Raw genomic sequence first — 57671 nt, 5'->3', positions numbered from 1 at the left:
GTGTGCATATTGTTTGAGAAAAGCCGGCAAAGAAATTGATGCTGTTTATCCGGTGTATGACTGGAAAACAAACAAACTGCTCGGTTATTATTGCAAAGAACATTTTTTAAAAGTGAAAATCCGGAATTTGATCGAAGAAACCGTTGAAAAACAGGCAAATCCGGTAGAAGCTTAAAATACCTGCGATACAGTTGCCAGTTGAATAGAAGGTTGAATGCATAAAAAGAGCGGGCAAAATGGATGCCGGCTCTTTTTATGTAAGCGCATCCAAAATGAATATCTTTTCAAAATGTACTGCCAAATCCGGCGGGCTGTGCTATAATAATGATGACAATTGGAGAAAAAGAAAGAGAGTGCGAACAACGGCAAAAAACCGGTTCAGCGTGCGGGCTGAACCGGTTTGGGTGAAATCATTCCTCTTAATCTTCACCGTTGTTTTTCGCTCTTGCGTTACCGCCTTTTTCTCCGATTTCCTGATAGAATTCTTTGTCATGGCTGTCAGCAGTGGCTTCTCCGCCTTTTTTGCCAATTTCCTGATAGAATTCTTTATCATGATTTTCCGCTGTAGATTCTCCGCCTTTTTTGCCGATTTCCTGATAGAATTCTTTGTCGTGGCTGTCAGCAGTAGCTTCCCCGCCCTTTTTGCCGATATCTTGATAGAATTCCTTGCCATGTTTTTCGGCAGTGGTTTCTCCGCCTTTTTTGCCGATTTCCTGATAGAATTCTTTATCGTGGCTGTCAGCAGTAGCTTCTCCGCCTTTGCGACCTGCTTCTTCTACTGTCATTTTTTTATCTTTGTCTGCCATTCAAAATCTCTCCTTTGTTCGGTGATTGTGAATATCGCTTACAGTAACATATATACCATCGTCCAGCAGGAATAAACTTCAACCAAAAAATAATAGACAAAAATGGAATCATCTTTAAGCAGCGCCCGGCCGGAAAACGTTGCAAAAACGGACATGCATCCTTTGGGAGGCCGTTTTGGAGGGGTGGAAACCGGGGTGGGCAAATTGATTTTTGAAGGCTTCAAAAAAAAGACCAAAAAGAGAGTCGAAATCCGAGCGAATTGTCCTTTTGGGGGGTTCAAAAAGACAAAAGAGAGCTGGAATCCGGTCGAATTGTCCTTTTGGAGGCTTCAAAAAGACAAAAGAGAGCTGTAATCTGAGTGAATTGTCCTTTTGGAGGTCTCAAAAAGACAAAATAGCCCCGGACCAGGAGAAAACTGTCTTTTTAGAGAGTTCAAAAAGACAAAAGAGAGCCGGACCAGTGTCAAATTGTCCTTTTGAAGATTTCAAAAAGACAAAAGAAAGCCAGACCTGTCCTTTTGGAGGTCTCAAAAAGACAAAATAGACCCGGACCGGGAGCAAATTGTCCTTTTAAAGGCTCCAATAAGGAAATAAGAGCCTGTAAGCTGCGCGTCTACTGCTGAAACGTTTATAATGGAATAGAGGTGCATGTCGGGCCTGCTGGTCACTTTTTTCATCCCTATTGTTGCGAAAAAAAGGTTTTTTCATGCCGGGCAGCGAAAAGAACGGATAAAGCACTTGAAAGGGGAAAGGAAAATGGAAGAACAGGTGGAGGCTTATTTGAATTACTTAAAGCTTGAACATGAAGAGCCGGGGCTGAATTTTTTGCAGCGGCTTATCCAGCACCATCTTTCCTATGTTCCCTATGAAACGTTCAGCAAGTTTCATTACTTCCGTGAGGGGATTTACATACCTCCGTTTGAGACTTTTGTGGAGCATTTATGGGAAAAAGGATGGGGCGGCACCTGTTTTACATTAAACATCAATTTTGCGCGGCTGTTGCGCAGCCTCGGTTTTCAATGCTCCTTTGTGCGTGTGGTGCCCGGCCATGTTGCGCTGATGGTTTTATTGAACGGAAAAAAACTGTATGTGGATGTCGGCTACGGCTCCCCGATCATGAAGCCGGTTGAACTTGAATCAAAACGGCGCCACGTGCTCCACGGTTTTGGCGAAGACATCATTTTTACGCAGCTTGAGCCCGGCCGTTACGAAATCGACCGCCGTTCCAACGGGAAATCTTTTGTGAAAAAAACGATTGAGTGGCTGCCGCTTACGGAAGACGATTTGAAAGAAGATATCCGTGCATCTTACCTTGACGACAACGCCAACCAGACGATGCGCAGGGTGACCGCCGTGCGCTTCAACGGGCGGGAATGCTACTATTTGCGCGACCGCTCATTAAAGATTATGAACTACCGCAATATCCGCGAGTTGCACATGCGGGACTTCGGCCGCTGGAAAGATACCATCGGGGAAGTGTACCAGATCGGCGAAGATGCTTTGCTGGAAACGATTCAATTTCTGGATGAGCGCGGCATCCGGTTGTTCAGCCGGTGATGATGCGCAAGTATGGAGAGTTTTAGGGTGCACGCACAAATCATCCGTGCCTGCACGTTCCCTTTTCTTGAACCACATAAGGCAGCCCCCACGAACACGGCAGCCGAAAAGGCGCCTTTTTGCAGCCAAGGCGCACACCGCACCGCGCTGTTAGTGGATTTTTTTCCAAAAAAGTTGTATGATAATTCAGTGGATGCATGAAGGATTTGCCCCATGCAGAAAGAACGGACAACATATCGATCAGTTTCCCTATCCGGATCTGTTTTGGGGAAACTGTCCTTTGCCTGCACGAAACGGGATTACATAATACGCATGTACATCAACATAAATAAGGATGATGCGAATGAAACGAGCAAGAATCATATATAACCCGACTTCCGGCCGTGAAGCGTTTAAGCGCCATCTCCCGGATGTGCTGCAAAAATTAGAGCTGGCCGGATATGAAACATCCTGCCATGCCACAACCGGCGCCGGCGATGCCATCAAAGCGGCAAGGAAAGCGGTTGAACGCAAGTATGATATTGTCGTGGCAGCCGGCGGGGACGGCACGATCAACGAAGTCGTCAACGGCATTGCCGAACAGGATTACCGGCCGAAACTCGGCGTCATCCCAATGGGTACGACAAATGATTTTGCGCGCGCACTGCAAATCCCGCGTGATGTGCAGGCGGCAACGGAAATTATCGTAAAAGGCGATACCCTTCCGGTTGATATCGGGAAAATGAATGAGAAATATTTTATCAATATCGGCGGCGGCGGGCGGCTCACGGAACTGACATATGATGTGCCAAGCCGGCTGAAGACGATGCTCGGCCAGCTCGCTTATTATTTAAAAGGAATTGAAATGCTGCCTTCGATCCGCGCGACCCAGATGACGATTGAATATGACGGGAAGCTGTTTGAAGGCGAAGCGATGATGTTTTTAATTGGCCTGACGAATTCCATCGGCGGTTTTGAAAAACTTGCTCCGGACTCTTCGATCAATGACGGCCTGTTTACATTAATGATTTTGAAAAAAACGAACCTGGCCGAGTTCATTCGGGCTGTTACCCTTGCGCTGCGCGGCGAACATCTGAATGACCCGAACGTCATTTATACCTCTGCCAGCCGCGTAAAAGTTCATTCGCCGGATAAAATTTTATTAAATCTGGACGGCGAACTCGGCGGAGAAGCCCCTGCCGTTTTTGAAAACCTGTACCGCCATCTCGAAGTCTTTGCGCCGCTTGACAAAATCCGCCCGCAAGACAGGGTTGACTGACAAAAGAGCAGGAAGCGGGGCATGCAGACTGCCGGCTCCAGCGCTTTTTAAATCAGTATCCAATCCGGCATTTTGTGCCCCAAATGGCAACCACTGCCCTGGCAAAAACGCCGGAAGCAGTATAAAAAGCTCCCGGCGTTTTACAATCAACTTTCTTTTTTCAATGCGGAAAGGCTGTCGTTAAATTCTTCTTCGATGCCCGCATGGTGTTTGTAGGTTGCGATGCTGACAATCATGCTGATAATCAGGTTAAAGGCAAATCCCGGTACCATGGAGTATAATTTGGCATCCAGGCCGGACACGGTCCAGACTATCACTGTCACGGCACCTACAATCATACCGAAAAGGGCACCCCAGTGGTTCATCTTGCGCCAGAACAGGCTCAAAAAGATCACCGGCCCGAATGATGCGCCAAACCCGGCCCATGCATAGCTGACGAGCTGCAAAATGGTGGAATCGCGGTTTAAAGCAAGCAGCGCGGCGGCAACAGAAACGACAAGCACCGCGAGCCTGCCGAAAAATACCAACTCTTTATCCGAAGCATTGCGGCGGAAGAAGAGCTTATACAGATCTTCTGTCAGCGCACTTGAAGTGACAAGCAGCTGGGACGAGACGGTGCTCATAATCGCCGCAAGCACTGCTGCCAGCACAAATCCGGCAATGAGCGGATGGAATAAAATCTGCCCAAGCTGGATAAAAACCGTTTCCGGATTATCCAATTTATGGCCGGGCTGATGGAAATAAGCGATCCCGATCAGCGCAGTAAGGGATGTGCCGATCAGCGATAAAATCATCCAGCTGATCCCGATTCTGCGCGCGCTTTTTGTTTCTTTTACCGATTTAATTGCCATGAAACGGACAATAATATGCGGCTGGCCGACATAGCCGAGCCCCCACGCGAGCGCGGAAATGATCCCCAATGCCGTTGTCCCTTTAAAAAAGTCAAGCAAATCCGGATTGATCGATTTCACGGTATGGAAGGTTTCAACTGGCCCGCCCGTTTTGGTAAAAGCGACAATCGGCACGAGCACGAGTGCGATGACCATGATCAGCCCCTGGACAAAATCAGTCCATGAAACAGCGAGAAATCCGCCGAAAAGCGTGTACAGTACAACCACGCCCGCCACGATGACCAACCCTACATAATAGGACGTATGGAATGAGTTTTCAAAAAAGACGGCTCCGGATACCATCCCAGAAGAAACATAAAGCGTGAAGAAAATTAAAATGACAAGTGCGGAAACAAGCCGCAGCATTTTGGTCGGGTCTTTAAAACGGTTTTCAAGATAAGAAGGGATCGTTATGGAATCACCGGCCACCTTTGTATAGGAGCGGAGACGCGGTGCCACAAGCCGCCAGTTTAAATATGCCCCGATCGTCAACCCGATCGCAATCCATGCATCGGCAAGCCCGGTCAGATAAATGCCCCCCGGCAATCCCATCAACAGCCAGCCGCTCATATCAGCAGCGCCTGCGCTTAAAGCGGCAACAGCAGGGCCGAGCGAACGACCGCCGAGCATATAATCATCGAGGTTGCTCGTCCGCCGGTAAGCCACCCATCCGATCCAGAGCATCAGCACCATATAAATGGCGATGGAAATCATTTTTAATGTTTGATCACTCAAGAAGCGTTTCCCCCTTTGTTTTTGGTCCTTTCAACAACATTTTATCATCATAATATCTGTTTAATAAAGGTGTATTTTTAAAACCGGCCGAATATTCAAGAAAACAGTCTGCGGCAACGGATTGTTTTTCGCATTCAAGGCCGCTATATGTTAAAATTTCCGTAGCCATTAAGACGAAAAGGAAGACAGCCATGAAAAAAACATTACCGGTCCAAAAGAACGAAGAAATAGAGGTTGTTTTTGAAGATTTGACGCATGACGGCGCAGGGGTAGCGAAGGTGGACGGCTACCCGCTGTTTATTAAAAACGGCCTGCCGGGGGAGAAAGCTCGTATTAAAGTCATCAAAGCCAACAAGAACTACGGGATCGGCCGCCTCCTTGAGCTGTACGAAAAGAGCCCGTACCGTGTCGATATCCCGAAAGAAGAGGCGCCGAAATACGGCGGCTGCCAGCTTGCGCATATAAGCTATACCGGCCAGCTCAAGTACAAGGAAAATCAGGTGCGCCAGGCACTTGCCCGGATTGGGAAAATTGAAGGCGCCCACATCCACCCGATTATCGGCATGGACAACCCGTGGCATTACCGGAACAAAGCCCAGGTGCCGGTCGGCGAAAAAGACGGAAAACTCGTAGCCGGCTTTTTCAAACCGAGAACCCATGAAATACTCGATGCCGATGAGAGCGTAATCCAGCTTCCGGCGGTAAACGAAGCTGTCCGGGCAGTAAAAGAAATCTGCCGGGAACTTCGCATCCCGGCTTACGACGAAGAACATCACAGCGGCGTCCTCCGCCACATCATGGCGCGTTACGGGAGGGAGACCGGCGAGCTGATGGTCGTGCTGATCACGAGAACAGCGGAACTGCCGCACCAGAAAAAACTCGTGGATGCGATTGTGTCGCGCCTGAAACAGGTGAAGTCAATCGTGCACAACGTCAACCCGAGGCGCACAAACGTGATTTTGGGGGAGAGAACCAAAGTACTGTGGGGAAATGAGGCCATTTACGATAAAATCGGGGATGTGAAATTCGCCATCTCCGCGCTTTCTTTTTACCAAGTCAATCCCGTCCAGACAAAGGTGCTTTATGATAAAGCCCTTGAATACGCGGGTTTGAACGGCAACGAGTCGGTGATTGACGCCTATTGCGGTATCGGCACGATCTCATTGTTTTTGGCGCAAAAAGCCCGCAAAGTGTTCGGAGTCGAAGTCGTTCCGGAAGCGATTGAAGATGCAAAACGCAATGCGGCGCTCAACGTCATCACGAATGTGGAGTTTGAAGCGGGCACAGCGGAAACGGTCATCTCAAAATGGTACGAGGCAGGCAACAAGGCAGATGTCTTAGTGGTCGACCCGCCGCGCAAAGGCTGTGATGAAGCCCTGCTGCAGACGATTCTAGAGATGAAGCCGAAAAAGGTCGTCTATGTCTCCTGCAACCCGGCAACACTGGCAAGAGACTTGCGGATCCTGGAAGACGGAGGATACCGTACGGTGGACGTACAGCCTGTTGACATGTTTCCGCATACGACGCACGTTGAGTGCGTTTCGCAGATAGTTTTAAAATGAAAAAATGAGGCAAGATAAGGTTTCTCTCTTGCCTCTATTCAATTTTTGGTGTGGTAAACCGGTAATGAATTATTGGTGTACCGTCCTCTTTTACCTCGATTCGATTAATCAGTCGATGGAGAATATCCTCGGTTAATTCATCGAAATTTAGGAATTGAAGTAATTCCTTTTTAAGCTTTTCAATCGTTTCGATTACATCCTCGCTTTCCATCAATGAAAGAAGTTCATTTTTCTGTTCCATTAATTCAGTTAAATCCTTGTTCGTTGCTTCAATACTCTCTTGATATTCTTCATTGGTAATGATTCCGTCAGCTAACAGGTTGATGAATTTCCTTTTTCGATTTTTTAAAACATCCATCTGTTTGTTAATCTTATTGATTTTCTTTTGAGAATCCGATTTTGTACTTTTCGATTTTCTCTCCATCTTCTTTATATATTGCTCTTTGTCAATTTGATGAATTAAGGATTTTATGTCATTTAGAATTGTTTCTTTTAAAAAATCCTCTTTTATTTTGTGGGCGGTACAAGCTTTTTTTCCATGACGCGCATAAGCCCCACAAATGTATCCGTCTCGATTGCTTCGGAACCACATACCTGTACCACAATCGGCACAAAAGAGGACATTAGTAAAAAGATGTATCTTGGGTGCCGTAATATATTTTCTTCTCTGCTCTAATTTGATAGCTAAAATCCACACACGTGGAAGTAAATGTAAAATATGGAATCCAAATCTATAATTTCAGGTGGTTGAAGGTATACTTTCCCCCTCCCCACCTTTGCGGGCTTTTTAATTTCCAGTATTCAGTTCCTGTCTCTCAATCAATCATGCGCACACTTTGAATCATTTTCCGGAATGCCCATTTGTGGGCATATGTCTCACAAATGTTCAATGAGACCCTCCGGCTGTGAGACGTCAGCACGCCGGCCGAATAAATAAACTCTCTTCGAAACCGCCTGATGGTATAGGACTTGAACGCAGCCGGGCAATGGTCCTTTTTAAAGATCTCGAATAAATTGTACGCCAGTAATTTAATCAGAAGATCCATATGATTTGCCCCGAAAGAATCTGTTGGAATCTTGTCCATCGAAAAACCATATTTAGACTCTTTGATATAGTTTTCCAGACAGGCTCTCTGATTGTAAAATCTCCAAATATCCATAGGTTCCCAGTCCATCGTTGTCACAATGGCTTCATAATCCCAGAGAAAATCAAACAATTGAAGCTGGTCTTCCTCATACTTGTCAGCTTTTCGGATGACCGCAACTCTTCTTGGCTTTTCCCAGGAAGTTGCTTGGTAGTAGACTGTTTTTCCCTCTATAACAATCAGCTCATCATCAACATACCGGATCCACGGAGAATTGTCGTTTTCAACATACTTTTTCAATCTTGATGTCCATTTCAGTTTGCCGGCGTAGTTAATCTTCTGCTGCTCCCAATAACTGTAAAACTTTTCTCCGCCAAATCCCTTGTCAAAACGGGCGTACCGGATAAGGTACTGAGCGGAAAGCAATCGATAGGTTTCCTCGGCAAATTCAATTCCGTTGTCAGCTGAATGGACGTTTCCCGGTCTTAGCACACCGTTTAAGCAAAGATGGGATTTTCCTTCAAAAACGAGAAGGGGGTGGTAGCTTTTTCTGCCCGGCTTATGGGGGTTCACCCCGATTTTCGCTCCCTCCTGGTTTCCATAAACCGTTTCGACACTTGAATCAAAGTCAAGAATGAGATCGGAATCCAGCCATGGTTCGATGATGTCCATCACCCGTTCTTTGAATTCTATGGCAGCATCTTCGATTTTCTCCAACCTTAATAGATCCTTGCTTAAAAGCGTATAATGCGGGCATTTTCCTCCTAAGAAAGCACGAATCAAAGGGTCATTCTGGAGTGATTGAAAATGAAACATACGGGAGCAATCTGCCATCCAGCCCGCAATCAGATATACAAATATTTTACTTAGAGGAAATTTGGCATTGTCTTTCTTTAGAGCCTCTGCCAAAATAAAAATATACCCTTGAGCGAGGCTCTGGAAAATTAATTATCCCGATTTTTTTGCCTTTTCATCCAGATTTTCAATTCAATAGAAGTAAAACGGTCATTTTCCTTCAAAAAAAGGGCATACGTATCCCGCCTTCACAAAATGGGTTTTTTTCACTACCCTTTGTGGAAAGGAAACGCTCATTTTATTTATTCACATATCCACCTGTGAATAACTTAATTTGCTCTTTGCAGCCGATTGCGTGTCCATCCACAATTGGCCTTTCCTGTCTGATGGTACGCCATATTTGCCATGATGTGCATAGATATCATGCATCGATCTACATGAGCTTCAACTGCCTGTTTCCCACGCTTGTGAACACGACGGAGACTGTATCCGTCTTTTAAAATGCCAAAGATTCTTTCGATGATCGTCCTGGCACTATATAACACTTCAAATGTGCGACCATGTTGAGGCAACTCGACATCTACTTGAGGCGTTTGATCAAAGTCCATCCTAAATACTCTTCCTTGTGCTGCCCCATTACAACATTCCGCGTGATTCGCTAGCGGGCAGGTGAGACCTTCTTGCTTGGCATTTGGATGAAATACAGGACAAGTGTAAATATATTGCCCCTTTTCCCGATCAGATCCTCTAAGTTCCATTTTATGTCCACTGATACAGATGGGAGTGCCGTACCGGTTGATTTTTTCAATCCCCCGGGCGGTAGTTGGTTTATCTTTACGGTTCCGTGGATTGATCGGTGCCACCAATTTCGCCTGTAATACATCCTTTGTCACTTTTTGATTTTCCGGCGTTTGGTAGATTCCATCTGCCAGGATAAAGCTCAACTGCTCAGCCATCTCGGGGTGCTCTGCCTTAAACGTTTCCAATGTCGGTTCTAATGTTTTCCCATCGGGTGTATTTCCTTTAAATACTTCCCGCGTCAAAGGCAAACCGGATCTCACCCCGCATACCATTGATAATTTATGCGCAATATAGGAAACTGCATTACTTTTACACATTACCCCTACATTGTCGTCCGTAAGGACTTTGGGGCAATCGCAATCACCCTCACAAGAACACGTCTTCCTTGTTTTATTCAAGGTTGCTTCTGCCTCTATATGCGATGTATCCACGGCGGCTGCTTCCTCATTCGTTTCAACCACGCCTTCCCCTTTATTATATTCAACAACCAATAGCCGGGCTTTTTCCCAAAGACCATTTGTTGTCATGATTTGATCAAAACGAGCAAAGGAACGGTAGCTCGGAATTTTCTCCGTAAATCCACACATGGTGGCAAATAGCGGGTTTGATTTCACTTGCAAATAGACACTCTCCACCATCACTTCAATATACTGTAAAGAGGCCAGTTCAAAAGCACGAAAAAAGGGCATGAAAGGATGCGGTTTTCTCCCAGTGGAAGGGAGATGAAATAATGAAGACGCAGACTTGTCTTCTTCCTCCGTTATTGAAAATAGTGCCGGTTGTATTTCATTAGAAGGATCATGTGCTCTTTCATTTTTTAGGTGCAAATATAAAAGGGTGTAGTATTCTCGTTCAATCGGCTTAAAAATCTCCCATGGGAAACACATGGCTGGAATGACAAATGGTATATCGGCATAGTCTTGCCAATTGTGGGGAATCAAATTTTGTTGTATTGAAAAGTCTCTGGTTTGTGTTAGAATAGAAATAGTCATGAAATCACTCCCTGGATATTTGGTCGTACTTATATCTTAACAAAGGAGTGGCTTTCATGGCTCTTTTTTTTTCAAAAAAAATCATCCTTTTCCGTTTTACAATATTTACCACGGGAATGAGTAGCTTAATCTATTGAAACCCGCCCAAAACCGACCAAAGTGGAAAAATTTAGACACTTATAATAAATAAATTTACCCCATTAAAATCAAAAACTCACAATTTCTTTTTGCGTTTGTCATAATATTCCTACAAACGTCTTTTTTCTTTAGTGGAATAAATCAACGACCTTTAATTGTCTGACTGCTTACAGTTTCAGGGGATATAGCATTTTGGCAAGGGCTCTCACGATTTCTTTTTTCTTTTCTAGTAACCAAAATAAAAACCCCCTCAAAACAGCCAAGTTTAATTAGGGCTTGCTGAACGAATCAAATTTTAGCTTGTATTCGACTTGTCACTAAGCCATGCCAAAATATTCGTCCAGCAAGCTCTAATTATTTAAATTATTACATATTTGGCCGCTTTTTTGGGAGGTATATTTAAATTATCACGAAAAATTTTTACTCCTCAGAGCTGGCCCCAATCTATTTTCAGGAATGGTATCATTGGGCAGTCCGCTCTCAATTAGAGCCGATGAAAAAGACAGCCCAAACACTTAAGAAACATGAAAAAGGCATTTTAAGGTGGTTCGTTTCAAAGATGACAAATGGGCTTCTTGAAGGTATCAACAGTTTAGTTCAAGCAGCAAAACGCAAGGCCAGAGGTTACAGGACAACCAAAAACTTTATTGCCATGATCTATGCCACGGTGAACAAGCTCATTATTCAGGTGGGACCGTAAGCAAGGGTAGCTCCTTCTCAACTTAACTGACAGCTCTTCATTCTGTAGGGAGTCTGTCAAGTGCTCTCCTTGACAGACTCCCTACAGAATGGAACTCTATCCAAAGTTGAGAAGGAGCTTACCCTATCATTCTTGGGCAGGGGTGGGTATAGCACTCTCTTGAACCCATACAAATTAGCGAAGAGCCATTTTTTACCGAAAAATGTCCCTATTTGTCTTTTTTTTTGGTATAATTTAATTATGGGAAATTTGTCGTATTTAAAAACATCAAAAAATTAGGGGGATTCTATGGGGGTAATACTTGATGGAGGATATTATGCAATAAAGGGTTTTAATTTTCAGTATGATTATACTTTACTAAGAATTTTAGAACAGTCTAACATTAGTCACCTAGTTGAGATTGAACAATTTGAAGATTACAGCGATGAAAATTATATTGTACAGGTAAAGTATAAAGAAAAAACAGACTTCAGTTATTCAAGGATAAAAAAGCCGGTATGCCAACTTTTGGAAATGTTTAAAACTGATAAAAGAACACCAGTACTATATTCATACTTTAAAAATAAGGGTGAAGAGGAAAAAAGATTAACATTTGAGGAATTAAACAAGATTCTAGGAGATTGCAGAATAAATAATAAGCAATATTATTTTTCAGAAGAATTAAAATTAGAGTTTATATCCAAGTTTTTACTGATTTTTACTCAAAAATACCAAGATCAATTTGAAAAAGTTATCGATAAGATAAAAACTGAGTTTTCATGCGAGGAAGATGAAGCACTTATATATTATGCACAGATGTATAAGTATATAGAAAAGAAAGTTGTAGAAAATCCACCTAGTCAAAAAGCTAAAAGAGTTTGTTCCAAAGATGAGCTTATTCGTTTAATAAAGCAGAATAGAAAAATAATTTTTCAGTCGAGTTATATTGAATTTATGGGGAAAGAAAAGTATTACAGATTAATTAATAAAAAGTATTTTAGAGAAATAAACAGGAATTACCATGAGAGGATTTTTATAATTCAAGTACCAGATACATATAATGTTAGTCAACTTAAAAAGATAGTATTGAAATTGCGAAAAAAATTCTATCTAACAAGTGAACATAAAAATTATTTGTATGTTAAATCACCGGCTCCATATATTTTATTTGATGGCGTTAAGAAAGAGGATTTAAGAGAGTTAAAATTAAAATTACAAAAGGAGGGTTATAAATTTAGCGATGGTTTTAATTTTGAAAATGCTGCTTTCTTTCTTCAAAGCTTAATTGCTAAATCTTCATTACGAAATAATGTTGAAATTAAATTTATTAATGATTTTAAATATCTGACACCAGTATTAACTTCAATAAACAATGTCACAAAGAAGGTTTATTATTTTTATTTGAAAAATAAACAAGAAATTGATATTCGGGAAGATATTATCTATATTCAACAAGAGGACTTTTCTGATATATACGAATTTTTATTCTAGGAGTGACTTTAATGGAGAAAATCAATGCAGAAGTTATCTCTGTAAAACCTGATAAAGTTAAGATTTCTGTAGAAAAACTTGAAGACTTTAAAATTGCCGAAGAAGAGTTGAAAGTTGGTTCGTATTTGCAAATTTCCGATGATAATGATGTGGTTTTAATTGCAATTATAGAAAGTTTTTCAATAGATTTAATAGAAACGAAAAAGACAGATGACAATGGAATGTTATATTATGATTTAGACAGAAAATATATTATTGAAGCTAGCCCATTAGGTACACTTATTGATAATAAATTTGTTAGAGGAGGGGATACTTTATCAATTCCTCCTAAATCTGTAATGCCCGCTGAAGAGAAATATATAACGATGATTTTTGAAAACAGTATAGATAAACAATCAAAGTTCACTTTTGCAAAATTGGCCAATAATAATAAGATATCTGTGCCAGTAGATGGAAACAAATTTTTTAATAAACATTTAGCTATAGTAGGTTCAAGTGGATCGGGTAAATCTCATACTACCGCTAAAATTTTCCAAAATGTAATCAAAGAAAAGAATAATGAATTTCCGGGTCTAAACAATTCGCATATTATAATATTTGATATACATTCTGAATATCATGCAGCTTTTCCAGATGCGAACTTTATTGATATTAATAATTTGGTTATTCCTTATTGGCTATTAAATGGTGATGAACTAGAAGAAATATTTTTAGAATCAGGAGACTTTAATAATTATAATCAAGCTTCAGTTCTTAGACGAATCATTACGGCAAATAAAAAGAAAAATAATCCAGAAGTAGAAAAGGTCTTTTTCGATAGTCCGTTAAAATTTGATATAAATGAAGTTTTATATTGTTTGAAAAATTTGAGTAAAGAAACAAAAAACGCTAAAGTTTCTGATAGATATATGATTAGAGATGGTACATATGAACTAAAAGACGGTAAAACCAATGAGACTTCTGGTATAAAATTAAGCGATGAAGAAAAGTTAGTTAAATATTTCGAAAAGGAATTTGAGTTTTATTCTTCCAAAGCTCAAAACATTAAAAACGGTGATTATGCTGATGGATCATTAGACAAATTTATTTCTAGATTTGAAGCCAAGATTAATGATAAAAGGTTAGACTTTTTATTCGGAATTAAGTCTAAAGAGATTTCTTTTGAAGATACAATTAGAGCTTTTCTTGGGTATGAAAAGGAAAATAATTCCAACGTAACAATTATAGACTTGAGTGGTGTACCATTCGAGGTTCTAAGTATAACTGTTTCATTAATATCAAGATTACTTTTTGAGTTTGGATATTATATAAAAAAAGTTAAGGGTACTAATGATACTCCTTTAATCTTAGTTTATGAAGAGGCTCATAAGTATGCACCTAGAAGTAATTTAGTTAAATATAGGAGTTCAACTTTATCGATAGAAAGAATAGCAAAAGAAGGAAGAAAATACGGTGTAACACTGGCAGTTATCAGTCAAAGACCATCAGAAATATCTGAAACTATCTTTTCGCAATGTAATAATTTTGTAGCAATGCGTTTAACAAATCCTGATGATCAAAACTTTGTTAAAAGGCTTTTACCAGATTCTTTGTCAGGTATTACTGATTCACTGCCTTCATTAAAATCTGGAGAAGCAATATTAATCGGTGATTCTGTTATAATGCCATCAATTGTTAAAATTGATTCATGTGAATTAGAGCCTTCATCTAACGACATAAAATATTTTGAATTATGGAAAGAGGAATGGAAAAATTTAAGTTTCGAAAAGTTATTAGAAACATGGAAGAGTTAATAATATAAATTTAGTACGATAAGGCAAACACTGCTACATCAATATATCTGCGATTACCAATCAAGCCATATCGAATGCGTGTCCCAACTCATTCTAAATTAAGGTAACTAAGCCTTAAACAAAGGAGTGATGTTAATGCGTGTCACTGAACTAAGAAAGCTTATTGAAAAATACAGTAAGGACGATTTAAGTAAGATTATTGTCGAATTGTATAAGTCAATTCCGAAAAAAGTGCGTGATGAAAAAACAGTTGACATGATGTTGGAAGATTTTCAGCGGTACAAAGAAGCCGAAAAGATGAAAAGAAAAAAAGTTAAGGATGTTAACGTCAATGATTTGGAACGTGAAATTGAGCAGTTGCTCCAAAATGCTTATAAGCAAAATTATGTCATCCCTAATCACTATGTCAGCAAAAAGTATCGTTCCAAGTGGCGATTCAAGGTAAGATCATACATAAAGCATTTGCAACAGGTACCCGTTGCAGGAAAGGAGGGAAAACGAGCTACAGATCTACTGGAAGAACTGTATGAAATGTTGTGTTATGGATGTGGCTATTTGATCTTTAACACAGAAAATCCCTTTAGATCTGTTGGTATTGCGCAAGTTGAATTATTCGATATTCTCCTAAAAAGAAAATTTAGTACCGGAATTAATAGAGAGTCAATAAGTTTTGCTATGAAACAAGTGATTAATTGTTATCTGGACATGGACACGCTGCGGTCAGATCTAATCAATGTATTCATTGCGAATCTGAGAACCGCAGATGCGAAAGAAATAGCTATTGAACAATGTCATCAGTTACTAATAGGACTGAAACAGCGAACGATAGCGCCTGCAAAGGAAACATGGGATAATCACGAAAATAGCCGCGAGCGAAAAATAAATGATCTTGTTGAAACTGTTTTTAGGCTGAAGATAGCATTATGCGAATATGAGGCAGCCATCAGTTATTTTAAAAGTAATATCCAGCAACGGTTTAAAGAAGTCTCATTATTTATCTTGCTCAATATGCTTGAAAATTACGATCAGAAAGATTATTGGCTGCGAGAATACGAAACGGCAGTAAAAGAAGGCATAATGCCAAGGGACGAGCTGCAATATACCTATCGATATTTAAAAGAAAAAGGTCAATTTAACGGCTTTCCGAAAGAAGTCTCCCATCCTCAAGGAATGTGAAGGTGCGAATCGCACCAATGAGTAGGTGGGAGATGAGTATGTGTAAAATTTTACTCGCAGGGGCAGATGAGTGGAAAAAATAGGAAGACACTCTATCATCTAAATGTACACCATGAAATGAACATCTAGAGAGAGGTCTTCCCATGGATATTATATCAATAATTGCTGGATTATTAAAGGATACAAAGAGTCTTATTGAATTTGAAGAACAGGTTAAAATTCTGATGCAAAAAGTTTTTACACAATGGGTTGGGGACGTATTTGAGAAGTTAGATCAAACGATTAGACTGAAGAAACAGGCGGAAGGCTGGCAGTACTGCCGGAGTGATTACAGGAGCGTTCAGTTTCTATTTGGAAGTGTGAATTTTAAACGCTCATTCATGCATGACAAGAGAGGGGGTTCGCATTACCCTCTGGATGAATGCTTGGGGCTGGTACCACATCAGAGATACAGCCCGTTAGTGGAATTGAAGGTGGCAGAGCTGGCAAGCGAGAACACCTATCGGAAGGTAGCTGATGTTTTAAAAGAATGGACAGCAGTGAGCCTTAGTCACACAACTGTAGGGAAAATGGTGAAACGCGTAGGAAAAACACAGGCAGAAGCTGACAGGGCACTTGTAGAAGAGCTGGAAGTAGCTGCCTCACTGCCTGGTGGGAAGAAGGTAGACTATCTGTTTTCCGAGGCAGATGGTGTATTTGTCCGGGGACTGAAAAAGAAACAGAGTACGGAAGTCCACCACGCCATTCTCTATGAGGGATGGGAAGCCAATGGCAAAAGGGTCTCCCTGCGTCAGCCAACAGTTATCATGACGACGGAAGCAATCCAGACATTTTGGGATGAAGTGCAAGCCAAAGCTGCCAACACCTACTCTCTTGAAAAAGCGCATGTCATTACAAACAGCGATGGAGGTGCAGGGTATACAGCTGAACGGTTTCAAACAGCATTCTCACAGTCGGAATTTCCGGTGCTCAACCAGCTGGATACCTACCATGTTGCACAAGCCATCGTAAGGACATTCGGGGGCGGAAAGAGCGAGATCAAAGAGCAAATTAGAAAAGCGATTAGAACGCATGACCTAGACCAATTCACATTGTATTTGGATACGCATGAAAGCACATTGACGGATGAAAAGAGCCTTAAGAAAGTCAAGGAGTTTCGTTCGTACATCCTAAAAAACTGGGACCGCATTTTTGACTGGAGGGACAAGGTAGAGAACGTACCGGAAGGTGCGAGAGGCCTGGGGGCAATGGAATCAAATCAAAGGCATATCTCATTCAGAATGAAGAAAAGGGGGATGCATTGGAGTAAAGCTGGCGCCGAAGCCATGGTAAAGGTGAAACAGGGCATGCTTAACGGGACATTGCAGGAAACCTATCTGAAACACCGTTCAAGAAGCGCGAGAAAGCAACGGAGCTTGCAACAATCCATCAGGATGTCTCAACGATTCAAGCAGCCTGTACGCCCGTCAATCGGCGTAAAGCACGGATCAGTTTCCCTGCATTCAAGCCGTTCATCGGCAATGGGGCATTTAAGCAAAATATTAGAGCTTTCGTTTTAAGCCTGGTATGTGGGGGACTGATCGTTGATGCACGCGAAATTTACGAGACTCCTGCGGGAAAAGCGGGCCAGGAGAGACCCCGCAGCGAGGTACGAGCGAGGAGGATCGCCGGCCGCCCGCGGAAAGCGAGTGAATTTCGCGCGCATCAACACCCCCGTTATCAATCTATACGAAAGTGTACAAAAAGAGTGTCTTGGAATCCCGATATTTAAACCTTATCGAGGTAATTGCGATGTTACAGACTCCTTGTAGCCCAAGGGTTTGAAAAAAGGATAAAAAAATTTTCCCCCTAAAAAGAGGGGGAAACAAGCAAAAATGATAAAAAAATAAGGAGTGGACAAAAATTCCACCCCACTGAAACAAAAACAGGTGAACCCGTTTCCCCAGTAGGTTAAAATAGTTTTAGGACTAACATCTTAACACTGGGAGTTAACACTGGGAGGTTCACCTGTATGGCTATTATACCACAAATGAGTCTGTTTACATGGAAAGAAATTGAGATTCTTGGAGATTTAGACCGTCTTCGCCTTGTACTGGACTACATGCCTGATGAAGCGTTCATGCAAAGCCTTGAAAAGAAAAGGGGGAAGGGCCGTAATGACTACCCCGTTCGTGCCATGTGGAATTCTATCTTGGCAGGCATTGTATTTCAACATGAAAGCATTGAGAAATTACGCCGTGAACTCTCCCGTAATGGCCAATTAAGGGAGATGTGTGGCTTTGAAGGGCAGGTTCCAACTTCATATGCCTATACGCGCTTTCTAAAATCCCTAATCCGTGACGAAGAAATGATGGATAAAATGTTTGAGACTTTGGTAGAACAGCTCCTGGAACGGTTGCCGGATTTTGGTAAACGCTTGGCAATCGACAGCAAGGCGATCTCATCGTTTTCTAAACATCCGAACAAGCATGAAACCGAGGATGGTCGCCGGGATCTGGATGCAAATCATAGCCAGAAGGTTTACAGTGGTGTGACAAAAGAAGGCAACCCATGGCAAAAAGTTGTGAAATGGTTTGGCTACAAACTGCATCTGGTGGTGGATGCAACCTACGAGTTACCGGTAACATTCAAGGTTACAAAAGCGTCTGAGTCAGACATTACGGAAGGGCATAAACTCTTAGAGCAAATGGAAGAAAAGCAGCCAAAGCTTCTGAAAACAGCGGAAACGATGGCGGGAGACCGGGGTTATGATGACACGAAGCTGATTACGAAACTCTGGGATACGTATAAGATTAAGCCCATCATTGATATTCGCAATATGTGGAAAGACCCCGACAAAACACGATTACTCCCGGGAAAGGAAAACGTCGTTTATAACTACAAAGGAACCGTATCCTGCGTATGCCCTGAAACAGGTAAACAACGGGAAATGTGCAACGGGGGATTTGAGAAAGACCGCCAGAAACTAAAAAAACTTTGCCCGGCGAAACAAATGGGAGTGACATGTGAAGGCAAGGCTCAATGCCCCGTGGCACAAGGGCTCCGTATCTCATTATCTGAAGACAGGCGTATTTTTACACCCATTGATCGATCGAGCTATAAGTGGAAAAAAGAATACAACAGACGTACAGCTGTAGAGCGCGTGAACAGCCGGCTTGATACTTCTTTCGGCTTTGAACTTCATACAATTCGGGGAATGGCTAAAATGAAGCTGCGTTGTGGACTGGCACTCTGTGTCATGTTAGCCATGGCCTTAGGCCGGATCAAAGAGAACCAGGCTGAAAAAATGAGAAGCCTCGTTTCTTAACTTATCCACATAAAGGAAATCAATTTCAAAAAAAGCGCTTGTGGATCATTGGATTCGTGCGCCTTTTTTTAGATACATTTCTATATTTTTTCAACAATTATCTGATAACAGTACATTTTTTAAGCGTGTAAAATTGACTTTATAGTGAAAATGGGCATATATTTATCTGACAATATTATATTTCTGGTGGTGTTCTATTTGCATTGAAAGAAAAATTGTTAACATCGCAAAAAGCTCTTATCGAGAAAAACTTGACACATACGTAATTATTAGGTGAAATAGATAGACATCTTTGTAATATGGTAAAATAGAACTAATGATATCAACGGAAAGTATATTTGTACAGGATATTTGAAATGGGGGAGGTTAAATGAGTACATATTATCATAGCCAATACTATGCATATGAATTAACTAAACAAAACTCTTCTTCTTCAATTGGACGACTCAACCAATCGTTAATAAATGCAACGGTGGATTTAAATCCCCATCAAGTTGAAGCAGCATTATTTGCTTTTCGCGCACCACTTGAAAGAGGCGCATTATTGGCAGATGAGGTTGGATTAGGAAAAACTATTGAGGCAGGACTAATTGTTAGTCAATTGTGGGCTGAAAGGAAAAGAAATATTTTAATTATAGTACCGCCTCCTTTACGTAAACAATGGAGTCAAGAATTATTGGAAAAATTTTACATACCATCTATTATTTTAGAAAATAAAAATTTTAAAGAGATGCAAGCTGCTGGAATAATGAATCCTTTTTATCAACAAGATATGGTAGTTATAACGTCTTTATATTTTGCGAAAAATAAAGCAATTGAATTAAGAAGAGTTAATTGGGATTTAATAATTTTTGATGAGGCACACCGTTTAAGAAATGTTTATAAAAAATCTAATAAAATTGCTCGTGCATTACGTTCTGCAACAGGAGGTTTTCCAAAATTATTATTAACAGCTACTCCATTACAAAACTCCTTAATGGAACTTTACGGATTAATCAGTTTTATTGATCCACATATTTTTGGGGATGAGATCTCTTTTAGAAAACAGTTTTCCAGAGGAACGAAAGAGTTGTCACAAGCTGATTTTATTGATTTAAAGCAACGTATAAGTCCCGTTACACATCGAACTTTAAGACGTCAGGTTACAGAATATGTAAAATACACTCAACGTATTCCAATCACACAAAAGTTTATGCCGACAAATGAAGAATGGGAATTATATGAAAAAGTATCATCATATTTACAAAGAGATTTGTTATTTGCTTTACCAAAAAGTCAGCGTTCTTTAATGACATTAGTTATTCGGAAAATTTTGGCTTCTTCAACTTTTGCACTAACTGATACACTTCAATCGTTAATAAAAAGTTTGGATGAACTTTTAATTGGGAAAATACAAGATAATCGATTAAATAACGAAGAAATAATTTATCAAGATATTGACGAACTTGATGATACCATTGAAGAATGGAACGAAGAAGAAATTGAAATAGATGAACTAACGGAAGAAGAGATAATTAATTTAATATTATCAGAGAAAAGAGAGTTAGAATCCTATTATGAATTAGCAAGGTCTATTACAAAAAATTCCAAAGGAGGCGCATTACTCCTTGCATTAGATGAAGGCTTTAATAAAATGAGAGAATTAGGAGCTAATGAAAAAGCAGTTATATTTACAGAGTCACGAAGAACACAAAGATATTTAAAAGAGATGCTAACAGAAAAAGGGTATAACGTTGTTATGTTTAACGGTCAAAATTCAGATTCAGATGCAAAAAGAATCTATGAATGGTGGATAGAGAAACACCAATATGATGGTAAAATTACGGGATCAAAAACTGCTGATATGAGGGCAGCGTTAGTTGAATATTTTCGTGAGCATGCTGATATCATGGTTGCAACTGAATCTGCTTCGGAAGGAATAAACCTTCAATTTTGTAGTTTAGTAGTAAATTATGATTTACCATGGAATCCTCAAAGGATAGAACAAAGAATTGGAAGATGTCATCGTTATGGACAAAAATATGATGTAGTTGTGATAAATTTTTTGAATCAAAAGAATGCTGCAGACCAAAGAGTTTATGATTTACTTTCAGAAAAGTTCAAGCTGTTCGAAGGATTATTTGGTTCATCTGATGAAATTTTGGGTTCGTTGGAGTCCGGAGTTGACTTTGAAAAACGGATACAAGAAATTTATCAGAACTGTAGAACTGCAGAAGAGATTGATGATGCATTTAACAGGTTACAAGAAGAATTGGACGAACAAATACGAATTAAAATGCAAGACACACGTATAAGTTTAATGGAAAACTTTGATGACGAAGTAAGGGAAAAGTTAAGAGATAATTTTGAACAGACAACTATACAGTTGAATAAGTTAGAGATATTTTTATGGAATCTTTCAAAAATTGAGGGTCAAAGAGAAGCGGTATTTGATGATAATTCATTAACCTTTATTATAGATAAGAAAAAGTATCAATTGATGTCCCAAATAAAAAAGGAAGAAAGTACTAATAATGTTGTTCACTATCGGTTATCCCACCCTTTAGCTGAAAAATGGGTTAAACAAGCCAAGGGTAGGGTGTTAATACCAAAAGAGGTTACCTTTAGATACTGTGATTATCAAGGTAAGATTAGTGTTATTGAATCGTTAGTTGGCACTGACGGCTGGCTTTATTTAGATTTGCTTAATGTAGAGTCTGTCGAAACTGAACAGTATCTAATATTTTCAGCTGTAGATAATAGTGGTAACCAGATTGACCAAGATATTTGTGAGAAATTATTTTTATTACCAGCGATTGAACATGAAGAAATTGAAATACCTAATTCTATAAATAATACACTTCAATATATTAAAGAATGTCAGGTAGAAGCGGTATTAAACAGTATAATGGAACGAACTGCAGAATATATGGATTCAGAATTAGAAAAATTAGATAGATGGGCTAAAGATTTAAAATTAAAACTTGAAGCGGAAATTGATGAACTTTCTGTAGAAATTGATTATCTAAAAAAGGAATCAAAATCAATTCGAAATTTACAAGAAAAACTAGGAATGAATAAAAAAATTAAAGAACTTGAAAAGAAACGAAATGATATGAGAAGAAATTTATATGATCAGCAGGATAAAATAGATGAACAAAAAGATTTATTATTTGAAGGAATTGAAGCTAAACTCCAGCAAAAAGTTACGAATAAACATTTGTTTGGGCTGAAATGGAGAATTTATTAGAAAGAGGTGTGGGGTTTGAATAAAACTCGACTTGAATTAACATGGATTGGTAAAGAAAAAAAAATAAACTTGGAACCCAGAATTTTACTTGAGGATTCCGAGTATTCCTATCATGCAGATAAAAAATATACTGAAGAAGATTTGTTTGATAATAGATTAATTTATGGGGATAATCTCCTTGCACTGAAGGCACTAGAGGAGGAGTTTACAAATAAAATTAAATGTATTTATATTGACCCCCCATATAATACGGGTAATGCATTTGAACATTACGATGATGGAATAGAGCATAGTATTTGGCTTTCGTTAATGCAAGCAAGGTTAGAAATCCTTTACCGTTTACTATCAGATGATGGTGTTATTTTTGTCAATATTGATGAAAACGAGCATGCTTATTTGAAAATATTAATGGATAGTATTTTCGGAAGAAGCAATTTTATAGGAGATTTAATTTGGAAAAAAAGGAAAGGAGGAGGGAACGATTCCAGATATATTGCTTTAGATCATGAGTATATACTGGTTTATGCAAAGGATAAAGAAAAACAGGTGAATAAATGGAGAATTAGTTATGATGAAAAATATTTAAAAAGATATAAAGAAGTTGATGCTAATGGAAGATATTATTGGGACACATTGTCAAGACCGGGGTTACAAAATCCAATAATTATTAAATATAAATGTGAAGATGGAACTGAATTAAAGATTTATTCTCAAAAATCCGAAGAAACATTTTATAAAGAATTACGTGAAGGTAATATAAGGGTAGTTAAGGGAAGGAATGGTTGGACTGCGCATCACAAGGTTTATATGCCTAAAGAAGGAAAGGTATTACGTTCTATTTTAGACGAACATGGAACTAATAATGATGCAAAAAAAGAAATGGAATCTATTTTTGGTAGTAAAAGGGCTTTTGATTACCCAAAACCAGAAAAATTAATTATGACCTTAATTGGTTTAGTTACAGAAAAAGGAGATTGGGTATTAGATTCATTTGCTGGTTCAGGAACTACAGGTGCTGTTGCACATAAAATGGGGCGCAGATGGATAATGATTGAATTAAAAAACCATTGCTTTACACATATAATACCAAGAATGAAAAAAGTTATTGATGGTGTTGATGAAAGTGGTATTAGTAAAATAGTTGATTGGCATGGTGGCGGAGGATTTAGATTCTATAAATTGGCTCCAAGTCTTCTGGAAAAAGATAAATATGGTAATTGGGTTATTAGTAAACAATATAATGCCGAAATGTTAGCAGAAGCTATGTGTAAGCTTGAAGGATTTAAATATAATCCTGATAAAAATTTATATTGGAAACATGGCCAATCAACTGAAAATGATTTTATCTTTGTTACTACACAATTTGTTAATCAACAGTTAGCGGATGATATTGCTGACCAAATGAAGGAAGATGAAACATTATTGGTCTGCTGTAAAGCATTTAATGTAAACCAAGATGATTTTCCGAATATCACATTTAAAAAAATACCTCAATCTGTGTTGGAAAAATGCGAGTTTGGAAGAGACGATTATAGCTTAAATGTTGAAAACCTACCTATGATGGAAAAAGAGCCTGAGCAGATAGAATTATTTGATGAGGGGGATGTAGAATGAATCGTTTTGTTAAGCAAATCTCAAGTCGTCTTAGCCTGCGAGACCCACAAAGGGAATCTTTGGAAATATTAGCGGAAGTAGTAGATAACATCTCCCTAGAAAAAAATACATCCACTGAACAAGTTCAGCGGAAGCTTAACATTATTAAAAATCTTTTTCCAAGTGTTGAGGACTTTGAAAGGGAGTTTCCATCGATTTGTTTTGCCCTTGCTACTGGTGTTGGAAAGACTAGACTTATGGGAGCGTTTTTATCGTATCTATATATGGCAAAAGGAATAAAAAACTATTTTATTTTAGCACCAAACTTGACAATATATGAAAAATTAATTCAGGATTTCACACCGAATACTAAAAAATATGTTTTCAAAGGGATTTCGCAATTTGCTACAAAAGAACCATTAATCATTACAGGTGAAAACTATGAAGAAAGTGCAATGTGGCTGCTTGACCCAGATAGTGTAAAGATTAATATTTTTAACATCTCAAAAATTAATACAGAGGTAAGAGGTGGAAATTCTCCTCGAATTAAAAGACTAAGTGAGTATATTGGAGAAAGTTATTTTGAATATTTATCTTCATTACCTGATTTAGTCTTATTAATGGATGAATCACATCGTTATCGGGCTTCAGCAGGAGTTAGAGTATTAAATGAATTGAATCCAGTTTTAGGGTTAGAACTAACGGCAACACCACAAGTTGAAAAAGGGCAGAGATCCATTCCATTTAAAAATGTGATTTATAGTTTTCCATTATATATGGCAATGGAAAAGGGTTATGTTAAAGAGCCAACTGTTGCTACTCGTGAAAACTTTGATCCATCTAATTATTCTGATGAGGATTCATTAGAACTCATTAAACTTAATGACGGTATATTGGTACATGAAGAAACAAAAGTTGAACTTGAAGTATATGCAAGGGAGAATAATCAGCCCATTGTAAAACCATTCATTCTAATCGTTGCTCAAGATACAGAACATGCTGAAAAATTATTGAATATCATTAAAAGTGATGATTTCTTTGATGGAAAATATAAAGATAAAGTAATTACTGTTCACTCAAAACAATCAGGTGAAGAAAAAGACGAAACGATTCAAGAACTGCTTGCATTAGAGGATCCGAACTCAAATACTGAAATTGTAATCCATGTTAACAAATTAAAAGAGGGCTGGGATGTTACAAACTTATATACAATAATCCCATTAAGAGCTGCTAATTCAAAAACTTTGGTTGAACAATCTATTGGCCGTGGACTTCGTTTGCCATATGGAAAACGAACGGGTGTTAAAGCGGTTGATAGATTGACAATTATCGCTCACGATCGATTCCAAGAAATTATTGATGAAGCCAACAATCCGAATTCTATCATTCGCAAAGGTGTTTACATTGGCAAAGATGTTGCAAAATCACAAAAGAAGGTTGTTTCTGTTGAATCTAATGTAAAACAAAGTATTATTCAAAAGATCGCCGGAGATGACTTAAATAAAGAAGATGATAGTGCTAAGAAAAGAGTAGAAATAAAAAGAAATATTGCAGAAACAACACTTAGGACAATTCAAAAGTTAACTGAAATTCCATCTAATACACATTTAACAAAACCGGAAATAAAACAAAAAATTATTAAAGAGGTAAAATCTACATACCCTGTAGGTCAGATAGAATTTGTTTTTGAAGATCAATCAAATATAGTTGAAGAAATTGTTGGCACTGTTACTGAATACATTGTTGAGAAAACAATAGACATTCCAAAAATCATTCTTCAACCGAAAAACCAAATTACTTGGGGTTTTAAAGATTTTGATTTAGATGTCGCAAATATTAATTTACAACCAGTTACGCAAGATATTCTATTGCAAGAACTTAGAACTAGGCAAAGAGATACGCTGCATTTCAAAGTGGAGATTAATGAACATGAACCATTAGAGAACTATATTATTTCTAGATTAATTGATTTTGATGATATATCATACGAAGAGCATGCTGATTTGCTTTATAAATTAGTAGGTCAGTTAATTGATCATCTAAGATCGTACTTAAAAGATGACAATGATGTGAGAAATGTTTTGTTATATAATCAACAACTATTAGCAAATAGCATACATTCACAAATGTTAGAGCATTATGTGGAATCAAAAGTCGAGTATGATGTTCATGTGAGAAGTGATTTCGAAGTACTTAAAACAAATACCTTCTCTGTGGATATTGATGAAGAGGTTAGAGATTTCCGAATACCTGTGAAAAATCCTTCAGCAATAAAGGGAATGAGCTTTGGTGGGTTTAGTCGCTGTCTATATTCAATTCAAAAATTTGATGCAGAAAATGAGCGCCGATTTGCCGTTATTTGTGAGCAGGATCCAAAGGTGAAGGTTTGGTTTAAACCAGCTTTAAATCAATTAAAAATTTATTATAATCAAAAACAATCATACAATCCAGATTTTATAGTAGAAACGGAAGATAAAAAATATCTGGTAGAATTGAAAGCAGCTAATAAAATTGATAGCGATAAAGAAGTAGAGGCAAAAAAACATGCAGCGATTGAATGGTGTAAGTATGCAACCAAACATGAAATGCAAAATGGTGGTAAAGAATGGGTTTATTTATTAATACCACATAATGATGTGAATGAAAATATGACAATTGCCGGATTAGAAGCAAGATATTCAAGAAAATGAAAGCACTCTCTAATTCGGTAAAATAAGCAGTTCGTTAATTAGTGTTTCGGTAAAGTACTCATCGAAGTATCCTTCGATGCTTGCTTTACCGAATGTTATTATCAAGAATCCCTTGATATCAAAGGGTTTAACCAGTTCTTGAATTTTACTCAATAAGCTAACCGGTGAATTACTCGGTAAAGTAAGCAGTGATAAGATAAATTATTCGGTAAAGTAAGCAGATATTTTTTTGTATTGGAGGGATATGAAAGTGAGAGATCCGAAGAGGATTCCAAGGATATTAACTCTGTTGTTCAAAATATGGGAACAACAACCGGATTTACGATTTAATCAGTTAGTTCAAAATCTACAAGCCTTATATTCTCAACAAAATAACAACTTTGGTAAAAGACATTTTTATGAAAAGGATGGAGAGATTACTTACCAGAATTATTATAGGGCTTGCTGAATAAGCAAAAATTCCAGATTTGACAAGGATTTTGGCTACTTTTGTCGAATATAAAGTGTAAGGATTTCAAAGGAAACACGTAAAACACCTTGCACTTGGAGGCTGTTACGATGTACAAAAAGACCGAACATCAATTAACTTTTGTAGATGATTTTTTTCTACCATTCGGTGGGAAATGAAATAAAGAAAATCGCTGGGTCCGTCTTGCTGAAATGATTCCTTGGTGGATGGCCGAAGAAAAGTATGCCAAGTCCTTCAAGAAGAAATTCAAAGGCGAAAAGGCTTATTCTGTCAGAATCGCTCTTGGGGCTCTTTATATCAAAGAACGGCTTGGGCTGTCTGACCGGGAAACAGTCGAACAGATCACAGAAAACCCGTATCTTCAGTATTTTATCGGCTTGCCTGAATTCCAGGAAAAAGCCCCATTCGACCATTCTCTGATGACTCGTTTTAGAAAACGTTTGGGCGCAAATATCATCAACGAACTGAATGAATGGATCGTTCTGGAAGAACAAAAACGCCAATTGGAAGAAGCATCTAAGGAAAACGACAACAATGATGATCAGGATCACGACGATGACGATCATGATGATGAAGATCGTAATGATCATGATCATGATCGTGGCGATCTTCAGCCTTCCGGTTCCGATTCAGAAAAGCATTCAACTGAATCGGCTTCTCCCAAAACGAAGAACAGAGGAAAGCTCATTTTGGACGCAACCTGTGCACCGGCTGATATTGCTTACCCTACAGACCTCGGGTTGTTGAACGAAGCCCGTGAGAAATTGGAACATATCATTGATGTCCTGCATGAACCACACAAAGGGAAATTACGTAAGCCACGGACCTACAGAAAAAGAGCCCGCAAGGACTATCTTTCTGTCGCTAAGCAACGTAAAGCTGGCGCCCGGAAAATCCGGAAAGCTGTAGGCAAACAGCTCGGATATGTGAAACGAGATCTGGAGATCATTAAAAATCTTGTTTCCCAAAGCTCTCTGTCTCTTTTAAGCAAAGATGAATACAGGCAACTTCTCGTGATTCATGAACTTTACCGCCAACAGGCAGAAATGTACAAAAAGAAAACACACCGGGTTGACCACCGGATTGTAAGCATTTCCCAGCCACATGTCCGTCCAATTGTGCGCGGCAAGGCAAAAGCGAACGTGGAGTTCGGTTCAAAAGTCGCCATCAGTGTCGTAGATGGTTATGCCTTGATTGAGCACCTCGACTGGGAAAATTACAATGAAGGGACCACTCTCAAGGAATCTGTTGAAAACTACTACAACCGGTTCGGATTTTATCCGGAAGCGATCTTGGCAGATAAAATTTACCGAAACCGTAATAATCTGGCATACTGCAAATCTCTTGGCATTCGTCTGAGTGGGCCAAGGTTAGGACGCCCATCCAGAACGGAAGACAAAACCTTGGAACGCGTCGCAAGGCAGGATGCCTCTGAACGTAATGCCGTTGAAGGCAAATTTGGCGAAGGCAAGCGCAAGTATGGGCTGGGCCTTATTCGAGCACGCCTTCAGGAGACCAGCGAAACAGTAGTAGCCCTTCAATTCCTCATACTGAATCTGGAGCGCAAGCTCAGGGTTCTTTTTTTGAGATTTTTACACAACACTATTTTATATTTTGATAATCGGAATTTGGCTTGTATCTGACCAAATTTGATTCGTTCAGCAAGCCCTATATTATGAGTAGTTCTATAAGGTGGGAGGGATAAGATGAAAACAAAACCAATTAAAAAAGGAAATAATATTCTTTTCTGTAATATTAATAATGAAAATAAAGTTCTTAAACCCCAAGATGTGGTCACTACTTGGAATAATAGTTTTAAAGAAGTTCTTGCTGACGGTAATAATCAAATAGGACTGAGACCACCTCAATTTGGAGCAATTTGTGCAATTCGCTCATTTTGGACAGTTAGTAGAGAAGCAGCTACTATTGTTATGCCTACTGGAACTGGAAAAACAGAAACAATGTTAGCTACAATTGTTGCCGAAAAGTGTTTAAAGACTTTAATTGTGGTTCCTTCTAATCTACTTAGGCAACAAATTTTTGATAAAGCAAAAACATTTGGGGTTCTTTACCAAATTGGTATTCTTGATGACAAATATGTTCTGCCGCCCAATGTTGCGCTGTTAGCAAGTCAATTTGATAATTTTGAGGAATTTAGGGAATTTGTTGATCCAGCTAATATTATTGTTACAACTATGCAATTAGCGAATTTATTCCCAGATGAATATAAGAAATACCTTGCACAAGAATTTGATACTTTAATAGTTGATGAAGCACATCATATTAGTGCAAAAACATGGAGTAAATTCAAAAGTTTTTTTGTTAATAATAGAATTCTTCAATTTACGGCAACTCCTTTCAGAAATGACGAAAAAAAGATGGATGGAAAAATTATATATAATTTTCCTCTATCAAAGGCTCAAGAACAAGGATATTTTCAACCAATAATGTTTTATCCATTAGAAGAATTTAATGATAAGAAAAGTGATGAAATGATAGCGAGGGAAGCAGTTAAGCTATTGGAAGAGGACATTGATGCTGGATACGATCATATATTATTGGTTAGGGCTAGTACAAAAAATCGTGCAAAGGAATTATACGATTCTATATATAATAAGAAATATAAAAAGTTTAAACCAGTTTTGTTAATTAGTGGTCTTAGTGATAGTGAAAAGAGAAAAGGGATTCAAGCTTTGAAAAACTTAGAATCTAGAATTGTAGTTTGTGTAAATATGTTTGGAGAAGGCATTGATATACCAAACTTAAAAATAGCGGCAATCCATGATAAATACAAATCCCTTCCTATAACTCTTCAATTTATTGGGAGATTTGCCAGAACAAAAAAAGGTTTAGGAGATGCAAAAATTGTAGCAAATATTGCAAATGAAGAAGTGCAAGAAGCTATAAGAGATTTATATAATAGAGATTCAGATTGGAATCAATTACTATCAATCAAATCAGAAGGGCTTATCAATCGTGAAATAGCTTTACAAGATTTAGAGGAAAGGTTTAAAGGGAACGGTATCGACAAAATTGGTATAAAACAAATTATTCCAAAAGTTAGTATGTATGCATATATAGTAAAAACAAAATCATGGGCATGGGAAAAGTGGACTACAGTTCTCGATGAAAATATATGCAAGTACTATATTAACGATGAAGAGAAAGTTTTAGTCATTATTGAACCGAAAGAAAGTAATGTTGGATGGACTACTCAACATAATATTTCAAACCTTAGTTGGGAATTATATGTAATTTACTGGAATCAAGACAAAAATGTTGCTTTTGTTAATGCCACAGATAAATCTTTAGCGAATAAGCTTGTTGAAGCTATTTTCGGGGAGAGTAACAGAATAACTGGAGAAAATATATTTAGATGTCTATATGGTATTAATCGTCTTATGCTTGCGACGGTTGGTTTAAACTCTGCCATTAATGGCCCAATAAGATACAAAATGTTTGCTGGCGTAGATATAGCACAAGGTTTATCTGAGGCCTCAAAAAGTAATAGTTATAAGTCTAATCTTTTTGGAGTCGGATACAATGGCAAAGGAAAGGTTAGCATTGGTTGTTCCCATAAAGGGACTATTTGGGCGAAATGGGTTGAAAGTATAGATTATTGGATGAATTGGTGCAATGAGATAATAGACAAAGTTTTAGATCCTACTATTGATCCTCAAAAAATACTAGAGGGAGTATTAGTTCCTAAAGTCATCAAGGAACTTCCAAATGAAATTCCCTATAGAATTGATTGGCCATTGGAGTTAGATTTTTTTACTGATGATAATTTATTTTTAGAACGAGATGGAATTAAAATACCTATATACGAAGTTGATATTAAATTGCCAGAAATACAATCAAAAAAGGATGTATTACAATTCTATGTTGGAAATGAAGGTTTTAAAGAGAACTTTGAATTATCAATATCGGATAATTCTTTCCGAATTAAATCAGTTTCCAAAAATAAGACAAGAATTGTTAAGAGCAAGAAAAAACTCTTCTTGCTGATTTCTTTCAAGAATATCCGCCAATAATTAAATTTGTAGACCAGTCAACTCTTGAAGGAAATTTATATGTAACATTAAAAGATAGCCATGAGGACAAGAGTTTTCCGTCAAATCAAGTTTTTTCTTGGGATTGGAAATCAATGGGGGTAAACATTAAAAAAGAATCACAGACAATCGAAAAATTTTCTGATTCCATACAATATAATGTCATAAAAAAATTACTAGATACTGGTGACTCCTGTATTGTTTTTGATGATGATGATGCGGGGGAGATTGCCGATATAATTGCTATAAAGGAAAGTGAAAACGATATTATTTTTGAATTTTATCATTGCAAGTATTCTCACGGAGATTCACCCGGTTCGAGAGTTAGTGATTTATATGAAGTCTGTGGTCAAGCAGAAAAGTCAGTTATTTGGAAACAAAATACTAAAGAAATTGTGAAAAGAATGCGTAAAAGAGAAATTCAAAGGATGGAAAAAAGTACTGTATCACGATTTGAATTAGGGGATCTTGATAAACTAAAAGAAATAGAGAACAAACTAAGAGTGTATGGTTCTAAATTAGAAATAAATATTGTTCAACCGGGAGTGGATAGTAAAAAGATAACTGGGGATATGGATAGAATTTTAGTTTCTACTCAATCTTATTTGCTTGATACATATGGAATTCGGATGAATTTGATATGCAGTTAGTTTAAAAACCAATTACAGGTATTATTCTTTAACTTTTAAATCGAATGCTTACCATTAAACAGGATCTATCAGGAAACTGTGGCTCAATCATTAAAGTGTTATTATTGAAATCCACATTGAAAGAATAAGGAGGAGACGGATTGAAACTATACATATGTGAAAACGATTTCGATTTACACCACGGTTACAAGACTGGATTCTTTGAAGGATTTTTGCTTAATAGAATGGTAAGAAATTTGGAGATTTGCTCTTTCTTTAACTGTTTTTTAAACAAGAATACACAACATTCGTGTTTTATAAACCTATTAACCTATTAACCACATAGAATGTTACTAATAGGATTTGAAATTGTGATCTGTAAATTTTAATTAGGTTAACACACCACTAAATCAATATGTTTTAAATTCTTGTTAGATAACCTTGATGAAGGAAGGATTAATAGTTAACAAGATACATTACAGATATATTCTACATAAAAGGGAGTAATAGTTTGTGTCAAGAATTAATAGAAATGATTTATGCCCATGTGGGAGTGGAAAAAAGTATAAAAAGTGTCATGGAAGTATAAAGCCGATAAGTGAACTATTTAAAGATCCACATGTCGAATGTATTTGTGGAAGTGGCTTACATCCTTATGATTGTTGTGGGGCATACCTTGCTTCTATTCAAAGAATTAAACCTTCTATAAACGAAAGCCAGTATATCATAAAGCGCATATTCCGCACGTAAATTTTTCCATTTTAAGATTTTTTTAAAGGAATTTTCTCCTTCTTTGTAGAATTGAATGATTATCTAAACTAGGGGAAGACGAGGAAATTTTTATGTCAGATCAAATTTTAACCTTACATGTGGGGCCGTCTCAACTTTTATCTAAACTGTGTGATGAAATAGAACTCGAAAAAACCATTAATGATTTAGTCAAATGGGATTCTGTCCGTTGTCATATCTCACCCGGAACAAGGATTAAAGCCCTTGTCTTAAACATTTTATGCAGTGGCAAGCCCCTTTATAAGGTTCATGAATTCTATCAAAACCTAGATTCTGAGATGCTTTTCGATACATCGGTTTCACCCGATCAATTAAATGATGATGCATTAGGAAGAGCATTAGATTACTTGTATGAAGCCGAAGCATGGAAAGTCTATTCCACCCTTGCATTAAAAGCACTAAAAAAATTGAATCTTCCTATTGGTGTACTGCATAACGATACAACCTCAATTTCTGTTTACGGAGAATATAAGCAACCGAAGGAAGATGGACTGCAAATTACGTACGGGTATAGTAAGGCCCATAGGCCTGACTTAAAACAAATCGTTCTGGGGATGGGGGTCACACCTGAACGAATTCCTATCCTTGCAAAAGTAGAAAATGGGAATACTTCGGATAAATCTTGGAATGTGGAATTTATTCAAAAGATGAGAAAAATCCTTTCCCATGAAGATTGGAAAAATCTCATTTATCAAGCCGATTCTGCATTAATCACAACGGAAAATCTAGCGGAAATTCAACAACAAAATTTATCGTTTATTTCCCGTTTACCTGATACATTCGGTTTAAGCACAGAACTAAAGAAAGAGGCATGGTTGCTCAACAACTGGGAAAGGGTAGGCTCACTTAGCAATAAAAAAGACGCAGCTATTTACCAAATTCAAGCTTTTGAAAGACAAATTCAAAACCTTCCTTACCGGTTTCTTGTTGTCCACTCAAACAATTTAGATCAACGAAAAGAGAAAACCCTAAATCGGGCGATCGAAAAGGAAGAAATACAATTAAAAAAAGAGATAGAAAAACTGAGTAAAGTTATCTTTCATTGTAAAGAGGACGCACTAGAAGCAATTCAATCTTTTAAGAAAAAACAAAAGGCTTCATATTTCTGTTATAAACTAAACGTCCAGATGAGTGATCAACCTATCAAACGAAAAAAGAGAGGAAGACCTAAAAAGGACGAACAGACAAAACAAGAACAAATCTATCAAATACAACTGGAATCGTTTGAAAAAGATCATGATTTTATCGAAAATAAGAAAAAAATGCTCAGCACTTTTGTTTTAATCACAAATAAATTAGATGAGGAGACACTATCCAATCAAGAAGTTTTGAGGGTTTATAAAGGACAGTCGGCCGCTGAGACCCGTTTCCGATTAATCAAAGATTCACAAATGATTGATGCCATTTACTTAAAAACCCCGGAAAGGGTTGAGGCCTTAGGTATTGTGTATGTGATGGCTTTATTAATCTATGGAATTTTAGAATATCGAGTTAGAAAAGAACTGAAAGAAAAGAACCTATCTCTAATCTTGAAAGGAAAAAGGAAACTCTATCAACCCACAGGCCAAGCATTGTTAGAGCAATTAGAAGATATTACCGTGATCCTTATAAATCAAAATCAACAAAAAATAAGGCTCTTACCCGATAATATTGATTCACAAGCCAAAAAAATCATTGAATTATGCGGGTATGATGTATCAATATACGTGTCAAAAAATGTCGAAAACAAAGGAGAATAACACACAATAGGAGGAATTCATGAAAAGAATGTCGAATTGAAAAGAATTTTATCGAAAATTCCTCAAAAATAAGAAGATATCATCCCACCAAGCCATTTAAATATAGTTCATTCAAAAATTAGAATGAACTATATTTAAGACGTGCGAAATGTGGGATAAAGAATAATAGTTATAGTGAAAAATACGCAGGAAAAGTTTATTTTGCTATTTTGTCAACTTTAAAACCAGAATGGAATATTTTTAGAAATTTTTATCTCTATGGTTTGGAAATAAATGGTCGTTTTTTTAGACCTAAAACTCTGGATAATGTCGTTGAAATAAAATCGGATACTTATACCTTTTGGAATATTAAGTGTAATCTAGATTATTCTACGGGAGCATTTTTAAGTTTTAAAAGTTCTTCTAATTTGACAAAGGATGAATTACAAATAGCTGAATGCAATATTTCAATTTCTGAACCAATTTATAAAATAGAGGTTCCAAACATTAGAATTACAAAAGATCACTATTTAAGGTTATTTCATCATACTTCTAAAGATGGGGAGCGAGGGATTACTAGTAGTAAAGAAATATGGCCTTCGCCATATAACCTTCAAGGGAGTACAAGAAAATTAAAGAACATTCATTTCGCATATTTTACTGATCTCCCTGAGTTGAAATATGAAAGTGACTTATTTAATGTTGCAATGCGTGAAAAAGGTCGAGCAGTATTTCGAACAGATGATGAATCTCAATATGAATATGTAGAAATTTATGAACAGCCATCTTATAAACGAGAAAGGCGTTTAATCTGTTATATTAATATTAAGATGTTAGTTCCAGTCTCTGCTATATACCATCAACAGGGTGGAAGTCAATATATTGAGTTTTTTCACCAGTTCTGAAGAGTAAATTCATCAATTTTTAGATGTTTTATGATAAAATGACTTATCCACATTTAGAAAATTTTTCCATCTATTTTTTCTGCTTTCAAAGTCAAAAAGAGCCGAATTTGCAAATTTCTTTTTTAAAATTGTGGATAACTTCAAAAAACCTTTTTTTACATCACATCCTTTGCTATAATATAACCATTAAGTAAACCTTACTTGTATTGGCTTACTTAAATGGGTGAAATCCTCGTCTGTTAAAATACGTGTCCGAAACGATTCCAACAGATTTGAGGATTTTTCTTTTGCCGTTTTTTTGAGTGCTTTTAAGATTGACGAACCTTTTTCAAACAGCTGTCTAATAATATCTGTTATTTGAACTAATAAATAATGATTTTTCATGGCTGTGTAGTTTTGGCTATTGGCATGTTCTATATTGTAACGATTATTTTTTTGTTCGTTAAATCCTTGATTTTCAATCTTCCAGCGGCTTCTTCCTGCAGCGATGAGTCGTTCCACGTTCTTTTTCGTGATTTTAATATCCGTTATAAATACATACTCTTTCGATTTCCCATCCTCTGTTTTCATTGTGGCCTCCATCAGATTGACCGTTCTGTCTTTGTAGGCAATATCATTCACCCAAACTAATGAATTCTGATCCTTACTTTGTTCCAGCTCTTTTATTGCCTTAAACTCCGTCGAGATACTTTTAATTCTCCCTTCCTTAAATCTGCATATATATTTCCATTTGTGCGCCCTGCACAGATTAAATACCGTTTCACATGCATAGAGACTATCTCCCAAGATACAAATCGGTAGTCTTTTAAATATTTTTTTTATTTTCTTTGCCAGCCTGTCGAAGGCTTTTAATTCACAATCTTGCTTAGAAACATTTTCTGATTCATTTTCGATAAATTCGGAGGCAATACTGAAGACCATATCCCCCACGACAAGCTTGGCTTCAAGTACATGGTGCATATAAAGTACGTTCGTTTCTCCTGTTTCTTTATTTGTATATGCCCGTCTCAGGCAGTGTTTACAATGTTTCTCATGAAAGGTGTGTAATCCAGTTCCATCAATGATGACACCCCAGTACTTTCCTTCAATTCGATAAGACTCGAGAGACCTTTTTTTCAATAATTCTTTAATCATATACGTTCTAATTTTTTCTAATTCATTTACATCTAAGCCAGATAAAAAGTCGTTAATTGTATCATAATGTGGAAGTTCTTCAAGAGAATCTAAGCCTAACACCTTCCCTACATTTTTAATACATTCTTCTTTATTAAAACTCTCACTCATGTTTCTCATGGATTTTAGGCCGGTCATATTTTTCAACATCATCGTAAATAAAAGGACCTCTGGACCATAAGTGATATAGCTTTGATGTCGGTGGTCTGCTACCTTTTTTAGGTTATTCATCAGGTCTTTGAAAAAATGCTTCTGAATTTTAAGGAACTCGAAAAAATAATTTGCTTCTTTTTCACGATTTCTTTTTTCTTTTCTAGTAACCAAAATAAAAACCCCCTCAAAACAGCCAAGTTTAATTAGGGCTTGCTGAACGAATCAAATTTTAGCTTGTATTCGACTTGTCACTAAGCCATGCCAAAATATTCGTCCAGCAAGCTCTAATTATTTAAATTATTACATATTTAGCCGCATTTTTGGGGGGGAATAGTTAAATTATCACGAAAAATTTTTACTCCTCAGAGCTGGAAGTTATCCACAATTTTAAAAAAGAAATTTGCAAATTCGGCTCTTTTTGACTTTGAAAGCAGAAAAAATAGATGGAAAAATTTTCTAAATGTGGATAAGTCATTTTATCATAAAACATCTAAAAATTGATGAATTTACTCTTCAGAACTGTACACAGTTGATTTCCTTTCAAAGAAACGGGTGGTTTATAACGGTATTGTTCCTCAGTATTATGTAGAAAACAGCCATGAACCCATTATCCCACGTGAAATTTTTATGCAGGTTCAGGAAGAAATGATTCGACGGGCAAATTTACGTACCGGAAAAGGCGGCAAAAAGCGTGTCTACAGCAGCAAGTACGCCCTATCCAGTATCGTTTATTGCGGCGGTTGCGGCGAAATTTACAGGCGGGTTCATTGGAACAACCGAGGATATAAGTCCATTGTCTGGAGATGTGTTAGTCGACTTGAGGAGAAAGGTTCGGACTGCACTTCCCCGACTATAAATGAGGAAACGCTACAAACAGCGGTTGTAAAAGCCATCAATGAAGTTCTAGGTAACAAAGATACTTTCCTTTCTACGCTGCAAGAAAATATAGCCACCGTTCTCAATGAGGAAAATGATAAAGCCACGGATAATATTATAGGAAATTGGATGAGCTGCAAAACGAGCTTCTCAGGCTGGCAAACTCAAAGGCTGATTATAACAATGTGGCTGATGAGATCTACCGCCTGCGAGAACTAAAGCAAAATGCACTGGTTGAGAATGCAGAGCGTGAAGGAAGAAGACAGCGAATAGCTGAAATGACAGACTTCTTAAGCGAGCAAGATTGCAAAGTTGAGGAATATGATGAGCAGTTGGTAAGGCGGCTTATTGAAAGAATTACTGTATTTGACGACAAGATGACCATAGAGTTTAAATCCAGCGTTAAGATAGATCTTTTAAATGTAAATACATTATGGCCACCAGCTGAGGATTAATACCCTACTGGTGGCTTATTTTTATACAGATGAGTTATACAAATATTTATACAAATGTATGGACAAATATAAAAAATAGTAATATACTGATTTTAGCGAGGTGGATAATAATGGATATAAAAATTGATGCCTTAATTCCATTTGATACATTACAGACAGATTTGGAGAATGTATTTTCGGTTGTTGAAAAAAATGGGAAGATAGTTCTGCTTAAGGATAATAAACCTGTTTATATAATTTTGAAATATGATGCCTCCCAGCCTACCGTTACAAATACAATCTCAACTGAAACTGCCAGCTATACACTCCAGGAAGCCATGAAGATTGTTTTGTCAGAGGCCGAAAATTACACTATGCATGCATCTAAACTTGCTGATGAAATATATGACCGCAGGCTGTATTTACAGAAAAATGGGAAGAAAGCACAGTATACTCAGATTAGGGCAAGATGTGGGCATTACCCGGAATTATTCGAGGCTCTTCCCGGTAACTATATCAAATTAAAGGAAGGTGTAGAGTAATGAAAGGTGAAGCACTATGGAATACCGTTATCTCAGGACTTTCATCTTCGGGAGAAGAAGTACAGACTACAACCGGTCTTTGGTTTACAGCATCATCCCGTGATGGAAGGTTGTACGTTGGTAGGGCTATTGACAACACACCTTCCAGCGAATTTTCGATGCAAAGGGCAATATCAAAGAAAGATTTCTTATTTGTTCATTCATATTATGATCGCTGGGTTAATGGGGAAACGGGAGTTAGACATGAGGTCAGTAGAAAATCAAGAAATACCGCTTATATTTTTGCTTTGATAGATAGATTTAGTAATGGTTAGAGGGTGGAAAATTGTTAATAAAGAAAGAAATCACAATTCAAGATATCCAAAAATGTATTGCGGGAATGGGTGGAGCTTTGGTAATGAAATACTATACGAAATGTGCCGTAAAAACCCTGATCACAATAAAGCTGATGTTATTGTAGGCAAAATATGGCTTATTGGGAGATCTTACGCGGCGGCTATAGAAAGACGGAAAAATGTTAATGAAACAGATTCTGGAGATGATTTCTATTTTAACGTAGTTGCACCCAAGATGTTGAAAGCTGGCGAAGAATTAGATATGCGTATCAATGAACTCAAGAAATACGATACCATCACTATAGATAATTTAAAAGAAATTATAGACACGCATTTATTTCTTACCAATGTCTTTTCGGATATTTCTGGTCATAATAACCGTTCGCTGGCATCAAAATATCTACATTTTCATGTGCCGAATATGTTTTATATTTTTGATAGTAGAGCAATTCAAGGGGCAAAAAGCTACGTAATGCCGGATAAACAGCTTAGAGCTTCACTTGCTCCATTTGGAGATAAAGAATACATAGAACTTGTTATTAGACTTTTTACATTCCAAGAACATGTGAAAAGTCCGTTTGGGATGACGGTAACACCAAGAGTTATTGATTCATTCCTATTAAATTATTAGAGGGATTTATAATGGCAACTAATAACGGTTTCTCCCATCAAAATATTGTTCCTATTGATAAAACCGCTTCAAAGCAGCAGCTATATAAGAAGTTATAAAAAATTAAGTTGGTTGTTGAAGTAGGAAATGAGGGTAAGGGATGAAAATTGAAATAGGCGAATCTTTACTTTTATCATGGCTAAAACACATTAAAGAATGTCAGCTTGTTCAAACAAACTGGAAAGCATCGTATAAATGGGAATTAAAAAATAAAGATGATTTAGAGCAATTGATGAAAACCTCCAGCGAGTTGTTTTCTCAAAAATATGGATATGACATTTTTAAAGGAAATAAGTCGCTTGATCAGCTTATTGGCCAAGCTGAAATTGATGTGATAGGTATCAGTTATGAGGAAAATCAAAGCCATATATATGCCATTGATGTTGCATTTCATGAAGCTGGTTTGAATTATGGCTCAAAGGATGAAACAGTGACAAGGGTTATAAAGAAATGCTTAAGAACAGCAATGTGCATTTATGGATACTTTGGCTTCAGCACCGGAACGATTATTTTTACATCGCCGAAAATCAATCCTTCGGTAGAGCAAGATTTAATGAATTGCATTGGTGACATCAATCTTGTATTAAGAGATACAGGATTAAACTATAAAATACGCATTATAGGAAATGATGATTTCGCTGAGAAAATATTTGAACCAGTATTAAATGTAATTGGGGATGTGGCTGATACATCAGAATTATTTATGCGTAGTTTACAGATGTACAATTTATTTGCAGGGAAAAGACCAAAGCAGGCTGCATCACAAAGGTCAATTACTACAAGGAAAGTTACACCTAATCTAGATGTGATTGAATCACAAGGAATAGACGGCCTAGAGGAAATGAAAATTGGAGTTATTGTTAGGACTGTTCTTAGAAAAATGCTTGAAGAGGGCAAGGTTTCTAAAGAAGAAGTTGAGAAAATGCAAACCAAGGAATATTCTAAAGAAACCTTTGATATTCAATATCCGCTTCTGCAGAAAGCAGCTTTAACTCAAGGAAAAAGCCCTGCAAGATATTATTCTGCACCAATTAAAATATACGGAGAAGAATATTTCCTCTGCTCTGAATGGTTTGAAGTGCCAACAAATAATGATCGGCCATACTTAATGAAATGGTTAGCATTGCACAAGTAATGGATTTTGGGAGTTAATGGATAGAAACGAGATTAATAATTAAAGGGGGAGAAAATGTATGTATAGGCATCAAGAAGAACGGTCAGTAGAAGCCGTTTGTTATGAACACAAACATATTGAAAAAGTGCTTGAGGTAATTAAGGCTAGGTTTCCTGAATACTTTAAAGACTTTATAATGCTTGAAGCTGGCTATGGTGTGTCAGAGCAAGATATACAAAAAGTTGCTGAAAAGTTAGGAGTGCAAAAGGTTAAATCAAAAAAGAATGTTGACGTTGCTAAAAAGTTTAAGAACATCATAGTAGAAGCTATAGAGAACTTTGAAAAAGATAGAGAAAAATATATTGCAATCTTTGACCAGGAAGCTCTTGAAGAATATGAGGATGATCCTCAATATTTCAAGTCTACAGTACTGAAAAAGGAATGCCCGATTATACATCATACCCTCTTTAGCTCTGCTAAAGAGTTAGAAAAATATAAAAGAGATTTTAATATTTCAGATTCAAACGAGCTGCTTACAGTTGTAAGTAATCTGTGCTATTTTGCTGAGGAATATTACAGTAACTTTTATGACGAAGATACCTATGACCAAATTAACTGCTATGAGGATTTAAAAGTGAGCGATTTGGATACGGAAGACTATACAGTTTATGGAGTTATAGGCGGGGGCATAAAAAGTCATATGCTTTATAAGGTTTATCCTGCTTTATTTCCAAACAGGAGCAGGGATGCTATATGGGCACTTTGGTATTTATCTGATAAGAAGACTTTTGACTGTAAGCAAGACTCGGAATTTCTAATGATTGATGTGGATAAAAGCATTACGCAGCAGAATTATTTTTATCCATATGAATTATTCACATTTTATGCTCATCAGATTTACCAGATGTTAAAACAAAAAGCAGATGGAAATAATGTTTACCTTGATCCGGAATACCGCTACATAATCGTAGATGCTTTTCTTACTTTTGTGGCAGAGCAACATGATGAGGAAATATCCTTCTTAAAACAGCAGATAAGAGACGGAGGACTTGGATATGCTTAATATAGATGAAGCTTTTAGCAGGAATTTTCCTAACCTGGCAAGTAAATTCTCTCTGAAAGATTTTCAAAAAAGCGTTATATCTAACGTTGTTGAAAAAGATAATACACTTTGCATTATGCCAACAGGTGGGGGAAAGTCCTTAATATATTGGATGTCGGGTATACTTTCCGGTGGAATAACAATTGTAATTTCTCCACTAATTGCACTAATTGATGAGCAATCTGAAAAAATTGCGGAACAAGGCTTTGAAGTGCTTACAATTCATGGCGGCATGGATTCAGCAAAGCAAGCAAAAGTTTTAAAGGATTTTGCAAATAAGGTGATTAACCCTAAATTTATCTTTGTAAGTCCGGAAAAGATTGCAACTGATGGACTATTTGAATTTTGCATTAGAGAACGTAAAAATGAAATAACTATGCTTGCGATTGATGAGGTGCACTGTGTTAGCCAGTGGGGTACCAGCTTCAGACCTTTTTATAAGCGTATACCAGACTTCTTGGATTGTATATACAATGAGGCTGGAGATAAACAACCTAGAATCCTTGCATTAACAGCGACTTTAAATCCCAAGGAAGTTGTAGATATTTGCAGGGAGTTTAAAATTGATAAGTCCAATATTATTCGAGACAACCTTCTCATGCGTTCGGAAATATCATTAAAAGTGCTTCAATTTAATAATGAGAACGAAAAAGAAGATAAGCTTTGGGATATTATCAAAATACATAAGAATGAGAAGATATTGATTTACGTTTATAGAATTGGCAGTGAACGTGGTGTAGAAAAGCTTGCGGACAAAGCTAATGAAAAAGGATACAAATCTGTTTGCTTCCATGGCGAGATGACAGCCAAGGAAAGAAAAGAAATTATTGATAGGTATAAGAACAATGAAATCAATGTAATATTTGCTACCAATGCATTTGGCATGGGGATAGACATCCCGGATATTAGGGTTGTTATTCACTTTATGATACCAGAATCTGTGGAACAGTATTATCAGGAAGTCGGAAGAGCTGCACGCGATGGAAATGTTGCTAATGCCTATTTACTGTTTACAAATAAAAATATAGATGTAAAGCGTAAGTATTTTATTGATGGTTCGTTCCCATCAGCTGAAAAGCTCGTAAATACATACAAGAAAATTGCGAAGCAGGGTGAAGGGCTGCACACATTGCCTTATTTTGAAGATGAAGAGGTAAAGCAGTGTTTACCGTATTATTTAAACAGCGGGGTATTAAAAATAGAGTGTAAAGGGTTTTCTGATTTAAAGAGCATTACAAATGTAAAAGATAAAGCTCTTATAGATATTATAAATATTACAAAAACAAAAAACCTGATTACCACTGTCAAAAAATCAAAGGTCGATGTTAAGACGATTGTTAATAAAGTTTATAAAAGTGTTGTAAAGGGGCTGGCTACTACAACTAAGCCATTAGATAGACGGCTGATTGTAGATGTCATAGAACAAGAGATTTCTGAAGCAAAAATGCATGACATACAAAGTGCTATAGATGAAAAACGTGAATATAAACATGGGTTACTTGATTATCTGGTATTTTTAATAGCCGACAACACATCTTCAAACGAGCTTCATCAAGAAATAGGCAGATATCTTGGCGTTGAAAAGCACATGCTCAACAGAATATATTCCACTGTGAAAGGTGATCGTGTTAGGAGTAAGTCAGAGGTTATTATTGCTAACCTTCTTGCCGAAAACGACATTACTTATGAGTATGAAAAAAAGCTTGAGTACGAGAACGGTAAATGGATTGAACCTGATTTTACAATTATACTGCCGGAAGGAAGAGAATTGTATTGGGAGCACTTAGGAATGCTGGGGGTAGAAAGCTACGACAAGCGATGGCTTGAAAAGCAGGAGATATATGACAATTATTACAATGGAAAACTCATTGTGACATATGAGGGAGCAACTATTACAGATAGCGCACTTGATATTATTAAAAAGATATCTTCCGGATATTATTGATTTTAATAGACTGGATACCAATAGGTAGGAGCGACAAGATGGATTATAAAACAAACATTGATTTATCGGAATTAAAATCTATGAGGTTCCCTGGTGCACAGAACAATCATGATAATGTAACTAGCAAGGATGTTCTAAAGAACTTTGCCAAACGAGTTGATGGCATTATTTTGGAAGATGATGCAATCGAAGACTATTTTATATCAAACTATAATTTTGCTCGTGGGAAAGATATAGATATTCAGACCAATAGATTGATAAACAATTATGTGACGGTTATAAATGATATTCTCTCAGATTTGGCCACTATCAATAAAAACATTACAAAAATTAAAAATATGATAGCAACTGATAAGGAAAGCTATTTATATAAAAAACAGCAGTATTTCTTAAAAATCAACTATGAAGCAAAAAATTGCAAGGAAGCTTTGCTGTTTGGAGAATTGCGGGAAAAGGTTAAAAATAGGATGGGTCAATTTCACAATGGCGATAAGGATGTTGATAGTTTAAGTAAACTTGATGAATATACCATGTTTAATTATTTATATGATATATCCTTGGATTTCGGGGTGTTCACAAAATTCTTTGATGTTATAAAGTCTAATAAGGAAGAAGTATTTAAATTAAGCGATAAAAAGAACACGGACCCTGAAGCCTATTATGCATATGCAAAGAAATTCATTAATGAGAACAAGGTGTTAGATTATATTTATTTAAAAGTTAAGGAGCATTACCTTCTAACTGATAAGGAAGAAGTGTTTAATATTCTATATAACTTATTTAAGCATGGTGCATATCAGACATTTGTAAGCTTAGGCGCAATTCAGGTTGAAGGGCTATTCTATGACTTTTGCTCGGCGATTAATGGAGGGGTAAGAAAACAGGAAGAAGGCACATTAGTAAATAAAGTTGATAAAGTTTTTAAGAATAATCGAGCACAAGCCTTGATATATTATCCATATTTTGCATATGATGTACCTATTTATAGAAATGAAGTAGCCCATAATGGAACCATCGTTTCACAGGAAGCTGAACATATTGCCATTGATATCTTGCTTGATATGTATACGGTTATCAAGTTAATGCAGCAAGACTGGCTACCCTTTAATAATTTAAAGAGTCTAATTTGGCAGCTAAAAATATATAAGCAAATACCTTCTTTAACTAATAAATACATTGATAAAATATTTATTGAACTTTATAGCTTTTTTATGATGCGAAAAGAAGACGGGGATTTCGGTGTATTTAGGATAATGAAAAACAGAGATAAGTACAAAGATATCCTTGAGCATTATATAATGCATTATGAGGATAAAACTGATACTAATTTATTCGACGAAGCAGCTGAATTGTTACAGGTATTGGGGCAGGAATCATTTTGGCAGTATACTCTAGATATAATTAGAGACATGGGTTTGAGTGGTACAAACTTTGCTCAATTTGTTACGATTTTAGTAAATGAGTTTATTGGGTATTTACCTAAAGGTAGTTCGTCACACAGATTGTGTATTAAAGTAAAAAAAGAGTTAGATGCCTACAATTTGAGCCTACATAATGGGTGACAGATGATAATTTTAATTTCAACTCAAGCTTTTGCGAAAAAACAGCCCCAAACCTATTGATATGTTCCCTCATACCTCGGTTTTCAGAAAAACAGCCTAAAACCCATTGATATGTTTCCGCATACGTAAGGTTCAAAAATCAGCTCAAGACATCAATGCCATCAACTCAAGCCATGTGGAAGTCGTCACAAAATTGCTGTTTGGGATGTAGAATAATATAAAACATTTCCCATTCAGACCCGGATTTCATTTTCGATTTCTGGGTCTTTTTCATATTAAATTACGATGTCTCTTTCGATTACTTTTCCTACAATATCTTATCGAATTATTTTTTGTGCAAAAGGAATGTCTTGAGCCTTTGTAACTTCAGGGCTAGGAAACAGAATAACAAGGTTTAGTGCATTTTATATAGTGTCCAAAGACTATTAAACAAACGAGCATTTAATTTAACTTCTATATTCAAGATTATTTTTCTATTATAGTACAAACAGCCATGTCAACCCATTGGTGGATTCGGTATAATGTGAGAGAATAGAATCATAAAAAATTCCTTTAAAATAAAGGAGGACGGGTATGAAGCAGCTATATATGAAGCAGAAGGTTTTTAGTTTAAGCGGCAAATTTACGGTCAAGGATCAACAGGAACGAGATGTTTATTATGTTGAGGGCAGCTTTTTGCAAATCCCTAAGACGTTCTCGATTATGAATACAAAACGAGAAGAAGTCGCGCTTATTACGAAAAAGGCGTTTAGCTTTCTTCCAAAGTTTATTGTCGAGGTAAATGGACGAGAAGTGTTAACAATAAAGAAAGAGCTATCCTTCTTTAAGGCACGCTATACGATTGATGCGGCAGGAATTGAAGTGCGTGGGAATTGGCTGGATATGGATTTTGAAGTGTTGCGGCACGGTGAGAAGTGGTCGGTAAAGTTAGTAAGGAATGGTTTACTTGGGGCGATAGTTACAAAATTCAAATCTTAAAAGAAGAAATGGAAACGATTCTCATAGCTATCGTTGTCGCCATCGATTGTGTAAAGGCTGATCAGGCAGCTGCAAACTCGCCAGCAACATATTAAAGGGAAAAGTGACACTTTAATCACTCTGGGTATCACACCCTTTTTTTAAACTTATGGTTTGCACATACACATTTCCATAGATTTGACAGATGTGAAGAGTGTGATACCGAAGAAAAGGATTAAAAGCTGGATGAAAGCGGATTAATTATGTAATTCAAATAAAAATGTGAACTTATAAAAGATATATTGAAAAATGAAAGGAGTGTAAATATAATGAAAGAACCAGATAGGAAAAACTATATCCAATGAAAACATAAAAACAGTTTGTTATAAGTAATTTACCTTCGAAGTTTATCACTTAAAATTTTTATTTAAACAGAGGGTTACATGGTAAATAAAATAGATACCATTGAGTAACATTTGTTGATTGAAACAAGCAAATGCCGGGAATCCGGGAGTTTTTTAAACGAATGGGAGGGATGTTAAATGCGTGTCACTGAGCTGAGAGAGCTCCTTGAAAAATACAGTAAGGACGACTTAAGCAAAATGATGATTGAATTGTATAAGGCGATACCGAAAAAAGTGCGTGATGAAAAAGAAATTGATGGGATGTTGCAAGATTTTCAGCAGTACAAAGAAGCTGAAAAGATAAAAAAAGAGAAAGAAAAACATGTTGACCTTAATGATTTGGAACGTGAAATTACGCAATTCATTCAAAATGCTTATAAACAAAATTACATTGCCCCAAATCGGTATGTTAGCAAAAAGGAACGTCCCAAGTGGCGATTCAAGGTCAAATCATACATAAAACAATTGCAACAGGTACCCGTTGAAGGAAACGAAGGGAAGCGTGCTACAGATTTACTCGAAAAACTATATGAAATGTTATGTTATGGGTGTGGCTATTACATCTTTAACACAGACAATCCCTTTAGATCTATTGGTATGGAGCAAGTGGAATTATTCGATATTATTCTAAAAAGAAAATTTAGTATGGGGATTAACAAAGAAACTATAAGTTCTGCCCTGAAACAAATTATTAATTATCATCTCGACATGGATACACTGCGGTCATATTTATTCAACGTGTTCATTGCGAATTTGAGAACTGTGGATGCTAAAGAAATAGCAATCGAACAATGCCATCAGTTTCTAATGGGATTGAAGCAGCGAACGATAACGCCAGAAGAGACATGGGTTTGGAAGGATGACGAATATAGCCGGGAGCGAAATATAAATGAATTGGTTGAAACGGTTTTCAAACTAAAGATGGAACTGTGTGAATATGAGTCAGCTATCCGTTATTTTAAAAGCAATATTCAGGAAGAATCTAAAGAAGACGCATTGTTTAGATTGCTTAATAAGCTTAAAACATACAATCAGAAAGATTATTGGCTAAGAGAATACGAGGCGGCTGTAAAAAAAGGCATAAGGCCGAGGGAAGAGCTGCAATTTACCTATCAATATTTAAAAGAAAACGGCGAATTTAACAATAAATGAAGACATGCAGTAACATTCTTCAACAAGGACCAAGGATTGGCACGCCAATCCTTGGTTCCGTATATTCACCTGTAAGAAGGTTGGTAATTGGGATGGTAGAGGTGGTAGATTCCTATATTCGTAATCAGAAGTTAAAACAATGGGATTTCGGATACTGTTAAGATTTGGTATCTCCTTATTCAATTTTACAGGTTAAATATAAAAATATAAAACTGATCCCCTGAAAATAATCATTTACTTTTTTATTTCTCTTTAAATAAATTTATTTCTTATCAAATGAATATTTCTATTGTATCTTTTTCTTTAACAAGAGTATTATTTTTAATTACATTTTTATTTAATAGTATTTTCCCTTCTTTAATTAATGAACAAATTTGATTCCTACTTATATCAATGAGGTGATTTCCAAGCAACTTATCGATACGAACAGGTTTATCTAAATAATTTATATTAATACAAATCTTATTAAAACCGTTTTTTAAGTGTGTAACCAAGTTGATTTTTTCGTTATAATTCCGAGGTGCTTCATTCGGAAAATCCCTATTTTTAATTTCCAACTTAGGGTCATACGATTTAAAGATTTTCTCTTTTCTATTCCAAGTGTGGTTTTTTTCGCATTTAAAAATAGTAAATTTATAAATATTTTTTCCGTTTGAATTATGTCTTCTCATTAATGTGTCATAAAAATTTACTACCTTTCCGCAATTTGGGCAATATTTGACCACAGTTTCAACTTTCTCCCCGTTATGAATGGACCAATTGTAGGTAATAATATTCATCGTTACACACCTCAATGGAAATTTTCATTTTAAATTTACTAATCTTTGCTTCTTTTGTTTATATTTATCTCTCAAAAAGAAATAAATGACGAATAGCGCTTCTACTCCTATTAGTGATATTGTTAATATATTTGCAATGATTTCTCCAGTGTTACCCGAAACAAATGAATCTGTTATATTAGAATACACAGATAAAACTGATGGAATAAAATATTTAATAGTAATCCAAATATCAATAATGCTCCCCAAAAACATAAATAGAGAATAGACCCAAACCTTTTTCAAATAGTTCCCTTTAATCCTACTAAATGTTAACATACTTTTAACAATTTCAAGTGACTCTTCAAACAAAGTTGGGTACTTTAATAAATCGCTAATTACGTAGTATAAATCCGTTTTCATATAAAATCGAAATTCAAATATCATTCCCATTATTAATAGTAAGATCAAAAATCTTGATAAATGATATATCAAATTTTGCTCTCCAACTTGAAAATACGCAACGTACGTAAAAATACTTATTAAAAATAAATCAAAAAGCATACCAGATAAATAAATAATATATCTCTTCTTCCGGGGTATTACCCATATGTTTTCGATTTTAGTCTGAAAAACCAAATGAGTAAGTCTCCTTCCAAGGGACATAAAACCAAGACCGCCGCTAATTGCCCTTATTGATAAAAAGTGAAATAATTCATGACAAGAACTAAAAATTACATCAAGTATTATTAAACTTAAAACCACTTTCAACAATGATTTACTCCAAAACACTTCATCAAATGTAGGTATTGGTGATCCCGTTCTTCCACTTATTAACAAAAAGAGCGATACAGAAACAAAAATTAAATAGGCAATTCCAGTAGGTATAGTAAAAATCCACTTTACATATTTTTGTTTAATAAATCTAAAAGTGATACCTTCACTTTTGGGTATTTCTTCAGAAGGCAAATCAATAGTACCTACCCTTTTTATAAAATTCAAGTGTATTAGATTAGTAAGAAAATCTTTCAAGTCAACCTCAATCTTATTTTTATCCAAAAGGGAAGAAACTTGAGCTATAGACTTCCCACTTTTTATCTCTCTAATAATTTCTCCAGCAATTCTTGGAACTAAAATGAAACGATTTAATAAGGTTCTTCCGACATAAATCTCTTCTTCACCTTCATCGGTTACAACTAAGTCCTCAAAAAATTCACAAGATACATCCTGGTCACTATTTATTGATACAATAGCCTTCTCATATTGATGCAGCATATTGCTCTTCAAACTCCTCGTAGTAAAGAACCTCAATTATACCCGACCAATCCAATATACAACCTACAAAATCGTTTATATCCAATCCCTTCATTTCATAGGTATCATCATCATTAACAGTTCCTGTTGCATCTTCGATAAAAGTGACTTTATATCCCTTTTCAAATGCAGTTATAGCAGTAAATAAACAGCAATACTCTGTATTAAATCCTGTAATATATAGATGATCAATATTTTTTTCCTTTAAAATAGAATCTAACTTTGTACCAAAAAATGCACTTGGAGTGGTTTTGGTTATAGTAAGATCCGCATATTGAGCAAATTCCTTATCAATATCACTCTTTTCATTATTTTCGGCTAACGGACTATTTGGATCCTTATCTATATGTTTTGTTAATACCACCAAATCTTTCGCATCTTTAAACCTTTTTATAATGTTCTTGATTTTATTCCTTTCTTCACTAAAGTCTTTCATTTCTAATATTCCATTTTGCATATCTAAAACAAGTAGTGCTTTCATAAAAGAATCTCCTTTTTAACCAGTTTTTTAATAGTATTCTCAATAACATTCAATAGTACATACATTGTTTGGTTGTTCTTATCCAATAATGGATTAAATTCAACAAGGTCAACTCCAATTACTTTATAACCAGTCAAAAAGTTTATTACTTCAATCAAATGATTTAGTTTAAGTCCAAAAGGAACCAAATACCCTGTACCTTGAGATTCTGAAGGGTCTAATACATCTATATCAATAGAAATGTAAATACTATTATTTCTATTAATAGACCTTTCCAACTTTTCCTTCCATTGAGTGTGAATAATCTCTTCTGAAGTAATTACCTTATCATTCTTCAATATCATAGAAGGGGTTAAAGGCTCTCTTACACCTATATGTATAATTTCTGTTATATTTTCAATTTCCCGTACATAATTTATAAAATTATTATGGTTTATGGGCTGATTTTTAAAGGGTATCACTGAATCATAATGGGCATCTATTTTAACTAAGGTAATTTCTTCATCGAACGATTTCAAAATTGGTGTAGTTATTGAATGATCACCTCCGATAGCAAAGAATACCTGTTTGAATGATTTCTTTAAAAAGCGGTATGCAGTTTCAATTCTTTTATGTAAACTTGAAGAAGATTCCCCTGGAATATAAAGAATATTACCTAAATCGAAAGTTAATTGTTGGTTGTATAGAGCTGAACTTAAAGTATAAACTTTTTCGACTCCGTCAATATTAGTAATATTGGAGGTATACCCCGAGGTAAATTGTCTAATATTGTCTGGTGCTAATTTTGTTCCGGGAATACTGTGAATGCTAAACTAAAGTAGACCATTCCTGCTAGATAAAAATGAACACTTTTACTGAGATATGGGGGCAGGTATTTTGCATTTGATAGGTGTTGCCCCGGGGAGGGGCAACACCTATCAAATGCATCGACGTTATTCCCCTGATAATAATTCCCTCGATACGATATAATAATATAGTTTGATTTATATTGTTATGGAGGAAGTAAAGGTGGACAAATGGGAAATGTACATGAAGATCAAGCAATTAAAAGAACAAGGATTTAAGATAAGAAGAATAGCCAGAAAGCTTGGTATATCAAGAACCACAGTATATAAATATCTGGAAAAGTCTCCGGAAGAAATGGCTTTGTGGGAGGCCTCAACAAAGACTCGAACTAAGAAGCTCGATGCTTATGAAATGATTATTCATACTTGGCTGAGTGAAAACCCAGATGTGTCTTCGGCACAGATCCATGATTGGTTGATGGAGCACTACCCTAAACTAATTGTTGGGGAAAGTACGGTACGTAGTTATGTCAAAGAACTTCGTGAAAAATATGCCATACCAAAAGAGACACATCAACGGGTTTATCAAGCGATACCTGACCCGCCAATGGGGCAACAAGCTCAGGTAGACTTCGGGAAAACCAATCAGAAAACGCCTCAAGGTAAATGTGTAAAATTGTATTTTATAAGCTTTGTGTTATCGCATTCTAGATATAAGTATGTTGAATGGCTGGACAGGCCTTTTACGACAAAAGATATGATTCGCATGCATGAGCACGCTTTCCAATACTTTGGAGGGATGACCGATGAACTGGTATATGATCAGGATGCCCTGCTCATGGTAAACGAGAATGCGGGAGATTTAATTCTGACAAAGGAATTTCAGTCTTATCGGGAAGCGAGAAAATTGAAGGTCTATTTCTGCAGAAAAGCTGACCCGGAAAGCAAAGGGCGAATTGAGAATGTCGTTGGTTATGTGAAGGGCAATTTCGCCAAACACCGCATCTTTCAAAATATTGATCAATGGAATGAAAGCTGCATATCCTGGCTGGAGAGGACTGGGAACCGAAAAGTGCATAATACAACAAAAAAAAGGCCAGTTGAAGTGTTTACATTGGAAAAGCAACACCTCAAACCGGTTATCAAAGAAATTACTACTACAAGTATTAATTCTAGTATAACAAGAACAGTGCGTAAGGACAATACGATCGTCTATCAATCCAATCGCTATTCGGTTCCTCTCGGAACCTATCAAAAAGATAAAGATGTCTATATTGAAATAACAGCTGAGAATCGTCTGGTAATACGTGAACAAACAGATGGGCCAGTTATTGCCAACCATATCATTTCATTCGAGAGAGGAAAACTTATACAAGATAGGCAGCACACACGAGATCGTACTAAAGGGATAGCTGCGTATATTTCCACTGTATCTTCGTATTTTACAGATGAAGAAAGGGCTAAAGCTTTTCTGGAAGAAATTCATCACAGATATCCACGTTATGTTCGGGATCAGCTGGGAATCGTTTTAAAGATGTCTAAAGCTTCTGATCAAAGAACTAGGGATGAAGCATTGTGCGAATGCATCAAACGTGGGATATACAGTGCGAGTGAATATAGTGACGTACTGGCATTCATTCAGCGACAGCAGCAACAAAAAGAGGAATTTAAACGGGCAGAAGAGGAGATTAAGGCATTGCATGGCATAGAACCTTCACTTCTGGATACACAGCCGGAGAACCGGGAATTAGCACAATATTTGGATGTGTTGAAAGGAGCAACAAAGTATGACACAGTCACTTGAACAACTTCAGCAGCAGCTTCGAACATTGCGATTATCAGAGACGGCAAATCATTTGCCATCTCTGATTCAAGAAGCTGAATCACAAGATTGGACATACCGCACTTTTCTGGAACATCTGACTAGCTATGAGTTGGAACGCCGAGATGAGAAATTGATTGAAAAACGATTAAAATGGGCAACGTTTCCGTTTTACAAGACAATAGATGCATTCCAAGTAGACGAGCAACAATCGCTAAGTAGGAGACAGATCAATCAGTTAAAAGAATTCACATGGCTTGATCAGCTTTTTAATTTAATTATTCTGGGACCGCCTGGAGTAGGAAAAACACATTTGGCAACGGGATTAGGGATAGAGGCAATTCATCAGGGCTACAAAGTTTCTTTTATCTCCATGGGGCAGCTTATCCAAACATTGAAGACGGAAGATGTTACCCGAAAATCGCAAACAAGAATGAAGCGCATCCGGGATTCAAACCTGGTCATCATTGATGACTTGATGTTCATGGCCATGGATTCACGGGAGGCAAATTTGTTTTTCCATTTAATTAACGACTTGTATGACAATGCTTCTGTCATTCTAACTTCTAATAAGGGCCCAAATGAATGGGGTGAACTATTGGGGGATCCAGGTATTACGACAGCTATTTTGGACAGATTATTACACCGAGCAGAAGTCATCCATTTTAGGAACGATGACAGCTATCGTATGAAACATCGATCATCCATTTTTATGAAAAAAAGTGTTCAAAATTAATTAGCAAAAAGTGTTCAATTTTACTTGACGGCTACAAATACCGGTTACAGCACCATCATATGGAATACCAAGCAAACCAATTTGATACTCATTACTTGGCTCACTAGAACTGTCAAAAAATAAATTATTCTTATTTCGTTTTTCAAAAAGTGAGTTATTAATAATCTCAACGTTTTCTGATACTTGACTATTTTTAAGAAAACCCAACATTACCAAAGTTTCTATAATATTTTTGCTTTCGTTCAGATCCAATCCAAATTTCCCTTCTATATCTTTAAGAGATAATTCAGCTTCAAACCCTCGAATGAACTCCAAAGTTTCCTTGTTTATTTCTATGCCTTGACCCGTTATTATATTATTCAGATGATAATAATCATTAACTTTTTTTAGAGAAATAATTTCTTTGTTGAGAGTTAGCATAAATATTCCTCCCTTTTAGTAAAACCGGACTATCGAACTGCCATTCAATAGTCCGGTTTAGAAAAAACTTATTAAGATTCTGGGTTAAGAGTGTTGCGTCCGCCACGTTTTGTCAACTCTACATCATTTAATACTTTGATTGTGATTTTCATTGGTTTCACCCCCTTTCAATATTCCTCTTTGACAATCACACGTATCCATAATGGGTACATCTTCCCTATCAATTTCATATGTTTTATAATTAAAATAAGTCAACTTATTTGTTGAAAGTGGAGGCGCCATACCTGTCCTAATTCTAATGAAGTCAAATATAATAAAAGAACCAAGGACATTTGAAGATGCAGTCAAGCAGTTATTTTGTGCTTCATATCCTCCAGCTAAAATCGACTCGTATTTCTCTACGGCCTCTGGAAAATTAGCAAAAATATATTTTTCTTTACATTGATAACAAGCGGATTCATAAGGAATAATCGTCTGGAAATAAGAAGTGGTTTCGCTATTCCCCCCATAAATCCAAGGTATATTCATTTCCAAACATGCCTGGTTTGTCCATCTGTAAATCCAAAGGGGCGGCTTGTCCGCTGCACAGATTACAAAATCGGCATCATGTTCCTTGAGGATGTCTAAAATATCATTGTAATTATTTAGTTTCATATTAATAGGAATAAATTCAACGTCAGAATTAAATTCCCGAATTGTTTCTGAAGCAGCTTCTGTTTTATATATACCAACATGTTTTTCTCTATATAAAATCTGACGGTTTAAATTTGATAGGTCTACTTTATCAAAATCAATTCCAATTACTTTTTTTACTCCAAGTGAGGCAAGATTATATAAAATTGAAGAACCTACCCCGCCAAGTCCTATTAAAACAACAGTAGTATTTATGATTTTTCGCATATATTCAAACTTTTTGTTACCGTCGGGGTCAAAATTAGTTAAAAAGTTAATATTTCTGCTATGCCTTTCCCTTAAATATTCATTCAAATTGGATTCTTCAGCGAGTGCTGCATCATCCATAATATAAGGCATTGATGAAACCTGTTCTATTATTTCCATTACATTCTCTAATGTCGTATGGGGGAATTTGTCCAATACAGTTCTATGTATTTCCTCTACTGTTCTTTTTCCATCACAAATGGATAATACAGAATAAATCACTCCATCAGGATCTTCAATTTCAATTGCCACATTAGGAGTAGTTCCTATAGACAATTTCTTACCGAAGGGTACCATCATGAGATGCTTACGTACTAATGGATACTTCAAAATACCTCCCCCTAGTCTTTGTGTTTTATCTTATATACAGAATTGTACATAGAATATAAATATTTGTAAAATCCTAATTAGGCTTCAATTTGGCAATATTCCCCCAAAAATAAAGCCCCATCCCCATATTACTCTTTTTTTCTAAAGGATACTCCAAAATCCTCCATATTCCTCATGCGTCGTATATGAAATCGCTGCATCATGATAATGAGGGAGAAAGATTAGTCTTCAGGTAAGTTGGGTCAATCATTCACCCATTTACATTTCCTCATACCCCATTCACAGGTTACCATTTGATAGCTTACCAAACGTTGGTATCCTTGCATCACCGAAATTAGCTGAGAAGAAAAGGGTACCTGTTACTGTATAACGGGTACCCTTTTGAGGTGCAACATTAAAAAATAACCTGAATCCGTGACGGAATTTTCACTTAACGTTAACCCATTCGCATGAAATCTAGTATAATAAGCATATCCATTAAATTTAACTCATTCCACATTCAGGTGATCTAATGAAAAAGTTAGTGATAGAAGCCACGAAAGAACGGATTGTTGCCCAAAGCGGTTTAGCGTTAGTAGGAATTTTACTAAATCAAACGAATTTAGCTTTCAGGTTAAATGCCTATTGACTCCCTGATATTTCCAGAAATCCCGTTTGTTCCAATGCTGATGTAGCCAAATCCTATATTGGCCTGCTTTGCCAAGGAAAAAGTGATTATGACAATATTGAAACCTTCGGCAAAGATGCCTTTTTTGCACTGGCTTTGGATATCCAAAGGGTTCCTTCCAGCCCGACTTTAAGGCAGCGATTGGATCAAGCCGCCTTGACGGAAAAATGGAAAGCGATCTTGCATGAAGAATCGCTGAATCTGACCGCATACAAATGCGGAAATTAGCCCAGTTTACGCCAAAGACAAGCCGTATATCCCGGTTGATCTGGATGTCTCCCCTTTTGATAACTCCAAAACAAAAAAAGAAGAAGTGGAAAGAACCTATAAAGGCTGCGACGGTTATGCACCTATGTTCGCTTACATTGGGCAGGAAGGCTACTGCCTGCATGTTGAGATGTGAAAGGGAAATGACCACTGCCAAAAAGGTACGCTGAATTTTATCAAGGAAATCATCCAATCTGCCAGGAGATTAACGGATCAGCCATTGCTTATCAGGCTTGATTCCGGAAATGACAGCCGGGATAATCTCATCATTTTCTTGGAAGAACATGCAAGCTTTGTTATCAAACGCAATCCTCGTAAGGAAAAAGCAGAAGACTGGCTTCATATTGCCCAAAAATATGGGATCTGTTGTGAAGAACGGGAAGGAAAGAAGGTTTACCTTGGATCCATCCCCGAAACCATTCAATTAAAAGACCAGATACGAACCATCCGAAAAGTCTTTAAAGTGATCGAAAGAACCATCTCAAGAGACGGCCAGATTTTTTTGATTCCCGAATATGAATTTGAAACCTACTGGACAGATCTTGAAGTGCCGCCTCATGTGGTGATCTCTCTCTATCATGACCATGGCACATGCGAACAGTTTCACAGTGAAATTAAATCAGAACTGGATCTGGAACGGTTGCCATCGGGCAAATATGAAACGAATGGCCTTGTGCTCCATTTCGGTGTATTTGCGTATAACCTGCTTCGCTTGATTGGACAAGAAAGCTTGAAAAAACAAGATACGCCATTGAAAAAGAAAACAACAAGAAGAAGAATCCGAACCGTCATCCAGAATATGATCACACTGGCCTCAAAGCTGGTTTTCCGTGGCCGGCAATGGAAATTAAAAGTCGCGGAGACCAACAAATGGTTACCGGTCTTTACTCGTTTGTATCAAGCCTTTTACTAAACATCCCGATCAATAGACTACTAGGAAAAAAGAAATAAAAAAACAAAAACTTGCAAAAAATGGAAATTTGCAGATTTATTTGGCGTGCACAAAAACGAATGAAACGGGGAAATTTTTACATACTGAATCACTAAAAGTGCATTTATCGAATAGTCGGACACCACTATATCCTTACTCTTGGGAAATCTACCTATTAACGGCGTTTGTTATATTTTCGTCACGGATTCAGGGAAAATTTAAAAGTAACATTACAGCAAATAGGAAATGATGATATTCACCTATTTGAAAGGGAAGATGACGTGTCAACCGTTGCGTATTGGTATCAAAATTGCGCAGAAGGGGCATTGGACCCGATTCCGGACAGGCGGGCAAGGCTGCCGCGTTAATTCACAAAAGTTGGGTATACTGAAGGCCCTTCCCCGGAAAAACCGGGGAAGGGGCAATGAAATAAATGTACTGTTTCATGGAATCATTAGTTGAAAAGAGGGAAAAAGATCTGCTGCTTCCTCTGTTGCTGGTAATCACTGCCTATTTAGAATCCGGTTCTCGCTGCAGTTTTCGTGCAAGACCATGGAGAACATTTTTATGTTATGATTCTGCATTTCTATTCCAGGAAGCAATCATTTATACTTTGCAACCATAATGTCAGCATTTAAGTCTTATGCTGTAAAAGCGCATCGC

The 57671-nt window shown here is 36.8% G+C and carries 42 protein-coding genes and 5 pseudogenes (2 of these 47 cut by a window edge); 34 read left to right on the top strand and 13 right to left on the bottom strand.

What is annotated here, in order from left to right:
• Positions 1–175: the 3' portion of a hypothetical protein gene (locus NSQ19_RS13735; protein ID WP_061575007.1), read on the top strand. Its footprint begins 32 nt before the window's first position; the window shows 175 of its 207 coding nt (coding positions 33–207); its start codon lies beyond the left edge, outside the window; it ends in the stop codon at positions 173–175.
• Between the two features lie 244 nt (positions 176–419).
• On the opposite strand, the gene NSQ19_RS13730 is transcribed toward NSQ19_RS13735, so the two are convergent.
• Complete coding sequence (locus NSQ19_RS13730) at positions 420–806, bottom strand: KGG domain-containing protein (protein WP_029142030.1); 387 nt, start codon at positions 804–806, stop codon at positions 420–422.
• Positions 807–908: 102 nt separating this feature from the next.
• Between NSQ19_RS13730 and NSQ19_RS13725 the strand changes: the two genes are divergently transcribed.
• The 3 genes from NSQ19_RS13725 to NSQ19_RS13715 all read left to right on the top strand — a co-directional run bounded on the left by NSQ19_RS13725 (position 909) and on the right by NSQ19_RS13715 (position 3621).
• Positions 909–1160: a hypothetical protein gene (locus tag NSQ19_RS13725; protein ID WP_258432861.1), complete on the top strand. Its 252-nt coding sequence runs from the start codon at positions 909–911 to the stop codon at positions 1158–1160.
• A gap of 402 nt (positions 1161–1562) precedes the next feature.
• Positions 1563–2363, top strand: coding sequence for an arylamine N-acetyltransferase (locus tag NSQ19_RS13720; protein ID WP_340703051.1), 801 nt, complete (start codon positions 1563–1565; stop codon positions 2361–2363).
• A gap of 343 nt (positions 2364–2706) precedes the next feature.
• Entirely contained in the window at positions 2707–3621 is a 915-nt protein-coding gene (locus NSQ19_RS13715) for a diacylglycerol kinase (protein WP_061575004.1), read from the top strand.
• Between the two features lie 146 nt (positions 3622–3767).
• Here NSQ19_RS13715 and putP read toward each other — a convergent pair whose 3' ends face one another.
• Complete coding sequence (gene putP, locus NSQ19_RS13710) at positions 3768–5246, bottom strand: sodium/proline symporter PutP (RefSeq protein ID WP_133537645.1); 1479 nt, start codon at positions 5244–5246, stop codon at positions 3768–3770.
• Positions 5247–5437: 191 nt separating this feature from the next.
• Here putP and rlmD point away from each other — a divergent pair, with 191 nt between their 5' ends.
• On the top strand, positions 5438–6808 hold the full coding sequence (gene rlmD / locus NSQ19_RS13705) for a 23S rRNA (uracil(1939)-C(5))-methyltransferase RlmD (protein ID WP_340703050.1): 1371 nt from the start codon (positions 5438–5440) through the stop codon (positions 6806–6808).
• Positions 6809–6842: 34 nt separating this feature from the next.
• Here the strand turns inward: rlmD and NSQ19_RS13700 are convergent, their stop codons facing one another.
• The 3 genes and pseudogenes from NSQ19_RS13700 to NSQ19_RS13690 all read right to left on the bottom strand — a co-directional run bounded on the left by NSQ19_RS13700 (position 6843) and on the right by NSQ19_RS13690 (position 10481).
• Positions 6843–7400 carry a recombinase zinc beta ribbon domain-containing protein gene (locus tag NSQ19_RS13700; RefSeq protein ID WP_445798410.1) on the bottom strand — a complete coding sequence of 186 codons (558 nt, stop codon included), beginning with the start codon at positions 7398–7400 and terminating at the stop codon, positions 6843–6845.
• A gap of 223 nt (positions 7401–7623) precedes the next feature.
• Positions 7624–8796 (bottom strand): annotated as a pseudogene (locus NSQ19_RS13695) (IS1380-like element ISBco2 family transposase); the annotation flags it as partial.
• A 221-nt stretch (positions 8797–9017) separates the two neighbouring features.
• Positions 9018–10481, bottom strand: coding sequence for a transposase (locus NSQ19_RS13690; protein WP_340703048.1), 1464 nt, complete (start codon positions 10479–10481; stop codon positions 9018–9020).
• Positions 10482–11043: 562 nt separating this feature from the next.
• Here NSQ19_RS13690 and NSQ19_RS13685 point away from each other — a divergent pair.
• The 15 genes and pseudogenes from NSQ19_RS13685 to NSQ19_RS13620 all read left to right on the top strand — a co-directional run.
• Positions 11044–11319 (top strand): annotated as a pseudogene (locus tag NSQ19_RS13685) (transposase); the annotation flags it as partial.
• A gap of 288 nt (positions 11320–11607) precedes the next feature.
• Positions 11608–12789 (top strand): hypothetical protein, encoded by a 1182-nt coding sequence (locus NSQ19_RS13680; protein WP_340703047.1) that lies wholly within the window; start codon positions 11608–11610, stop codon positions 12787–12789.
• 11 nt (positions 12790–12800) lie between these two features.
• Positions 12801–14582 (top strand): anti-phage-associated helicase HerA, encoded by a 1782-nt coding sequence (herA, locus tag NSQ19_RS13675; protein WP_340703046.1) that lies wholly within the window; start codon positions 12801–12803, stop codon positions 14580–14582.
• 135 nt (positions 14583–14717) lie between these two features.
• Complete coding sequence (locus NSQ19_RS13670; protein ID WP_340703045.1) at positions 14718–15758, top strand: hypothetical protein; 1041 nt, start codon at positions 14718–14720, stop codon at positions 15756–15758.
• A 143-nt stretch (positions 15759–15901) separates the two neighbouring features.
• Positions 15902–17317 (top strand): ISLre2 family transposase, encoded by a 1416-nt coding sequence (locus NSQ19_RS13665; RefSeq protein WP_340703044.1) that lies wholly within the window; start codon positions 15902–15904, stop codon positions 17315–17317.
• Positions 17318–17769: 452 nt separating this feature from the next.
• Entirely contained in the window at positions 17770–19065 is a 1296-nt protein-coding gene (locus NSQ19_RS13660; RefSeq protein ID WP_014097075.1) for a transposase, read from the top strand.
• Between the two features lie 370 nt (positions 19066–19435).
• Positions 19436–22294, top strand: a complete 2859-nt coding sequence (locus tag NSQ19_RS13655; protein WP_340703043.1) for an SNF2-related protein — start codon at positions 19436–19438, stop codon at positions 22292–22294.
• Positions 22295–22309: 15 nt separating this feature from the next.
• On the top strand, positions 22310–23908 hold the full coding sequence (locus NSQ19_RS13650) for a site-specific DNA-methyltransferase (protein WP_340703042.1): 1599 nt from the start codon (positions 22310–22312) through the stop codon (positions 23906–23908).
• Positions 23905–26577: a DEAD/DEAH box helicase family protein gene (locus NSQ19_RS13645; protein WP_340703041.1), complete on the top strand. Its 2673-nt coding sequence runs from the start codon at positions 23905–23907 to the stop codon at positions 26575–26577. Before NSQ19_RS13650 ends, NSQ19_RS13645 begins: the two co-directional genes overlap by 4 nt.
• 558 nt (positions 26578–27135) lie before the next feature.
• Positions 27136–28689 (top strand): annotated as a pseudogene (locus NSQ19_RS13640) (IS5 family transposase).
• Between the two features lie 63 nt (positions 28690–28752).
• Positions 28753–31080 carry a DEAD/DEAH box helicase gene (locus tag NSQ19_RS13635; protein WP_340703040.1) on the top strand — a complete coding sequence of 776 codons (2328 nt, stop codon included), beginning with the start codon at positions 28753–28755 and terminating at the stop codon, positions 31078–31080.
• Positions 31081–31193: 113 nt separating this feature from the next.
• Positions 31194–31748, top strand: a complete 555-nt coding sequence (locus NSQ19_RS13630; protein WP_340703039.1) for a hypothetical protein — start codon at positions 31194–31196, stop codon at positions 31746–31748.
• 492 nt (positions 31749–32240) lie between these two features.
• Positions 32241–32477 carry an SEC-C metal-binding domain-containing protein gene (locus tag NSQ19_RS15800; RefSeq protein WP_445684493.1) on the top strand — a complete coding sequence of 79 codons (237 nt, stop codon included), beginning with the start codon at positions 32241–32243 and terminating at the stop codon, positions 32475–32477.
• Between the two features lie 92 nt (positions 32478–32569).
• On the top strand, positions 32570–34255 hold the full coding sequence (locus tag NSQ19_RS13625; protein WP_013858307.1) for an IS1634 family transposase: 1686 nt from the start codon (positions 32570–32572) through the stop codon (positions 34253–34255).
• A gap of 209 nt (positions 34256–34464) precedes the next feature.
• The gene (locus NSQ19_RS13620) at positions 34465–35139 is read left to right on the top strand and encodes a hypothetical protein (protein ID WP_340703038.1); all 675 of its coding nucleotides are present in this window, start codon (positions 34465–34467) and stop codon (positions 35137–35139) included.
• A gap of 186 nt (positions 35140–35325) precedes the next feature.
• Here NSQ19_RS13620 and NSQ19_RS13615 read toward each other — a convergent pair whose 3' ends face one another.
• Positions 35326–36636 carry a transposase family protein gene (locus tag NSQ19_RS13615; protein WP_013858128.1) on the bottom strand — a complete coding sequence of 437 codons (1311 nt, stop codon included), beginning with the start codon at positions 36634–36636 and terminating at the stop codon, positions 35326–35328.
• A 456-nt stretch (positions 36637–37092) separates the two neighbouring features.
• Between NSQ19_RS13615 and NSQ19_RS13610 the strand changes: the two genes are divergently transcribed.
• The 11 genes and pseudogenes from NSQ19_RS13610 (at position 37093) to NSQ19_RS13560 (ending at position 47558) form a co-directional block, all read left to right on the top strand.
• Positions 37093–37560 carry a zinc ribbon domain-containing protein gene (locus tag NSQ19_RS13610; RefSeq protein ID WP_340703190.1) on the top strand — a complete coding sequence of 156 codons (468 nt, stop codon included), beginning with the start codon at positions 37093–37095 and terminating at the stop codon, positions 37558–37560.
• Positions 37467–37796, top strand: coding sequence for a resolvase (locus NSQ19_RS13605; RefSeq protein WP_340703037.1), 330 nt, complete (start codon positions 37467–37469; stop codon positions 37794–37796). Before NSQ19_RS13610 ends, NSQ19_RS13605 begins: the two co-directional genes overlap by 94 nt.
• Before the next feature lie 110 nt (positions 37797–37906).
• Positions 37907–38317 carry a hypothetical protein gene (locus NSQ19_RS13600; RefSeq protein WP_340703036.1) on the top strand — a complete coding sequence of 137 codons (411 nt, stop codon included), beginning with the start codon at positions 37907–37909 and terminating at the stop codon, positions 38315–38317.
• Positions 38317–38631 carry a hypothetical protein gene (locus NSQ19_RS13595; RefSeq protein WP_340703035.1) on the top strand — a complete coding sequence of 105 codons (315 nt, stop codon included), beginning with the start codon at positions 38317–38319 and terminating at the stop codon, positions 38629–38631. Before NSQ19_RS13600 ends, NSQ19_RS13595 begins: the two co-directional genes overlap by 1 nt.
• Positions 38624–39283, top strand: coding sequence for a hypothetical protein (locus NSQ19_RS13590; RefSeq protein ID WP_340703034.1), 660 nt, complete (start codon positions 38624–38626; stop codon positions 39281–39283). Before NSQ19_RS13595 ends, NSQ19_RS13590 begins: the two co-directional genes overlap by 8 nt.
• Positions 39284–39422: 139 nt before the next feature.
• Positions 39423–40457 carry a hypothetical protein gene (locus NSQ19_RS13585; protein ID WP_340703033.1) on the top strand — a complete coding sequence of 345 codons (1035 nt, stop codon included), beginning with the start codon at positions 39423–39425 and terminating at the stop codon, positions 40455–40457.
• A gap of 58 nt (positions 40458–40515) precedes the next feature.
• A complete protein-coding gene (locus NSQ19_RS13580; protein ID WP_340703032.1) occupies positions 40516–41499 on the top strand; it encodes a hypothetical protein in 984 nt (327 codons plus the stop codon).
• Positions 41492–43483: a RecQ family ATP-dependent DNA helicase gene (locus NSQ19_RS13575; protein WP_340703031.1), complete on the top strand. Its 1992-nt coding sequence runs from the start codon at positions 41492–41494 to the stop codon at positions 43481–43483. Before NSQ19_RS13580 ends, NSQ19_RS13575 begins: the two co-directional genes overlap by 8 nt.
• Positions 43484–43521: 38 nt before the next feature.
• Positions 43522–45045, top strand: a complete 1524-nt coding sequence (locus NSQ19_RS13570) for a hypothetical protein (protein ID WP_340703030.1) — start codon at positions 43522–43524, stop codon at positions 45043–45045.
• A 573-nt stretch (positions 45046–45618) separates the two neighbouring features.
• A pseudogene (locus tag NSQ19_RS13565) lies at positions 45619–46118 on the top strand (LURP-one-related/scramblase family protein).
• A 426-nt stretch (positions 46119–46544) separates the two neighbouring features.
• Positions 46545–47558, top strand: coding sequence for a hypothetical protein (locus NSQ19_RS13560; RefSeq protein ID WP_013860571.1), 1014 nt, complete (start codon positions 46545–46547; stop codon positions 47556–47558).
• Positions 47559–47830: 272 nt separating this feature from the next.
• On the opposite strand, the gene NSQ19_RS13555 is transcribed toward NSQ19_RS13560, so the two are convergent.
• Genes NSQ19_RS13555 through NSQ19_RS13540 form a run of 4 tightly spaced genes read right to left on the bottom strand, consistent with a single transcriptional unit; the run spans position 47831 to position 50908 of the window.
• The gene (locus NSQ19_RS13555) at positions 47831–48337 is read right to left on the bottom strand and encodes a S4 domain-containing protein (protein ID WP_035191108.1); all 507 of its coding nucleotides are present in this window, start codon (positions 48335–48337) and stop codon (positions 47831–47833) included.
• Positions 48338–48361: 24 nt separating this feature from the next.
• Positions 48362–49591, bottom strand: coding sequence for a hypothetical protein (locus NSQ19_RS13550; RefSeq protein ID WP_161655977.1), 1230 nt, complete (start codon positions 49589–49591; stop codon positions 48362–48364).
• On the bottom strand, positions 49575–50111 hold the full coding sequence (locus NSQ19_RS13545) for an isochorismatase family cysteine hydrolase (protein WP_161655976.1): 537 nt from the start codon (positions 50109–50111) through the stop codon (positions 49575–49577). Before NSQ19_RS13545 ends, NSQ19_RS13550 begins: the two co-directional genes overlap by 17 nt.
• Complete coding sequence (locus NSQ19_RS13540; RefSeq protein ID WP_340703189.1) at positions 50108–50908, bottom strand: arginase family protein; 801 nt, start codon at positions 50906–50908, stop codon at positions 50108–50110. Before NSQ19_RS13540 ends, NSQ19_RS13545 begins: the two co-directional genes overlap by 4 nt.
• A 196-nt stretch (positions 50909–51104) precedes the next feature.
• Here NSQ19_RS13540 and istA point away from each other — a divergent pair, with 196 nt between their 5' ends.
• Both istA and istB read left to right on the top strand, forming a co-directional pair.
• A complete protein-coding gene (gene istA / locus NSQ19_RS13535; RefSeq protein ID WP_412734241.1) occupies positions 51105–52700 on the top strand; it encodes an IS21 family transposase in 1596 nt (531 codons plus the stop codon).
• A complete protein-coding gene (gene istB / locus NSQ19_RS13530) occupies positions 52684–53454 on the top strand; it encodes an IS21-like element helper ATPase IstB (protein WP_035191190.1) in 771 nt (256 codons plus the stop codon). Before istA ends, istB begins: the two co-directional genes overlap by 17 nt.
• On the opposite strand, the gene NSQ19_RS13525 is transcribed toward istB, so the two are convergent.
• Both NSQ19_RS13525 and NSQ19_RS13520 read right to left on the bottom strand, forming a co-directional pair.
• The gene (locus NSQ19_RS13525) at positions 53455–53874 is read right to left on the bottom strand and encodes a hypothetical protein (RefSeq protein ID WP_340703029.1); all 420 of its coding nucleotides are present in this window, start codon (positions 53872–53874) and stop codon (positions 53455–53457) included.
• A 123-nt stretch (positions 53875–53997) separates the two neighbouring features.
• Positions 53998–55143 (bottom strand): HesA/MoeB/ThiF family protein, encoded by a 1146-nt coding sequence (locus tag NSQ19_RS13520; protein WP_326244632.1) that lies wholly within the window; start codon positions 55141–55143, stop codon positions 53998–54000.
• A 511-nt stretch (positions 55144–55654) separates the two neighbouring features.
• Here NSQ19_RS13520 and NSQ19_RS13515 point away from each other — a divergent pair.
• Positions 55655–56990, top strand: a pseudogene (locus tag NSQ19_RS13515) (IS1380 family transposase).
• 645 nt (positions 56991–57635) lie between these two features.
• Here NSQ19_RS13515 and NSQ19_RS13510 read toward each other — a convergent pair.
• Positions 57636–57671: the 3' portion of a DUF1835 domain-containing protein gene (locus NSQ19_RS13510; RefSeq protein ID WP_340703028.1), read on the bottom strand. Its footprint extends 795 nt past the window's final position; the window shows 36 of its 831 coding nt (coding positions 796–831); the start codon falls outside the window, past its right edge; its stop codon occupies positions 57636–57638.

This window comes from Weizmannia sp. FSL W8-1119 (assembly GCF_038008605.1).
GTDB classification, from domain to species: Bacteria; Bacillota; Bacilli; order Bacillales; family Bacillaceae_C; genus Weizmannia; species Weizmannia coagulans.
This window is presented reverse-complemented; position numbering and strand designations above follow the sequence as displayed.

Coding starts and splice junctions, on each gene's coding strand:
- NSQ19_RS13730 (WP_029142030.1), bottom strand. CDS start 806: ATGGCAGACAAAGATAAAAAAATGACAGTAGAAGAAGCAGGTCGCAAA.
- NSQ19_RS13725 (WP_258432861.1), top strand. CDS start 909: ATGGAATCATCTTTAAGCAGCGCCCGGCCGGAAAACGTTGCAAAAACG.
- NSQ19_RS13720 (WP_340703051.1), top strand. CDS start 1,563: ATGGAAGAACAGGTGGAGGCTTATTTGAATTACTTAAAGCTTGAACAT.
- NSQ19_RS13715 (WP_061575004.1), top strand. CDS start 2,707: ATGAAACGAGCAAGAATCATATATAACCCGACTTCCGGCCGTGAAGCG.
- rlmD (WP_340703050.1), top strand. CDS start 5,438: ATGAAAAAAACATTACCGGTCCAAAAGAACGAAGAAATAGAGGTTGTT.
- NSQ19_RS13700 (WP_445798410.1), bottom strand. CDS start 7,400: ATGTGGTTCCGAAGCAATCGAGACGGATACATTTGTGGGGCTTATGCG.
- NSQ19_RS13690 (WP_340703048.1), bottom strand. CDS start 10,481: ATGACTATTTCTATTCTAACACAAACCAGAGACTTTTCAATACAACAA.
- NSQ19_RS13680 (WP_340703047.1), top strand. CDS start 11,608: ATGGGGGTAATACTTGATGGAGGATATTATGCAATAAAGGGTTTTAAT.
- herA (WP_340703046.1), top strand. CDS start 12,801: ATGGAGAAAATCAATGCAGAAGTTATCTCTGTAAAACCTGATAAAGTT.
- NSQ19_RS13670 (WP_340703045.1), top strand. CDS start 14,718: ATGCGTGTCACTGAACTAAGAAAGCTTATTGAAAAATACAGTAAGGAC.
- NSQ19_RS13665 (WP_340703044.1), top strand. CDS start 15,902: ATGGATATTATATCAATAATTGCTGGATTATTAAAGGATACAAAGAGT.
- NSQ19_RS13660 (WP_014097075.1), top strand. CDS start 17,770: ATGGCTATTATACCACAAATGAGTCTGTTTACATGGAAAGAAATTGAG.
- NSQ19_RS13655 (WP_340703043.1), top strand. CDS start 19,436: ATGAGTACATATTATCATAGCCAATACTATGCATATGAATTAACTAAA.
- NSQ19_RS13645 (WP_340703041.1), top strand. CDS start 23,905: ATGAATCGTTTTGTTAAGCAAATCTCAAGTCGTCTTAGCCTGCGAGAC.
- NSQ19_RS13635 (WP_340703040.1), top strand. CDS start 28,753: ATGAAAACAAAACCAATTAAAAAAGGAAATAATATTCTTTTCTGTAAT.
- NSQ19_RS13630 (WP_340703039.1), top strand. CDS start 31,194: ATGGGGGTAAACATTAAAAAAGAATCACAGACAATCGAAAAATTTTCT.
- NSQ19_RS13625 (WP_013858307.1), top strand. CDS start 32,570: ATGTCAGATCAAATTTTAACCTTACATGTGGGGCCGTCTCAACTTTTA.
- NSQ19_RS13610 (WP_340703190.1), top strand. CDS start 37,093: ATGCAGGTTCAGGAAGAAATGATTCGACGGGCAAATTTACGTACCGGA.
- NSQ19_RS13600 (WP_340703036.1), top strand. CDS start 37,907: ATGGATATAAAAATTGATGCCTTAATTCCATTTGATACATTACAGACA.
- NSQ19_RS13595 (WP_340703035.1), top strand. CDS start 38,317: ATGAAAGGTGAAGCACTATGGAATACCGTTATCTCAGGACTTTCATCT.
- NSQ19_RS13590 (WP_340703034.1), top strand. CDS start 38,624: ATGGTTAGAGGGTGGAAAATTGTTAATAAAGAAAGAAATCACAATTCA.
- NSQ19_RS13585 (WP_340703033.1), top strand. CDS start 39,423: ATGAAAATTGAAATAGGCGAATCTTTACTTTTATCATGGCTAAAACAC.
- NSQ19_RS13580 (WP_340703032.1), top strand. CDS start 40,516: ATGTATAGGCATCAAGAAGAACGGTCAGTAGAAGCCGTTTGTTATGAA.
- NSQ19_RS13575 (WP_340703031.1), top strand. CDS start 41,492: ATGCTTAATATAGATGAAGCTTTTAGCAGGAATTTTCCTAACCTGGCA.
- NSQ19_RS13570 (WP_340703030.1), top strand. CDS start 43,522: ATGGATTATAAAACAAACATTGATTTATCGGAATTAAAATCTATGAGG.
- NSQ19_RS13560 (WP_013860571.1), top strand. CDS start 46,545: ATGCGTGTCACTGAGCTGAGAGAGCTCCTTGAAAAATACAGTAAGGAC.
- NSQ19_RS13555 (WP_035191108.1), bottom strand. CDS start 48,337: ATGAATATTATTACCTACAATTGGTCCATTCATAACGGGGAGAAAGTT.
- NSQ19_RS13550 (WP_161655977.1), bottom strand. CDS start 49,591: ATGCTGCATCAATATGAGAAGGCTATTGTATCAATAAATAGTGACCAG.
- NSQ19_RS13545 (WP_161655976.1), bottom strand. CDS start 50,111: ATGAAAGCACTACTTGTTTTAGATATGCAAAATGGAATATTAGAAATG.
- istA (WP_412734241.1), top strand. CDS start 51,105: ATGGAGGAAGTAAAGGTGGACAAATGGGAAATGTACATGAAGATCAAG.
- istB (WP_035191190.1), top strand. CDS start 52,684: ATGACACAGTCACTTGAACAACTTCAGCAGCAGCTTCGAACATTGCGA.
- NSQ19_RS13525 (WP_340703029.1), bottom strand. CDS start 53,874: ATGCTAACTCTCAACAAAGAAATTATTTCTCTAAAAAAAGTTAATGAT.